The sequence below is a fragment of the Pseudomonas sp. GW823-FHT02C05 genome, from assembly GCF_058797595.1.
Map to the genome: position 1 here is coordinate 2,373,992 of NZ_JBXAJU010000001.1, position 57,671 is coordinate 2,431,662.

The 57,671-nt window shown below is 65.3% G+C and carries 34 protein-coding genes and 1 pseudogene (2 of these 35 running past the window's edge); 20 read left to right on the plus strand and 15 right to left on the minus strand.

Going from position 1 to position 57,671, the window contains the following annotated elements; genetic code table 11:
• The 5 genes from pvdN to AC1RGE_RS10685 all read left to right on the plus strand — a co-directional run.
• Positions 1-1,127, plus strand: the 3' portion of a protein-coding gene (gene pvdN / locus AC1RGE_RS10665; protein WP_492584188.1) for a pyoverdine-tailoring periplasmic protein PvdN. The gene continues 160 nt to the left of window position 1, outside the view; only the last 1,127 of its 1,287 coding nucleotides appear in the window; its start codon lies off the left edge, out of view; the stop codon is at positions 1,125-1,127.
• A 47-nt stretch (positions 1,128-1,174) separates the two neighbouring features.
• Positions 1,175-2,065, plus strand: a complete 891-nt coding sequence (gene pvdO, locus AC1RGE_RS10670) for a dihydropyoverdine dehydrogenase (protein WP_123397515.1) — start codon at positions 1,175-1,177, stop codon at positions 2,063-2,065.
• Between the two features lie 32 nt (positions 2,066-2,097).
• Positions 2,098-3,117 carry a GNAT family N-acetyltransferase gene (locus AC1RGE_RS10675; protein ID WP_492584190.1) on the plus strand — a complete coding sequence of 340 codons (1,020 nt, stop codon included), beginning with the start codon at positions 2,098-2,100 and terminating at the stop codon, positions 3,115-3,117.
• Positions 3,118-3,441: 324 nt separating this feature from the next.
• Complete coding sequence (locus tag AC1RGE_RS10680) at positions 3,442-5,097, plus strand: cyclic peptide export ABC transporter (protein WP_236184931.1); 1,656 nt, start codon at positions 3,442-3,444, stop codon at positions 5,095-5,097.
• Between the two features lie 159 nt (positions 5,098-5,256).
• On the plus strand, positions 5,257-7,689 hold the full coding sequence (locus AC1RGE_RS10685; RefSeq protein WP_053152882.1) for a TonB-dependent siderophore receptor: 2,433 nt from the start codon (positions 5,257-5,259) through the stop codon (positions 7,687-7,689).
• Between the two features lie 417 nt (positions 7,690-8,106).
• Here AC1RGE_RS10685 and AC1RGE_RS10690 read toward each other — a convergent pair whose 3' ends face one another.
• The 4 genes from AC1RGE_RS10690 to AC1RGE_RS10705 all read right to left on the minus strand — a co-directional run bounded on the left by AC1RGE_RS10690 (position 8,107) and on the right by AC1RGE_RS10705 (position 32,179).
• Positions 8,107-18,669, minus strand: coding sequence for an amino acid adenylation domain-containing protein (locus AC1RGE_RS10690; protein ID WP_492584192.1), 10,563 nt, complete (start codon positions 18,667-18,669; stop codon positions 8,107-8,109).
• The gene (locus AC1RGE_RS10695; RefSeq protein ID WP_492584194.1) at positions 18,669-21,740 is read right to left on the minus strand and encodes a non-ribosomal peptide synthetase; all 3,072 of its coding nucleotides are present in this window, start codon (positions 21,738-21,740) and stop codon (positions 18,669-18,671) included. The genes AC1RGE_RS10690 and AC1RGE_RS10695 overlap by 1 nt, the downstream gene beginning before the upstream one ends.
• A gap of 10 nt (positions 21,741-21,750) precedes the next feature.
• Entirely contained in the window at positions 21,751-22,809 is a 1,059-nt protein-coding gene (locus AC1RGE_RS10700) for a TauD/TfdA family dioxygenase (protein ID WP_053152895.1), read from the minus strand.
• A gap of 70 nt (positions 22,810-22,879) precedes the next feature.
• Positions 22,880-32,179: an amino acid adenylation domain-containing protein gene (locus AC1RGE_RS10705; RefSeq protein ID WP_492584196.1), complete on the minus strand. Its 9,300-nt coding sequence runs from the start codon at positions 32,177-32,179 to the stop codon at positions 22,880-22,882.
• Positions 32,180-32,353: 174 nt separating this feature from the next.
• Between AC1RGE_RS10705 and AC1RGE_RS10710 the strand changes: the two genes are divergently transcribed.
• Entirely contained in the window at positions 32,354-33,322 is a 969-nt protein-coding gene (locus AC1RGE_RS10710) for a siderophore-interacting protein (protein WP_342402283.1), read from the plus strand.
• Between the two features lie 181 nt (positions 33,323-33,503).
• Here the strand turns inward: AC1RGE_RS10710 and AC1RGE_RS10715 are convergent, their stop codons facing one another.
• Both AC1RGE_RS10715 and AC1RGE_RS10720 read right to left on the minus strand, forming a co-directional pair.
• The gene (locus AC1RGE_RS10715; protein WP_015636428.1) at positions 33,504-34,244 is read right to left on the minus strand and encodes a thioesterase II family protein; all 741 of its coding nucleotides are present in this window, start codon (positions 34,242-34,244) and stop codon (positions 33,504-33,506) included.
• Positions 34,245-34,314: 70 nt separating this feature from the next.
• The gene (locus AC1RGE_RS10720) at positions 34,315-35,487 is read right to left on the minus strand and encodes an MFS transporter (protein ID WP_492584198.1); all 1,173 of its coding nucleotides are present in this window, start codon (positions 35,485-35,487) and stop codon (positions 34,315-34,317) included.
• 135 nt (positions 35,488-35,622) lie between these two features.
• Here AC1RGE_RS10720 and AC1RGE_RS10725 point away from each other — a divergent pair, with 135 nt between their 5' ends.
• From AC1RGE_RS10725 to AC1RGE_RS10765, 9 genes are all read left to right on the plus strand, one after another.
• A complete protein-coding gene (locus tag AC1RGE_RS10725; protein ID WP_011062380.1) occupies positions 35,623-36,210 on the plus strand; it encodes a TetR/AcrR family transcriptional regulator in 588 nt (195 codons plus the stop codon).
• A gap of 112 nt (positions 36,211-36,322) precedes the next feature.
• Positions 36,323-37,123: a glucose 1-dehydrogenase gene (locus AC1RGE_RS10730; protein ID WP_492584200.1), complete on the plus strand. Its 801-nt coding sequence runs from the start codon at positions 36,323-36,325 to the stop codon at positions 37,121-37,123.
• Positions 37,116-38,942 (plus strand): glycoside hydrolase family 15 protein, encoded by a 1,827-nt coding sequence (locus AC1RGE_RS10735; protein WP_183001514.1) that lies wholly within the window; start codon positions 37,116-37,118, stop codon positions 38,940-38,942. Before AC1RGE_RS10730 ends, AC1RGE_RS10735 begins: the two co-directional genes overlap by 8 nt.
• A 66-nt stretch (positions 38,943-39,008) precedes the next feature.
• On the plus strand, positions 39,009-39,386 hold the full coding sequence (locus AC1RGE_RS10740; RefSeq protein ID WP_492575111.1) for a VOC family protein: 378 nt from the start codon (positions 39,009-39,011) through the stop codon (positions 39,384-39,386).
• A complete protein-coding gene (locus tag AC1RGE_RS10745) occupies positions 39,383-39,844 on the plus strand; it encodes a cysteine hydrolase family protein (protein WP_011062384.1) in 462 nt (153 codons plus the stop codon). The genes AC1RGE_RS10740 and AC1RGE_RS10745 overlap by 4 nt, the downstream gene beginning before the upstream one ends.
• 425 nt (positions 39,845-40,269) lie before the next feature.
• Positions 40,270-41,175: an alpha/beta fold hydrolase gene (locus AC1RGE_RS10750; RefSeq protein WP_236184886.1), complete on the plus strand. Its 906-nt coding sequence runs from the start codon at positions 40,270-40,272 to the stop codon at positions 41,173-41,175.
• Positions 41,176-41,251: 76 nt separating this feature from the next.
• Positions 41,252-41,725 carry a hypothetical protein gene (locus tag AC1RGE_RS10755; protein WP_125063717.1) on the plus strand — a complete coding sequence of 158 codons (474 nt, stop codon included), beginning with the start codon at positions 41,252-41,254 and terminating at the stop codon, positions 41,723-41,725.
• Positions 41,726-41,740: 15 nt separating this feature from the next.
• A complete protein-coding gene (locus tag AC1RGE_RS10760) occupies positions 41,741-43,183 on the plus strand; it encodes a TIGR01777 family oxidoreductase (RefSeq protein WP_019094101.1) in 1,443 nt (480 codons plus the stop codon).
• 14 nt (positions 43,184-43,197) lie between these two features.
• Positions 43,198-45,636, plus strand: a complete 2,439-nt coding sequence (locus tag AC1RGE_RS10765) for an alpha/beta fold hydrolase (protein ID WP_174395845.1) — start codon at positions 43,198-43,200, stop codon at positions 45,634-45,636.
• A 9-nt stretch (positions 45,637-45,645) separates the two neighbouring features.
• Here AC1RGE_RS10765 and AC1RGE_RS10770 read toward each other — a convergent pair whose 3' ends face one another.
• A complete protein-coding gene (locus AC1RGE_RS10770) occupies positions 45,646-46,629 on the minus strand; it encodes a GlxA family transcriptional regulator (protein ID WP_492584202.1) in 984 nt (327 codons plus the stop codon).
• 92 nt (positions 46,630-46,721) lie between these two features.
• On the opposite strand from AC1RGE_RS10770, the gene inhA reads away from it, so the two are divergent.
• Positions 46,722-47,408 carry an isonitrile hydratase gene (inhA, locus tag AC1RGE_RS10775; protein ID WP_011062390.1) on the plus strand — a complete coding sequence of 229 codons (687 nt, stop codon included), beginning with the start codon at positions 46,722-46,724 and terminating at the stop codon, positions 47,406-47,408.
• A 4-nt stretch (positions 47,409-47,412) separates the two neighbouring features.
• On the opposite strand, the gene AC1RGE_RS10780 is transcribed toward inhA, so the two are convergent.
• Positions 47,413-47,757: an antibiotic biosynthesis monooxygenase family protein gene (locus AC1RGE_RS10780; RefSeq protein WP_011062391.1), complete on the minus strand. Its 345-nt coding sequence runs from the start codon at positions 47,755-47,757 to the stop codon at positions 47,413-47,415.
• A gap of 24 nt (positions 47,758-47,781) precedes the next feature.
• A complete protein-coding gene (locus tag AC1RGE_RS10785) occupies positions 47,782-48,414 on the minus strand; it encodes a LysE family translocator (protein ID WP_011062392.1) in 633 nt (210 codons plus the stop codon).
• Between the two features lie 87 nt (positions 48,415-48,501).
• On the opposite strand from AC1RGE_RS10785, the gene AC1RGE_RS10790 reads away from it, so the two are divergent.
• Entirely contained in the window at positions 48,502-49,827 is a 1,326-nt protein-coding gene (locus tag AC1RGE_RS10790; protein WP_015636436.1) for an aminotransferase-like domain-containing protein, read from the plus strand.
• Positions 49,828-50,161: 334 nt separating this feature from the next.
• Here the strand turns inward: AC1RGE_RS10790 and AC1RGE_RS10795 are convergent, their stop codons facing one another.
• Entirely contained in the window at positions 50,162-50,965 is an 804-nt protein-coding gene (locus AC1RGE_RS10795) for an aminoglycoside phosphotransferase family protein (RefSeq protein ID WP_011062394.1), read from the minus strand.
• A 78-nt stretch (positions 50,966-51,043) separates the two neighbouring features.
• Entirely contained in the window at positions 51,044-51,502 is a 459-nt protein-coding gene (locus tag AC1RGE_RS10800; protein WP_011062395.1) for an SRPBCC family protein, read from the minus strand.
• 133 nt (positions 51,503-51,635) lie between these two features.
• Here AC1RGE_RS10800 and AC1RGE_RS10805 point away from each other — a divergent pair.
• The 3 genes and pseudogenes from AC1RGE_RS10805 to AC1RGE_RS10815 all read left to right on the plus strand — a co-directional run.
• Positions 51,636-52,535 (plus strand): annotated as a pseudogene (locus AC1RGE_RS10805) (ADP-ribosylglycohydrolase family protein); the annotation flags it as partial.
• Positions 52,509-52,958, plus strand: coding sequence for a GFA family protein (locus tag AC1RGE_RS10810; protein WP_225368814.1), 450 nt, complete (start codon positions 52,509-52,511; stop codon positions 52,956-52,958). The pseudogene AC1RGE_RS10805 and the gene AC1RGE_RS10810, both read left to right, overlap by 27 nt.
• Positions 52,959-52,995: 37 nt before the next feature.
• Positions 52,996-53,394: a lysozyme inhibitor LprI family protein gene (locus AC1RGE_RS10815; RefSeq protein ID WP_015636438.1), complete on the plus strand. Its 399-nt coding sequence runs from the start codon at positions 52,996-52,998 to the stop codon at positions 53,392-53,394.
• A gap of 102 nt (positions 53,395-53,496) precedes the next feature.
• On the opposite strand, the gene peaD is transcribed toward AC1RGE_RS10815, so the two are convergent.
• The 4 genes from peaD to peaA form a co-directional block, all read right to left on the minus strand.
• A complete protein-coding gene (gene peaD / locus AC1RGE_RS10820) occupies positions 53,497-54,615 on the minus strand; it encodes a quinohemoprotein amine dehydrogenase subunit beta (RefSeq protein WP_065363163.1) in 1,119 nt (372 codons plus the stop codon).
• A 23-nt stretch (positions 54,616-54,638) separates the two neighbouring features.
• Positions 54,639-54,962: a quinohemoprotein amine dehydrogenase subunit gamma gene (gene qhpC, locus AC1RGE_RS10825; RefSeq protein ID WP_011062399.1), complete on the minus strand. Its 324-nt coding sequence runs from the start codon at positions 54,960-54,962 to the stop codon at positions 54,639-54,641.
• Position 54,963: 1 nt separating this feature from the next.
• Positions 54,964-56,397 (minus strand): quinohemoprotein amine dehydrogenase maturation protein, encoded by a 1,434-nt coding sequence (gene peaB, locus AC1RGE_RS10830; RefSeq protein WP_015636440.1) that lies wholly within the window; start codon positions 56,395-56,397, stop codon positions 54,964-54,966.
• A gap of 79 nt (positions 56,398-56,476) precedes the next feature.
• Positions 56,477-57,671, minus strand: the 3' portion of a protein-coding gene (gene peaA / locus AC1RGE_RS10835; protein WP_492584204.1) for a quinohemoprotein amine dehydrogenase subunit alpha. It continues 386 nt past the right edge of the window; the window shows 1,195 of its 1,581 coding nt (coding positions 387-1,581); its start codon lies beyond the right edge, outside the window — the gene reads right to left on this strand; its stop codon occupies positions 56,477-56,479.

Genomic DNA, 57,671 nt, shown 5'->3' on the forward strand with positions numbered 1-57,671 from the left:
CGAACTACCTGCACTTCTCCAATTTCCTGGTGACCTCGCACCCAAGGCCCGTGCGTGAAGCCATCGAACGGCATCGCGCCAACATCGATCGCAACCCCGGGCTGACCATGGACTGGGACCTGCAGGAACCCTGGAAACGCGAAGCCGAAGTCCGCCAGTGGGCAGGCCGCTATCTGCAAGCCAAGCCCGGCCAGATCGCCCTCACCGGCAGCACCAGCGAAGGCCTGGCGATGATCTATGGCGGTATTCACGTAAGGCCCGAGCAGGAAATCCTGACCACGGTGCACGAGCACTACGCCACCGAGTACAGCCTGGAATACCGGGTACGCAAACAGGGTACCCAAGTGCGCAAGATCAGCCTGTTCAAGGACCCGCACCGGGTCTCCAGCGATGAAATCCTGGATTCGATCAAGCGCAGCATCCGCCCCAATACCCGGGTCCTGGGCATGACCTGGGTGCAGTCGGGCAGCGGCGTGAAACTGCCAATCGGCGAGATTGGCAAACTGGTGGAGGAACTCAATCGCCAGCGTGATGAACCGCAGCAGATCCTCTACGTGGTCGATGGGGTCCACGGTTTTGGCGTGGAGGACTTGAGCTTTCCCGACATGCACTGCGACTTCTTCATCGCCGGCACCCACAAGTGGATGTTCGGCCCCCGCGGTACCGGGATCATCTGTGCCGGCTCCGAGGAGCTCAAGAACGTCACTCCCAGCGTGCCGACCTTTTCCGAGGACAACAATTTCGGCACCAGCATGACCCCCGGCGGCTACCACGCCTTTGAACATCGCTGGGCCCTGGATGAGGCCTTCAAGCTGCACCTGCAACTGGGCAAGGCCGAGGTCCAGGCGCGCATCCACGCCCTCAACAGCTACCTCAAGCAGCGTCTGCAGGAGCTGCCCCAAGTGGAGCTGGTCACTCCCCTGAGCCCCGAGCTGTCGGCGGGTTTCACCTTCTTCCGGGTCAAGAATCAGGACTGCGACAAGGTCGCCGCCTACCTGATGGCCAATCGGGTGGTGGTCGATGCCGTGGACCGCGATGTGGGCCCAGTGATCCGTACCGCGCCTGGCCTGCTCAACGACGAACAACAGATCGATCGCCTCATGGACCTGTTGCGCAAAAAGGTTTGAAACCGCCCCTCCTTGCGCCCTGTGTCACTTTTAAAAAGAGAGTCATGATGAAACAGCATTCACTGAGTACCGCCCACCGCCCGGCCCTGGCCAGCCTCTCGCTGGCCCTGCTGCTGAGCCTGTTCCTGCCGACCGCCGCCCAGGCCGCCGCCTCGCCCCAGCCGGGCAAGGTGTTCAAGGACTGCAAGGACTGCCCGGAAATGGTGGTGCTGCCCGCTGGCACCTTCACCATGGGCACCCCCGCTGACGAGGTCGGCCGCCAGGAGGATGAGGGTCCGATGCATGAAGTGACCTTCGCCAAACCTTTCGCCATCGGGCGTTTCCAGGTCCTGGCCGGCGAATGGGCGACCTACCTGCGGGAAACCGGCTACCGCATGCCCGACGGCGACACTCGTCCCGGTCGTGAATGCAAGGCCGGCAAACCCCGCTACGAAGTCGGTCCACGCCAACCGGCGGTGTGCATGGACTTCAACGAAGCCCAGGCCTACACCGCCTGGCTGTCCAAGCGCACCGGCCAGCATTACTTCATCGTCAGCGAAGCCATGCGCGAATATGCGGCCCGCGCCGGCAGCACCGGCCCCTTCCCCTTCCCTTTCGACGAGGGCAAGGAGTACAGCATCGCCAAGCACGCCAACACCTACGGCCCGGAAGACGGCTTCAGCTTCACCTCGCCAGCCGGTTCCTTCCCCCCCAACGCCTTCGGCGTCTACGACATGCACGGCAATGTCTACGAGTTCACCCCCGACTGCTGGCATGAGAACTATGTCGGCGCCCCCACCGACGGCAGCGCCTGGACCGAGCCCAACTGCAGCGTCCTGCAGATGCGCGGCAACGATTGGACCGAAGCGCCGATTTTTTCCCGCTCAGGCAACCGCAACAACATCTACCCCACCGATCGTGGTGACTGGCTGGGGTTCCGGGTTGCCCGCGACCTTTGACCCTTCCCCTCATCGACTGACGGAGACACACAATGAAAGCAGCTTTGTTCACCCTGTCGCTGAGCGACGGTTCCACCGCCAGTGTGCATGACGCCGAAGAGAATCAGGGCAGCCTGCACACCGAGGGCTTCGCGGCACTGACCTTTCGCAGCGATGGCGAACTGATCGAGATCAGCGGCGAGATTGCGCCCAACTATCCGGCCAGCGCGCTGCTGGCCCTGCTCGGCGGGCATTTCTGCTACAAGAAAAAGTCCGCCCTGGCGCGGGTTCGCCTGCGTGCCAGCCGCGACTTTGCGGTGTCGGCCATTCGCCAGGGGGTCTTTGACACCTTGCTCAGCGCGGATGCCCACCAGGTGGAACTGCAGTGCCGACGCAGTACGTTCTGGCAGCACCCGCTCCCCTGGCTCAGTGCTCCGGCCAGCGCCCACACCGCACCCTTCTACCAGTTCAGCGGCGAGAAACGTCACCCACAACGCCCGCCGCTACCTCAGGGCGAGGTGTACCGCCGCCGATTGCCGGGGCTGAACACCGAATTCAGCCTGCGCACCATCGACCCGGATCGTGACCTGCAAGCCTTCAATCGCTGGATGAACCTGGAGCAGGTGGCGTTCTTCTGGGAGCAAGCGGGAAGCCTCGACGAGCATGCCGCCTACTTGCAAGACATGCTGGCAGACCCACGCGTCCACCCGCTGATCGGCTGCTACGACGACGAGCCTTTCGCCTACTTCGAAGTCTACTGGTGCAAGGAAGACCGCATCGCCCCTTACTACGACGTGCAGGACCACGACCGCGGCTGGCACGTGGTGGTGGGCGAGAACAAGCACCAGGGCATCGGCAAGCTCAAGGGCTGGTTCAATTCGCTGATGCACTACATGTTCCTGGATGACCCACGCACCCAGCGCATCCTCGGCGAACCGCGCATCGACCATGATCGGCAGATCGACTTCCTCAAGTCCCAGGGCTTCGGTCACTTGAAGGACATCCAGCTGGCCCACAAGAAGGCTGCGCTGCTGCGCCTGGAGCGCGAGTTCTTCTTCGATCGGCCACTTTGACCTGATCGCACGGTCGCTGCAGCCACCCTGCAGCGACCGGCGCATGGCCCAACGCATGGCCGGCGCTAAATCCCCCCAGCGCCACTTCGTCTTCTCTGCAACGGTCTTGAGTCAAGCCCCGCCCCGAGCGCGACAGCCTCCTCAAGCCTGGCACTGAAGCAATCAGCACGCCGCGCAGCGCTGTGCACCCCGGACCATTGCCCGTATTTCGATCTATTGCAGAGGAAGCGCACCAGATGAACCCGACGGCTGCACCCCGGCCCCCATGCCCCAACGCAAACCGCCTCTCACCCGCCCTTATCCGTGCTTGAACCAGGAGTCATCATGAACAGCCCTCCGCGTAGCCGCAGCGCCATCCGTGACCTGCTGGGCCTGCTCAAACCTTTCTGGCCCACAGTGGCCCTCTCGATCGTGCTGGGCATCATCGGTGGCCTGAGCATCACTGTCCTGCTGGCGACCATCAATCAGGCCCTGAACGGCGCCGACGGCCTCAGCCGCGGCGTGGTCCTGACCTTCGCCGGGCTGTGCCTGCTGGCGCTGCTGTGTTCGATTCTGTCGGACATCGGCAGCAACTACGTCGGCCAGCACATCATCAGCAAGCTGCGCAAAGACCTGGGGGAAAAAGTCCTGAGCGCGCCCATCGAGCAGATCGAACGCTATCGCAGCCATCGCCTGATCCCGGTACTGACCCACGACATCGACACCATCAGCGACTTCGCCTTCGCCTTCGCGCCACTGGCCATTTCCCTGACCGTGACCCTGGGCTGCCTGGGTTACCTGGCCCTGCTCTCATGGCCGATGTTCCTGCTGATGCTGGTGGCCATCGTGATTGGCTGCAGCGTGCAGTTTGTCGCGCAGACCAAGGGCATCAAGGGGTTCATGGACGCCCGGGATGAAGAGGACAACCTGCAAAAGCACTACAACGCCATTGCCGACGGCGCCAAGGAGCTGCGCATCCACCGGCCGCGACGCAACCGCATGTTCAACCAGCGGATCAAGCACAGCGCCGAGCACATCTGCAACAAACAGATCGAGTCGGTGAACATTTTCATTGTCGCCAAGACCTTCGGCTCCATGCTTTTTTTCGTGGTCATCGGCCTGGCGCTGGCCCTGCAGTCCTTCTGGCCCAACAACGACCGCGCGGTGATGAGCGGTTTCGTCCTGGTGCTGCTGTACATGAAGGGCCCCCTGGAATTGCTGATAGGCAACCTGCCGATCGTCAGCCGGGCACAGGTGGCCTTCCGCCGCATCGCCGAGCTGTCGGAGCGCTTCTCCTCGCCCGAACCGCACCTGCTGCTCAGTGAAACCGCGACCCAGCCCCAGGTGGTGCACAGCCTGGAACTGCACGATGTGCGCTATGCCTTTCCTGCCGTGGAAGGCAGTGCGCCCTTTGCCCTGGGCCCGGTGAACCTGCGGATCAACCAGGGCGACATCGTGTTCATCGTCGGCGAAAACGGCTGCGGCAAGACCACTCTGATCAAGCTGCTGCTGGGCCTGTACCGACCCCAGGAAGGCGAGATCCGGCTTAACGGCAGCGCGGTCACCGCCGAGACTCGCGACGACTATCGACAACTGTTCACCACCATCTTTGCCGACTACTACCTGTTCGATGACTTGGTCCAGGGTGGCGAACAACTGCCCGAAGATGCCGAGCAGTATCTGCGGCGCCTGGAGATCGGGCACAAGGTGAGCATCCGCGACGGGGCTTTCACCACCACCGACCTGTCCACCGGGCAACGCAAGCGACTGGCACTGGTCAACGCCTGGATCGAGGAGCGCCCGGTGCTGGTGTTCGACGAATGGGCTGCTGACCAGGACCCGACCTTCCGGCGCATTTTCTACACCGAGCTGTTGCCGGATCTCAAGCGCATGGGCAAGACCATCATCGTTATCTCCCACGACGATCGCTATTTCGACATTGCCGACCAGTTGGTTCGAATGGAGGCAGGCAAGGTCAGTTGCGAACTCGAACCCGCCTGATTTTTTACGTATCGGCTTTCCGGTTTTCGGGAAGTCGAACGTCTCATAGTAAGTTTGAGAAACATTCACATTTAAAATGAATTCCCATTGCCGCTTTAATAAGAGCAAATGAACATGCCAGCACCTCTTGGACTCACCCCCCTTAAAAAAGCCCTGCTCATGCGTCATGCGCTGCGGCCGAACTTGCGGTCGTATCTGCTTGGGGCCGTACTGGCGCTGCCTTGTGCCGCCCAGGTACAAGCCCAGCAAGCCAACTTCGATATTCCTGCACAGTCCCTGGGCAACGCCCTGCAGACGTTCGGCCAGCAAGCCGACCTGCAGGTGCTCTACAACCAGGACAGCGTTCAGGGCAAGCGCAGCACGGCAATCAAGGGCTCGTTGCAACCCGACCAGGCCCTGACACAGCTGCTGCAGGGAACCGGGGTGACCTACCAGCGGCAAGGCAACACAGTGACCCTGGGGCAAAGCGGCGGGTCCGTGCAGTTGGGGACCACGAACATTTCCACTCAAGGGCTGGGGAGCACCACCGAGGGGACCGGTTCCTACACCACAGGGCAAAGCAATTCGGCCACTCGTCTGGACCTTTCGCTGCGCGAAACGCCACAGTCGGTGAGCGTCATCACCCGCCAGCAAATGGATGATCAAGGGCTGACCGAACTGGCGCAAGTCATGCAACAGACCCCCGGTATCACGGTTAACCGCGAGAGTTCCGAAGGCTACGTGTATTACTCGCGGGGCTTTGAAATCCAGAACTTCCAGTACGACGGTATTCCCAGCCTGGGCACCGACGGCGGCAACATCCGCGACAACTACAGCATCGGCAATACCCTGATCTACGACCGCATCGAAGTGCTCAAGGGTGCCACCGGCCTGGTCAACGGCATCGGTTATCCGTCCGGGGTGATCAACATGGTGCGCAAGCGCCCCACCCGGGAATTCCAGGGCCACATCGCCGCAGGCGCTGGCTCCTGGGACCGCTATACCAGCGAAGTGGATGTCTCCGGCCCCCTGGTAGAAGGTGGTGCGATACGCGGGCGGATGGTGGCCGGGACCGGCAAGCGCAACAGTTTCATCGACTATCAGAAAGGTGAGCAGAACGTCTTCTACGGCATTCTCGAAGGCGACCTGAGCGATTCCACCACCCTCAGCGTCGGCTACGACTACCAGAAGAACAACAACGACGCCACGACCAACACCAGCTTGCCGGTGTTTTACAAGAACGGGAATCGGATCAAGTTTTCCCGCTCCACCAACCCGGCTGACAAGTACGCCTACCGCAACCAGGAAACCCAGCATGCCTTTGTCGGCCTCGATCACCAGTTCGACAATGACTGGACCTTCAAGGCGACGGTCAATGCGCGCAAATACACCTCGCGGGAAATCATCGCCGGCATGTCCAGCGAGCACGTCAACCTAGACAACAGCCAGGACTATGGCTACCTGCCGCCGGGCGGCGTGACCAACTTCGACTCCAACAGCGACGAGAAGTCCTTCGATGCCTATGCCAAGGGTCCGTTCGCGCTGTTTGGCAGGACCCACGAACTGGTGTTCGGCTACAACTACTCCCATGCCACCACCATGTCCAAACGTACCGATGGCACCAGCTCCAGTACCATTGACAACGTACTGAACTGGGATAACAGCGAACCCTATCCAACTGACTGGGCCTGGTGGTCGACCTTCGACGTGAAAAGCACACAGAAGGTTTCCTACGCGGCGGTCATTCTCAAGCCCACCGATGCCCTCAACTTCATTCTCGGCGCCCGGGTCAACGACTACGACTGGCAGATCGATCGGGTCAACGCCCTTCGCCAACTGCCACGCATCTCCACCACCAATTCCGGGGAAGTCATTCCCTATGCCGGCGTCACCTATGACCTGGACGACCACCACACGGTCTATGCCAGCTACACCGACATTTTCAAGCCGCAGCCCTACAACCTGGGAGCGGACGGCAAGCCCCTGGACCCGCTGACCGGGCAGAGCTACGAGGTGGGGATCAAAGGTGAATACTTCGACCGTCGCCTGAACGCCAGCATGGCATTGTTCCAACTCAAGCAGGACAACCTTGCCGAGAGCAGTGGCGTCATGGGTGTCGACGGCTTCGAGGCCATGCGTGCGATCAAGGGCGCTACCACCAATGGCGTTGAACTGGAAATGGCAGGTGAAGTGCTGCCGGACTGGAACGTCAACGCCGGCTACGTCTACCAGGAGTCCTACGACGCCAAGAACAAGCGTGTGGCGACCACCCAGCCACAGCATCTGTTCAAAGTCGCCACCACCTATCGCCTGCCTGCCGAGCTGAACAAGGTCACCGTGGGCGGCAACATGCAATGGCAGAGCGCGACCTCGTTCGTCGACGACACCTTCACCGATGCCGCCTACAATCCGCTGCCCAGCCACAAGTTCACCCGCTCAAGCTACGCGGTTGTGGGCCTGATGAGCAGCTATGACTTCAACCAGAACCTCAAGGCCACGGTCAACCTGAACAACGTCTTCGACCGGACCTATTACAGCGGTATCGGCACCTACAATTCGATCTACTACGGTGACCCGCGCAACGTCATGTTCAACGTCAAATACAGCTTCTGATTCGCCCCAGTTGAACCCCTCCCTGCTCCGGTCACCGGGGCGGGGATTTTTTTGTCCGCAGCGCCAGCATCGACCTGATGTTTCGCCCTCGGTCTTCGGCATACGCATTGGTATTGGATTTTCGTAGGAGCCGGCTTGCCGGCGAAGAGGCCCGCAAGCCATTCAGCGTCTGGGCTGACGCCTTCGCTGGCAAGCCAGCTCCTACACGAGGGGCGGTACGCACCGCTCCCTCTTCAGGCCGGCCGCAAGGCCGCCGTCTGGTTCTAGGTCTTGATCTGAACGCCCCGTTGACCGCGATGGCCGGAGTGAGGGCGGAACCACCACCCGCCACACCCGCAGCACCGGATATGCCCCACCGCCAAAAAAAACGGGAGAACAGTCACCTGCCCTCCCGCCCTTCACTCCAACTTCCTGTGCCTAAGCCTCCACACGCACCTCCCGCTGAACCCGAGCCCCACCCTGCTGCGCCAGCAACTGCGCCAATGAGCGCGCCGGCGAACCGTCCGCCAAGAGCCAGAGCAACTGCACCAACTGCAGGTTCAACGTCTCTACAGCCGCCTCTCTAAAGGCAGCAAGACGATGGTCATAGTGGAACTGCAACTGCCCCTTGAGCTCGACATACAAGGTCAGAGCCGAGCTGGTCTGCTCGAAACTGTGCATGCTCTCCAGGCGCAAATCACCGACATCACCACCGGCCGACGCCGCACTGACCGGATAGTTCTCGAACACGATCACCGTGTCGCTCAACTCCCCACCCGGCAACCCGGCCCAGCGCTCGATATCACTCAAGGCACTGTAGCCATGCTCACGCATCAGCAAGTTGCGCCCTTGCAGTGCCTGCAGCCAGTCACCCACGCTCTGCTCTGGCTCGATACTGGCCACCAGCGGCACGTCGTTGATGTACAGGCCCAATTGCTGCTCGATGCCCTTGAGCTGGGGCGGGCGCCCGGCGATGGTCGCGCCGCAGGCCACCGTGGACTGACCGCAATGCACATGCAGGAGCAACAGCCAGGCGGCCTGCACCAGAGTATTGGCGGTAACCTTCTGTTGCCGGGCGAAACGGGTCAGTTGCTCGGTCTGTGCCTCGTCGAAGTGGAAGTAGTGCTGACGATGTCCGCCCCGCTGTGGGTCCCCCTGGGCAATCGCGCAATCACTGAGCAAGCTCGGCACCTTCAGGGGGGCGAGCTGTTCACGCCAGAAACGCTCGTCCGCCTGCTGGTCCCGGGCCTGCAGCCAGGCAATGTAGTCATGGTAGCCAGCCGGTCGGTGACTGATGGCCTGCCCGGTGTAGGCCGCCAGCACATCGTTGAACAACTGGAACCCGCTCCAGCCGTCCAACAGGATGTGATGGTTGGTACAGATCAGCCGGTAGCGTCCCTCCCCTAGCTTGATCGCCTGCAGACGCAGCAACGGCGCCTGGGCCAGGTCGAAGCCCTTGAGCCGGTCAGCCAGGGCCAGACGCTCCAGCGCATCGCTGCTCAACACAGTGCCGTCGAGCTCCTGGAACGGCACCTCGACCTGCTTGTGGACCACCTGCAGCGGCTGCGCCAGGGACCCGCCCCAGACAAAACGGCTGCGCAGGATCTCATGGGTATCCATGGCCTGCTGCCAGGCCTGACGCAGTCGCTGCGGGTCGACGCCTTGCACATCCATGCACATCTGGTTGACGAAATCCCCCGCCTCATGGGCCTGCAACTCATGCTGCAACAAGGCCTGCTGCATCGGCGCCAATGGGTAGATGTCCTCGATCTGCGCCGGCACCAGCGTCAGGGCGTCGAGCTGCTCCTGGCTCAGTCGCGCCAGCGGGAAGTCCGATGGCGTGACGCCGCCGCGGGCCTGGCAGCAATGCTCCACCAGTGCCTGCAGCGCCTGGACATAGTCCTGGGCCAGTGACTCGATCTGCGCACTGTCGAACATGCGCTGACTGAAGCTCCAGTCCAGGCGCAACTGACCGTCGTACACCTTGCCGCTGATGGACAGCCAGTTGCCCAGGGGCGCATCGATACTGGCATCCGCGCCATGGGCCTCGGGCGCCGGAATGAACAGCGCCTGAGGATCATCGAAACTGCCGTCGAACTGCCCCAGGTAGTTGAAGGTGACCCGAGGTTGGGCAAGCCCCTGCAACGCCTCGCGACTGGCGGTATCCCCCAGGTAACGCAGGGCACCGTAGCCGATCCCCTTGTTGGGGATCGCCCGCAGCTGTTCCTTGATCCGCTTGATCGAAGACTCGGCGCTGTCCGCGGCGCTCAGGCGCACCGGGAACACCGAGGTGAACCAGCCCACGGTGCGGCTCAGGTCAAGATCCTCGAACAGCTGCTCACGCCCGTGGCCTTCCAGCTGGATCAAGGTCGAGGGCTGTCCGGTCCACTGCCCCATGACCTGGGCCAGGGCCGCCAGCAGCAGGTCGTTGACCTGGGTCCGGTAGGCGGCCGGAGCGCGCTGCAGCAAGCGTTGCGTGGTCGCGGCATCGAGCTGGACCTGCACACTGCCGGCGTCGCGACTCAAGGCCTGGGTGCCAGGTTCGACCCCAGGCAACGATGCCTGTACGCCCGAAAGTTGCGCGCGCCAGTAGGCCAGCTCGGCCTGGGCCTCGTGCCCATGGGCATACGCTTGCAGGCGTCGGCCAAAGGCCTGATAAGAACTGCTCTTGGCAGGCAACTGCACCGTTTGCCCGGCCAGCGCCTGGGTGTAGGCGCTTTGCAGGTCCTCGAACAACAGGCGCCAGGACACGCCATCCACCACCAGGTGATGGGCCACCAGCAACAAGCGCTGAGTGGAGTCCGCCAGGGTCACCAACAGCGCCCGCAACAAAGGCCCGCGCTGCAGGTCGAGGCTGCACTGGACCTTCTCGCAGAGCTGCTCCAGCTCAGCGGCGTTGGCGGCTTCGGCCTGCCACAACAGGTCCGGACCAGGCCCGGACTGATCCAGTGAACCATGGCTGGCACTCCAGCCTGCGCTCCCCTGCTGGAACTGCAGGCGCAATCCGTCGTGATGTTCAAGCAAGGCCCGCAAGCCCTGCTTCAAGGCCAGCGGGTTCAAGGGCGTGGCCGGAATCAGCAGCACCGACTGATTGAAATGGTGCCGCTGGGGAATCGGCTCGGCAAAGAACAGACGCTGGATCGGCAGCAGCGGCATGTCGCCGCTCACCGGTCCCTGGTCGATGTCGTCCTGCACCCCGCACTGTGCCACCGCCGCCAGCCCTCCGATGGTCTGTTGCTCGAACAGGTCCTTGGGGGTAAAGCGGATCGAGGCCTGACGCGCTCGACTGACCAACTGCAGGGAGATGATCGAGTCCCCGCCCAATTCGAAGAAGTTGTCGGTCAGACCGACCTGCGCCAGCTTCAGCACGTCCTGCCAGATCTGTGCAAGGCGCTTCTCCAGATCGCTGCGCGGCGCCACATAGGCGTGGCTGGCCTGGGCCATTTCCGGCATGGGCAGCGCCTTGCGATCCAGCTTGCCATTGGGCGACAGCGGCAAGCGTTCGAGGAACAGCCAATAGGACGGCACCATGTAGTCGGGCAGGCAGGCCTTCAACGTCTGGCGCAGGGCTTCACGCAGCCTTTCCTGGTCTTGCTCGTCCTCACGCGCGGTCGCGGCCGTCACCAGATAAGCCACCAGACGCCGGCCATGGGCGGTGTCCTGGGCCAGGACCACCGCCTCGCTGACCTGCTCATGGGCCATCAGCCGCGCTTCGATTTCCCCCAGCTCGATGCGGAAGCCGCGAATCTTCACCTGGTTGTCGATACGCCCCAGGTACTCGAATACCCCGTCACTGCCCTGGCGCACCACATCCCCGGTGCGATACAGACGTCCTCCCAAGGGGCTGTAGGGATCGGGAACAAAGCGCTCGGCGGTCTGCGCGAAACGCTTCAGGTAGCCTCGCGCCAAGCCATTGCCGCCGATGTACAGCTCTCCGGCGACCCCCACTGGCAAGGGATTGAGATCGGCATCCAGGACATAGGCGCTGCGCTCGCCGACGCAATGGCCGATGGGCGCATAAGCAGCCGTACAGGGTTCACCGGCAGCGGTTTTCCATACCAGCGGCGTGACCACGGTTTCGGTGGGACCGTAACCGTTGATCATGTACTGAGGGCGCAACACCTGCTGGACCAGCTCGAAGCTGGCCTGAGGCATGGCATCGCCGCCAAAGCTGTAGAGGCGCATGGGCGGCGGATTGCCGACCCGCTGCACATGTTCCGCCAACTGATGCAGGTACGCCGGCGGGAAGCCGGCCATGGTCACGCCATGGCTGCGAATCGCTTCACAGGTCTGCTCCGGAGTCCACAGGCTGTCATCACGCAGCAGCAGGCTGGCGCCGCAGACAAAGGCGGTCAGCCAGCGTTCATGGGCGCCGTCGAAGGAAAACGAGAGGAAGTGCAGTTCACAGTCATCGGGCGTCATGCCATAGCGTTCGCCGGTGGTGCGACAGTGCATCGCCAGCGGACCATGGGCCACGGTCACGCCCTTGGGCTGCCCGGTGGAGCCCGAGGTGTAGATCACATACGCCAGGCTCTCTGGCGCCACCGTCACCGCAGGCGCGGTCAGCGGATGCTGCCCGACCTCCAGGCGTGACAGATCGAGCACCGCCAGATCGGCGGCCGAAGGCAGGCGCTGCAACGACTCGGTGTCACTGAGCAACAGGGCCATGCCGGAATCCGCCATGAGGTAGGCCAGGCGGTCGGCTGGGTAGCTCAGGTCCAGCGGCACGAAGGCGCCGCCGGCCTTGAGCACCGCCAGCAAGGCCACCAGCAGCCCCTCGCCCCGGGGCAGGGCCACGCCGATCCGGACCTCCTGGCCGACCCCACGGGCCACCAGTTCGTGGGCCAGGCGGTTGGCCCGCTGGTCCAGTTCACCGTAGGTGAAGCGCTGCCCGGCAAACAGCACCGCCTGGCGCTCCGGCCAGCGTTGTGCCAGGGCACCGATGCTCTCGTGTACCGCCGGCTCGATCCCCGGCGCGACGGGCGCTACGCATTGGCTCGCCGTCTCGGCCGGGGTCAGCAGCTCGATGGCGCCCAGTTGCAACTGGGGGTTATCAATCAACTGCGCCAGCAGGTGTAGCAGATGGCCGTTGAGGCGCTCGATCACCGCCGCGCTGAAGGCCTCCCGGGCATAGCCGTAGCTGATGCTCAGACGCTGCTCCAGCGCCACCGCCACCGACAATGGATAGTTGGTGCGTTCACGACTCTGCACGGCACCGAAGCGCACGCTGGAAGCCTCCTCCTGCTCCAGGGCCTGGGCCACCGGGTAGTTGTCGAAGACCAGCAGGGTATCGAACAGCGCGTCACCGCTGCTGCCGGCCCAGCGCTGAATATCGTTGAGCGGCGTATGTTCGTATTCGCGCAGTTGCAGATTGTGCACCTGAACCTGTTGCAGCCACTGCGCCACGCTCATCTGCGCATCGGGGGTGGCGATCACCGGCAAGGTATTGATGAACAGACCTATCTGCTGCTCGATCCCCGGCAGCTCCGAAGGACGCCCCGCCACCGTCGCGCCAAAGGCCACGGTGCTCTGTCCGGTATAGCGCTGCAACAGCAGGAGCCAGGCCGCCTGCAACAGAGTGTTGGCGGTGATTTTCTGCTGCCGGGCGAAGGCCACCAGGCGCTCGGTCCACGGCTGTGTCCAATCATGGTGGAACTCGCCATGGCCGGCATCCGCGCCCGGGTTTTCCAGGGCGATGCTGCCCGCCAGGCGGGTCGGGGTCGACAAACGCCCCAGTTGCTCGCGCCAGAAACTTTCACAGGCCTCCAGATCCTGGCGTTGCAGCCACTGGATGTAGTCGCGATAACGCCCCGGAGCCTGTGGCGGCACCACCCCGGCGTAGCGTTGCAGGACCTCGCTCATCAACTGCGAACTGCTCCAGCCATCCATCAGGATGTGGTGGTTGGTGTAGAACAGTTGATAGTCCTGGGCCGTGGTCTGCACCAGGCACAGGCGCAACAGCGGTGCACGATCGAAATGCGCGCACAGGCTGCGCTCTTCGCCGGCCAGCGCTTCAAGAGCCGGCTCGCTGGCCTGCCCGGTCGACCAATCGAGCACCCGGAAGGGCAGCGCTAACTGACGCTGGACAATCTGCACCGGTTGCTCGAGCTCCGCTTGCCAGTGAAAAGAGGTGCGCAGAATGTCATGGGCCTGCAGGGCATCCTCCCAGGCCCGACGGAAACGCTGTACGTCCAAGCCCTGGACCGACACCCGGACCTGATTGACGTAATCGTCGCTGGCCTGCTCGTAGAGGGTGTGGAACAACATGCCCTGCTGCATCGGCGACAAGGGGTACAGGTCGACGATGGTTCGTGGGGGCACCGGCAGCGCATCCAGCTGAGCCTGGTTCAACCCGGCCAGGGGGAAGTCCGACGGCGAGACACCAGCCGAGGTGTCCAGGGTGCAATGCTCGATCAGCGCCTGCAGTTCCAGAAGGTAATCATCAGCCAGGCGCTGAACCGTCTGCGGCTTGAACAACCGATCGCTGAAGCTCCAGCTCAGGGACAGTTCGCCTCCATAGACCTGACTGTTGACCGTCAACCAGTTACTCAGTGGCGCCTCGCTGTGACGTTCGTCACCGGCTGCTTCCGCGGCCGGCGCAAAAAGTGACTGCGAGTCGAAGCTCTGGTCGAACTGCCCCAGGTAGTTGAAGGTGATCCGCGGCTGCGCAAGCCCCTGCAAGCGTTCGCGGACCGCGTCCTGCCCCAGGTAACGCAACGCGCCATAACCCAGGCCATTGGCCGGCACCCGGCGCAAGTCCTCCTTGACCGCCTTGATCGAATCCGCGAGTGGCTGCGCCGGAGTCAGGCACAACGGATAGAGGCTGGTGAACCAGCCCACCGAACGCGACAGGTCGACATCGGCAAACAGTTCCTCGCGTCCGTGACCTTCCAACTGCACCAGCATCTGCGAATGCCCGGTCCAACGGCAGATCACGCGCGCCAGGGCGGCCAGCAACAGGTCGTTGATCTGTGTGCGGTAGGCCTTGGGGGCTTCCTGCAACAACTGGGTGGTCAGTTCTCGAGGCAGCCGGGCATTGATCGCCATGCCATGGCACGCCAGGTTCGCCCCGGCGGGATAGTCCAGGGGCAGGCCCTGAGGCGCCTGCTCCAGTTGCCGGCACCAGTAATCCAGTTCGTCGGTGTGCCCAAGGCGCTGCGCCCAGTCTTGCAGGTGCACGACCCAATCCTGGAAAGCACTGGTCTTGGAAGGCAGGACCGCTGCTGCACCCTCGGCCAACTGCCGATAAAGGCTTTGCAGGTCTTCAAGCAGAATCCGCCAGGACACGCCGTCCACCACCAGGTGATGGATGACCAGCAGCAAACGCTGGCTGCCATCGTCCAGGTCCATCAGCACCGCGCGCAACAGCGGCCCCTGTTCCAGGTCGAGACTGCTCTGGGCTCGTTGTCCCAGTGCCTGAATCGCCTCGGCATCCGCCACCTGCTGCCGCCAGAGGCTGACCGGCTCGGGATGATCCTGGTGTTCGGCCTGCCATAGGCCGGCGCTCTGCCGATACCTCAGGCGCAACGCATCATGCTGCACCTGCAGCTGGTTCAGGGCTAGCTCCAACAGCGGCACCTGCAGCGGCTCGCGCGGAGTCAGCAGCAGCGACTGATTCCAGTGATGGCGCTGGGGAATGTCGCTGGCAAAGAACACTTGCTGGATCGGCGTCAACGGCATCGTGCCACGCACCGGTCCCTGATCGATGCGCAAGGCCGTGCCCTGCTTGGCCACCGCCGCCAGTTCAAGAATGCTCTGGCAACGGAATACGTCCCTGGAGGAAATCTGCAAGCCAGCCTGACGGGCCCGGCTGACCATCTGGATGGCAATGATCGAGTCACCACCCAGTTCGAAGAAATTATCGTTGATACCGATCCGCGGCTGGTTCAGGACCTCCTGCCAGATACCCACCAGGGTCTGCTGCACTGGGTTCTGTGGAGCACGGTAGAGGTCCTGCGCAGGGCCCTGCTCAGGGCGCGGCAGGGCCTGGCGATCGAGCTTGCCGTTGGGGCTGAGAGGGAGCGCCGGCAGCAACAGCAGATAGCTGGGAACCTGATGCGCCGACAGGCGCGCGTTCATATGCTGCTTGAGGACATCCTTGCAGTGTTCTGGATCGAGCCCAGGCTGACATACCAGATAGGCCACCAGTTGCTTGCCCTGGGGTCCATCCAGCGCCAGTACCGCACACTCGCGAATCCAGGGATGGCTGTGCAGGCAGGCCTGGATTTCTCCCGGCTCGACGCGGAAGCCACGAATCTTGATCTGCTGATCGATGCGGCCACAGAACTCGATGCTGCCGTCGCGGCGGTAGCGCACCTGATCGCCAGTGCGGTACAGCCGGGCGCCGCCCTGCAGGTCGAAAGGATCGGGGATGAAGCTGGCAGCGGTCAGCTCAGGGCGCCGATGGTAATCACGGGCCAGCCCGGCACCGGCCAGATACAGTTCGCCCAGGCTACCGATGGCCGCCGGCTGGCCTTCGCTGTCCAGCACATAGGCACGGACATTGGTCAGCGGCCGGCCCATGGGAATCGACGCGGCCTGGGACCAGTCACCGTCCACGGCCTGGGTCAGGGCGCCCACGGTGCTTTCAGTCGGCCCGTAGTGGTTGACGATCCGGCACTGCGGCGCCAGGCGCTGGATGCGCTCCACCAGGCTCACCGGGCAGGCTTCGCCACCCAATACCAGGCATTGACGAGGCAGCACCGCAGCATTGTCCTCACCCAGCAGGGCCGCCAGGTGCGAAGGGACAATTTTCAACACATCGATCTGTTGCTGTTGCAGGTACTGGCCCAGGCCCGCACCGTCCACCGCCAGATCGGCGCTGATCACGTGCAGCGCCTGGCCGCCGCACAGGGCACCGAACAGCACCGTGTGCCCAAGGTCCGCCGCCGGCGTGGACACCAGCGCCATGCTGCGGGCCGACGCCAGCGGCAGGCGCTGGTGAATGGCCGCCACGTAGTTGGCCAGGGCGCCGTGACTGATGGTCACCCCTTTGGCCCGGCCCGTGGAGCCGGAGGTGAAGATCACATACGCCAGGTGCCCGGGGGCCGTAAGCGGGTCGAGGTTGTCGGCACTCAGGGCCTGACGCACCGGCGAATCCTCGAGGGGCTCGACACAGAGCCCGGGAAGATCGGCAAAACGCCCGATCAACTGCTCTTGGGCCAGCAACTGGGTAATGCCGCTGTCCTCAATCATGCCGTTGAGGCGTTCCTGCGGGTATTCGGGGTCCAGAGGCACGTAGGCGCCGCCAGCCTTGAGCACAGCCAACAGGCCCACGATCATCTCGATCGAACGATGCGCGGCGATACCCACCAGCACATCCGGCCCCACTCCGCGCCCACGCAGCTGACGGGCCAGACGATTGGCCTGCGCATTGAGCTGTTGATACGTCAGCTGCCGCCCGGCGCAGACCACGGCCAGCGCATCCGGGCTGCGCATTGCATGCGCCTCGACGCAGGCCGGTACCGACAAGGGTGGACGCTCGAAGGCGGTGCCGACATTCCAGTGTTCCAATATCTGTTCGCGCTCCGCCGCATCCAGCATGGGCAGTTCGCCCAGGCGACGCTGCGGCTCGCGAACTACAGCTTGCAACAGGTTGTGCCAATGCCGGGCCATCTGCTCGATGGTCTGCGGATCGAACAGGTCACTGGCGTAGACCAGCGCCCCATGCAGACGCCCGCCTTCTTCATGGGTATTGAAGGTCAGGTCGAACCGCACGGATTCGCTATCGCTGGCCAGGGCCTCGATTCGCAGCCCTGGAATCTCCACCCGCGCCCCTTCGTTGTCCCCCGCCAGGTGGTTATACAGCACCTGGAACAACGGGCTCTGGTTCAAGCTGCGCTCAGGCTGCAGCGCATCGACCAGTTGCTCGAACGGCAAATCCTGATGAGCCTGGGCCTCCAGCACCCGGGTCTTGACCTGGGCCAGCAAGGCGCTGAATGACTGCTGCGGGTCGATCTCGGCCTGCAACACCTGGGTGTTGACGAAAAAGCCGATCAGCCCCTCGACTTCAGCCCGGGTGCGGTTGGCCACAGGCGTGCCCACGCGAATGCTGCGGGCACCGCTGTAGCGCTGCAGCAGCACCTGCAGGGAGGCCAGCAGCACCATGAACAGCGTGCAGCAGGCACTCGCGGCCAGTTCCCGCAAACCACGGTCCAGGTCCTGCTCGAAGACCAGGGTGTGACGTCCGCCCCGGGCACTGCGCACGGGCGGCCGCGGCCGGTCCAGGGGCAGTTCCAGGGTCAAGGGTTCACTGCCCAGGCGCTCACGCCAGTACTGCAACTGCCGCTCGGCTTCACCGGCTTCCAGCCACAGGCGCTGCCAAACGGCGAAATCGGCGTACTGCACCGCCAGCGGCGCCAGCTCCGGCGCACGCTGGTATTGGCGCCAGTGCTCATAGGCGCTGGTCACCTCGCCCACCAGGATCGGCAGCGACCAGGCATCACTGATGATGTGATGGGTGCAGAACAGCAGCACATGCTCCTGGGGCCCGAGCTTGATCAGGGTCGCCCGCAACAGCAGGTCGTGTTCCAAATCGAAGGAATGTTCGCTCTGCTCCGCCACCTGTTCGGACACCTGCGGGCCGGCGTCCTCAAGGTGGCTGTAATCCAGGCGTTGCAGGAGGAATTCACGCCGGGGATGAATCACCTGCATCACTTGCTGACCGTGCAGGCTGAAGGTGCTGCGCAGCACTTCATGGCGATCGATCAGGTACTGGATACTGCGTTGCAGATCAGCATCCTGCAGGTCGCCCTGCAAGCGCAGCACCGCCAATTGGTTATAGGCGCTGGAGGTCGGCTCCAGCTGCCAGAGAAACCACAGGCGCTGCTGTGCATAGGAAGCGCACATCAGCGTCTGGGCCTCACTGCGCCCAGGGATCGGCAACAGGTCCAGGGACAGCCCCTGCTCGATCATCTTGCGCTGCAAGGCGCTACGCTCCTGGGGGCTGAACGCGGCGAACCGCTTGGACAGCGCCAGCATGCGCTCGGGTAACGGATTCATCACTGCTGGGCCTCCGCAAACAGGGCTTCCAAGGCATCGACCTTGTCCCCTGTCACCCCGGAATCACGATGCAGCTCGACCTGCCTGGCCAGCAGTTCCACCGTCTCGCCTTCGAAGAACACCCGCAGCGGCAAGGACAGGTTGAGCTCGCTCTGAACCTTGGAGCGAATGCGCGTGGCCAGCAGCGAGTGGCCGCCCAGGGCGAAGAAGTTGTCATGCACACCCACCCGCTCCAGTTGCAGAGCCTCTTGCCAGATGGCGGCCAGGGTGGCCTCCAGCTCGTTGCGCGGCGCCACGTAGGCGCTGCCTTGCAACTCCAGGGCACTGAGGGCATTGCGATCCAGCTTGCCGTTGGGGGTCAGCGGGAAACGCTCCAGGACACTGAGGAAAGACGGCACCATGTACTCGGGCAATTGTTCGCGCAGTTGGGCCAGCAATGCCTGTTCCTGGGCCTCGCGATCGTCGGCCCGGGCCAGCACCACATACGCCACCAACTGTTTGCCGGCGGCCGTGTCCCGCGCCACTACAGCGGCTTCGCGCACATTGGCGGCTTGTCCCAGCAGGCTCTCGATTTCACCGAGCTCGATGCGGAAGCCGCGGATCTTCAGTTGGAAGTCTATCCGTCCGAGATAATCGAGCTCCCCTTGGGGCAGGCTGCTGACCCGGTCCCCGGTACGATACAGACGAGCGCCCGGCGTAGTGGCGAACGGGTCCGGGAGGAAGCGGCTGGCAGTCAGGGCCGGACGCTTGAGGTAACCACGGGCCAGGCCCGGACCACCGATGAACAACTCGCCCTCGCGACCGATACCGGCCAGCCCGGCCTCTTCATCCAGCACCCGCAGGCGCGTACCGGCGATAGCACCACCGATGGCCACCCGCTCATCCACAGGCGGCTGCTCCACGGCGAACGCCGAACACCAGACCGCACTTTCCGAAGGGCCGTATTCATTGACCAGCAAGGTCTCGGGCAGCCGTTCACGGTGCCGCAGGGCCAGCTCCACCGGACAAGCCTCACCGGCCACGATTACGCAGCGCAGTTGCGGTTGCTGCAGGGCTTCGAGGATCTGCGCGTAGAACGACGGCAGGGCCAGGAAGTGCGAAATCTGTTGCGCACATATGAGTTCGGCGACCTGCTGCGGGTCCTTGTGCTGCTCTTCGCTAGGCAGGTACAAGGTAGCGCCCTGGCTCAAGGTCCAGAAAATCCCCGCCACGGAACTGTCGAAGGAGAACGAGGACAGCATCAGGAAACGCTCCAGGGGCGCCTGGTAGAAGGCGCTCCGGGCCAGAGTCGAGGTGCTGGCATTGGCATGGGACACCATCACACCCTTGGGTTTGCCGGTGGAACCCGAGGTGTAGATGACATACGCCAGGTTATCGGCACTGCTGCCGCTCTGCAGCGCTTCGATATTACCGCTCAACATCTCCCGATTCAGAGTGACCTGAGGCAGCTTGGCCGGCAGGAGGATGTCCGGGTGCAAAGGCTGCAGAGTGATCAGGCAACGTACCTCTGCGTCCTCGAGCATGAAGGACAGTCTCTCGCTGGGATAGGCCGGGTCCAGTGGCAGGTAGGCTCCACCGGCCTTGAGAATGCCCAGCAGGGCCACCACGATCTCGATGGAACGAGCACCATAGACCCCGACGATGGCGTCGCTGTCGACCCCTTGCTGGCGCAGCCTGTGGGCCAACTGATTGGCCTGGCGATCGAGCTCGCCGTAAGTGACTTCTTGGCCATCGACATGAATCGCGACACGCTCGGGGAAAGCCCGGGCCGCCTCTTCGAACAACTGGTGCAGCAGCGGTGCATCGGCGGCGACCAGCTGCGCGCTGCGGTCGAAGTCGCGCAGCAGGCGCTGAGCCTGATCGTGACCAACCAGCGGCAGTTGCTCGAGTGGCAGGTCGCTGTGCGCGGCGGCCGATTTCAGCCACTGGGCAAACTGTTCGAGCCAGGCAGCCGGCATACCTTCAGGCAGTAAATGAGGCTGCCAGCTCAACTGCAGCGTCAGCTGGTCAGCATCGGCCCGAGCCTGCAGGTGCAGCTTCTCGAAGTAGGCTTGATCGAGAATCAGGTCCTGTTCCTCGGCGCCCTCGGCGTAGGAACACCCTAGGTCCAGGGGGCGTGGCTCCTCGGTGCCGAACACCTCCAACTCGTTCAGGCAGTCCTGCCAGGAGCGGCTCAGTTCCAACTGATGACGAAACGCCTGCAGGTTGTCCTGCAAGGTGGCTTGAGGTTGCAGAGCAACGGCCACTGGCAGGCGTCGACTGAAATGCCCCAGGGTCTGTTGCAACTGGTCGCTGCGGCCGTCAACAGTCAGAGCCACCAGCAGCGAGTCCTGCTGACCCAGCCCTGCAAGAAAGCCCGCCCAGAGGAACAACAGGGCTTGCTCGACGCTCAGCTCGGCATCCTTGGCCACCTGGCGCAACGCAGGCGCCAGGTCGGTGTCCAGACGGTATTCCTGCACCTGCGCTGCAAAGTCCAGCCGCCGCTCGAAGGGCAGGCGCACGCCCTTCTGCTGCTCGGCATACAGAGTGCGCCAGAACTGCAGGCCCTCGCGCCCGATCGCCTCCTCTCCCAGCTCGCTCTGCCACGCGGCGTAATCGGCGTACTGCAGGCTGTCGAACGGTGGCAACTGCACCCCCGCACAGAGCTGCTGCAGTTCGGTCACCAGCAATGCCAGAGCCTGCCGATCACAACTGGCCAAGGCCACGCTGATCAGCAACTGACGATCCAGCAGCGATGCCACCAGGGGCACTTCGGCCAGGGCCAGACGATCCTCGGCACGGGCCTGTTGCAGGCTACGCCCCGGCTCCATCGACAGGCGCATACGAACCTGCGCGGCGATGTCCTGCACCGGCTGCTTGAACCCGGGCATCTGGCGGTAGCTAGTGCGCAGAATTTCGTGGCGCTGACACAGTTCGCCTAGCGCGGCTTCCAACTCGGCACGCGCGGGAGGCGTGTCGAAAGACAAGATCGCCTGGGCAGCCAGGGGGCGACCAAGGTACTGCTGCTGGGAAAGAATCGCGGCCTGCTGGGCCGAAATCTGAAAAGTCTCTACTGGGGAAAAGTCGGTCATGCTGATGTCCTTAACCAATGGCCACGTCGGTGCTTTTCAGCGGGACGGCCATGGCTGTGAGTATTTTGCGCGGGCCTGAATATTCGTTGCGGGCATGCAGGGTGAGGATGTTGTCGAGCATCACGACGTCGCCCTTCTCCCAGGGAAACTCCACCATCACCTCGCGATAGAGCTGTTGCAGATGGGTGATGTAGTCATCGGGGATCGGGCTGCCATCGCCAAAGAAGGTGTTTTGCGGCAGGTCCTCGGGGGCGAACTCCGCCAGCAGGCTGTCGCGGATGCTTTCTGGCAGGGTCAGGGCATTGAAGAAAGTCGCGTGGTTGAACCACACGCTCTCCCCCGTACGCGGATGCCGGACCATGGCCGGGCCCTGTTGCCGAGTGCGCAAGCGGTTGCCGGATTTCCACTCCGGGGCCACTCCGATCTTCGCGCAATAGGCCTCGACCTCGGCGCGGTCTTCGGTCTGAAACACGGTCTGCCAGGGCAGCCCCATGCCGTCGCCGTAGTTGCGCACATAGAGCACGCGCTTGCGCTGGAACTCCTCGCGCACTTGCGGATCGATTCGCGCCAGCAAATGCCGGGTATCGCCGAACGGCGTCTCGCCGCCGGTGGTCGATGGCACATCGCAGTAGAAATACAGATGCAGCGGAAACACCGGGGAATAAGAATGCTCGTTGTGGGGGAAGATCTTTTCCACGGCCGGGTAGTCGGTGGAGCTGTAGACATTCAGCTTCTTGGTGATCTGGGTCCGCGGCGAAGCCCGGAACAGGTACTCCAGGGCACCACCGGAAATCGAATCGACGCACTGGTTGAATTCGTTGATGTCCTGCACCGCGAAACCGCGGAACAACAACGTCGCGTGCCGATCGAGCTTTTCCTGGAGCAGCTCGCGGTTTTCCCCCGCCCACTGCGCCAGGCCCACGCCGGGAACGTTCGGCGTACATAACAGAGGAATCGAGCTGTTCTCGAACAGCGGCGTGAACGTCACCAGGCTGGATTGGTCCAGGCTCAAGCTCTTGCGCCGTCCTTTGCCCAATGCCGGTATGGCTTGAGACTCGAATTTCGACATTACCCACCTCCGATTCGCGGTATCAGGCGCGGCGATCGCACGCGCCTGCATGACTCTTCAATAACTGGCTTCACTCGACCGGCACGCGCCCTGGACGGCGGCGCTGGATCGGGTGCTGTTGCTTGAGCAAGGCCTGGCGCTGCTGCAACTGGTCCCGCTCACGCAGGTATTGGATATCCCGTGCCTTGCTCAGCAACGCCGCCAACGGCGCCTGGGTATCGACCACCATCAGCTCGAACACCGCCTGCAACTGCTCGAACAGGCACGTCATGTCTGCCGCGGTATAGAGCCCTGCATCGCATTTCAGGCCGAGGTAGATGCCCTGTGGCGCATTGACGAACTCGGCCACCAGGTCCAGCTCCGCCGCGGCCCTGCCGGCAGCCACCGGCTGCACGTCCAGGCCGTCGATCGACAACGGCTGGTCAAGGCTTTCCTGATAGATGAACTTGATGCTGAACAACGGCGAACGACCGGCACGCCGGACCACCCGGAGCGCCTCCACCAGGCGCTCGAAAGGCAGGTCCTGGTGATCCGAGGCACCGATGACCGTGCTCCGTGTCACCTGCAGCAGATCGCTGACGCACTGTTGTTCCTCGACACTTATCTGCAATACCAGTTGGTTAACGAAGAAGCCCACCAGATCTTCAACGCCGGCGTGATTGCGGTTGGCGATATCGGTCCCCAGACGAACCCGTGAACTGTCACTGCGCTGGCCCACTACCAAGGCAAAACCTGCCAGCAACAGCATGTACAGAGTCACTCCCTGGGCACTGGCAAAGGTGCGCAGCGCCTCGCTCTGGGCAGCCGAAAAATGGAATTCGTGGAGATCGCACAAGGGTGAAGGCGCCTGCCCGGGCTGCACCGTGGCACTGGCGGGCAAGCGCGTAAGGTGATGGTCATCGCCCAGGACCTCACGCCAGTAATCGAGCTGGCGCTGCAGTTCACCGCCTTCGAGCCATTTGCGCTGCCAAACGGCGAAATCCACGTATTGCAGGGCCGGCTCCGGCAACGGACTGGCAATGGCGGTTCGATGAGCGTGGTACAGGCTCACGAACTCGGCCGGCAGAATGCCGAACGACCAATGGTCGGCGACGATGTGATGCACAGTCATGAGCAGCAGGTAGCGTTGCGGCTCCAGCCGCAGCAGGCGTACACGCATCGGCGGACCGGCGATCAGGTCGAAGGGCTCCCCGGCCTGTTGCTGCAACTGCCGTTGGGCCATGGCCTCGCGCTCGGCCAATGGCAAGGCGCACAGGTCATCGAACGCGAACGATAGCGGCAGGTGGCGATGGACGTGCTGCCAGCTCTCGCCTTCGACCTCGCTGTAGGTAGTACGCAATACCGAATGCCGCTGCATCAGCGAATCAAAAGCTTGCCGCACCGCGTCGATATCCAGCTCTCCACGCAGCTCCAGGGCCCGGGCAATGTTGTACATCGAACTCTGCGGCTCCAACTGCCAGAGGAACCACAAGCGCTGCTGGGCAAAGGACAACGGCTGCGGTCGCGAGTCATCCACCCGCAGCAGGGCCGGAGCCGCTGCTGGAGCATCGCCGGCGCTCAGGGCAGCGACAAAGGCCTGCAGCTCCGGCGCGTCGAACAAGGTCCGCAGCGCGGCCTGCAAGCCCAGTTCATGCCGCACCCGGCTGATGACCTGAGTGGCCAGCAGCGAATGCCCGCCCAAAGCGAAGAAGTTGTCCTGCAAGCCGACTTGCTCAACCTCGAGCACGTTCTGCCAGATAGCCGCCACTTGCTGCTGCAGCTTGCTGCGGGGGGCCACATACGCTTGTTGCAGGGCACTCAAATCAGGCTTGGGCAAGGCCTTGCGGTCCAGCTTGCCGTTCGGGTTGAGGGGCAGGCGCGGCAACAGCAGAACGTGGTTCGGCAACATGTAATCCGGCAGCTTTTCCTTGAGCCCGGCCTTGATCAGCGCGCAACGCTCGGCCTGTGCCTGAGCATCGCCCAGGCCGTCGTTGGTATCTCCAGGCAACGCAGAGGGCACCACATAGGCCACCAGTTGCATACCGTTGTTGGCCGGCACGGCCAACACCACCGCCTCACGCACATCCGGCCGAGCCGACAGGCGCGCCTCGATTTCCCCCAGCTCGATACGGAAGCCGCGGATCTTCACCTGATGATCGATGCGGCCGATGTACTCGATCGCCCCTTGCGGGTTGTAACGCGCCAGGTCGCCACTGCGATACAGCCGGGCGCCGGGCTGACGGGCAAAGGGGTCGGGGATGAAGCGTTCGGCAGTCAGTCCCGGCCGGTCAAAATAGCCCTGGGCCAGGCTCGACGCAGAACCGATGCACAGCTCGCCGGTGCCGCCTTCGGGCAGCGGATTGAGGTCGCCGTCGATGATCCGCAGGGCGCGGCCGATGATCGGCTGGCCGATCGGGATGCCGTAGACCTCGCTGGCATCCTGTTCCCGGCAGTCGTGGACACTGGAGACCACCGTGGCCTCGGTCGGGCCGTAGGTATTGAGCAGGCGCACGGCCCCGAGGCCTGCGGCGTGCCACAGGCGCAAGCCCTCCACCGACATCGCCTCGCCGCCAACATGCACCTGGCGCAGGCGCCCCAGGCTGCGGATACCGTCAGCCATGCATTGCTTGGCCAGCAAGTGCCAGTAAGCCGCCGGCAGGTCGGCCAGGGTCACGCCCTGGCTGACGATCACCGCCGCCAGTTGCTCGACGGCCCAGGGCTCGTCACCGCGCATTACCAGTGCCGCGCCGAGGCACAAGGCCGGGTAACACTGCTCGACGAAACCGTCGAAGCTGAATGTTGCGAACTGCAGCACCTTGTCAGTGGCGGTGAGCGCCGAGTAATCCGCCGCCGCCTCGCAGAACGCCGACAAGGCCCGGTGATCGATCGCCACGCCCTTGGGGACCCCGGTGGAGCCCGAGGTGTAGATCACGTAGGCCAGGTCTTGCGGGCAGGCCCTGTTCTGCGGATCGGCGCTAGAGCACTGGCTCAATCGTTGCGCAAGGCTCGGCAGGTCCCAGTGCAGCACGCTTTCGGGCAACAGATTCGCGGCCCAGGAACCGGTATCGCTGAGCAGCAGGCTCAGGCGGCTGTCGGCGATCATGAACGCCAGGCGCTCTTGCGGGTATTGCGGGTCCAGCGGCACATAGGCCGCGCCACTCTTGAGCACTGCCAACAAGCTGACGATCAGTTGCGGCCCGCGCTTGAGCGCCAGGCCGACCCGATCCCCCGGGCCAATCCCCTGGGCCTGCAGGCAATGAGCCAGGCGGTTGGCCTGGACGTTCAACTGTCCGTAGTCCAGACGTTCGGCATCGACCACCAGTGCCAGCGCCTCGGGCGTGGCCGCAGCCTGCGCCGCGATCCTCTGGTGCACCAGCAAGGCCTGCGAGCCCATCAGCTCGACCACTTCGCTGCGCTGCAGCAGGTCCTGGCGTACCGGCTCGGTGAGCAATTGCAGCGCCCCCAGCGCCATGCCGGGATCATCCATGAACTGCTCCAGCAAATGCCGCAACTGAGCACAAAAGCCCTGGACCTGATCCGCGCTGAAACGACTGCGCTCATAGCTGAAGTCCAGGCTGAGGCACTCGCTCAACTCAATGCCCAGGGTCAGCGGATAACTGGTCTGCTCGTGGTTGGCCAGGCCGGAAAACTTCAGACCTGCTGGCGCCCCCTCCTTCAGCGCCTGGGCGACCGGGAAGTTCTCGAACACCAACAGACTGTCGAACAACGGCGTGCCTTGCTGCCCGGCCCAGCCCTGGACCTCGTAAAGCGGCACATGCTCGTATTCTCTCAGGCCCAGATTGATTTCCTGCATCTGCTCCAGCCATTGCCCCACGCTGCACTCCGAGCGGGGCTGGCAAATGATCGGCAAGGTGTTGATGAACAGCCCCAACTGCTGTTCGATACCCGGTAGCGGCGCCGAACGCCCCGCCACGGTGGCGCCGAAGATCACGCACCGCTGCGCGCAGTAACGCTGCAGCAACAACGCCCAGGCGGCCTGCAGCAAGGTGTTGAGGGTGACCTTCTGCTGCCGGGCGAAGCTTGCCAGGCGCTGCGTCATGGCTTGATCGAAGCCTTCCAGATACTGTCCATAGCCACTGCCCGATACCGGCTTGCGCACCCCGTCGGCCAGCAAGGTCGGCGAGTCCATCGCTTGCAGCCGCTGGCTCCAGAACTGTTGCGCAGCCTGGGCCGGCTGCTTCTGCAACCAGCCCAGATAGTCACGATAGCGACCCGGGGCAACCGGCAACTGCGCGCCGGCGTACAACTGGATCACTTCGGCCAGCAGGCTGGCGTTGCTCCAGCCATCCAACAGCAGGTGATGGCAGGTGTAGATCAGGTGCCAGCTGTTATCTCCAAGTGGCACCAGCAACAGGCGTAGCAGCGGCGCCCGGTGCAGCTCGAATCCCTGGCGGCGCTGTTGCTCGGCCAACAGGTCGAGATCCACCGGAGCCGCCTGCAGTATCTGCAACGGTACCTTGACCTGGCTTCTGACCAATTGATGAGCCGTGTCCAGCCCTTCCCAGTGCACGCTGCTGCGCAGGATCGGGTGGCGGTCCAGAGCGCCCTGCCAGGCATCGGCAAAGCGCTGCGGATCAAGGCCATGGATGTCCAGGCGCAACTGGTTGATGTACGCCTGCTCCTGGGGTTCGTAGAGGGTATGAAAGAGCATGCCCTGCTGCATTGGCGTCAGCGGGTAAAGGTCCTCGATCGCGGCGGCGGGCACCGGCAGCTCGTCGAGCTGCTGCTGGGAAATCCGCGCCAGCGGGAAGTCCGAGGGCGTAGCCTGGGCCTGGGCCAGGCCGCAGCAGTGCTCGATCAGCGAATGCAGCTCGGCAAGGTAGTCATCAGCCAGTCGCTGTACGCTGGCGTCGCTGAACATCTCCTGGCTGTAGCCCCATTGCAAAGCCAATTCGCCACCAAAGACCTGCCCCTCCAGGGTCAGCCAGTTGGCCAGAGGAGCCTGTGGGTCCTGGGCCTGGCCGCTGCTTTGGCTGGCCGGTGTCCATAGCGCATGCTCGTCGAACTGGCGATCGAACTGGCCCAGGTAGTTGAAGGTGATCCGTGGCTCCGGCAAAGACGCCAGAGCCTGACGCTGGGCCGGAGTGCCCAGGTAGCGCAGCAAGCCGTAGCCCAGCCCTTTGCCGGGAATCGCGCGCAATTGTTCCTTGATGCCCTTGATCGCAGTTCCGGCCTGCTCTGCAGGCTGCAAGCGCACCGGGTACAGGCTGGTGAACCAGCCCAGGGTGCGGGTCAGGTCCAGCTCATCAAACAGGTCTTCGCGCCCATGCCCCTCCAGCTGGATCAGCGCCGAAGGCTGTCCGGTCCAGCGGCACAATACGCGAGCCAGGGCCGTCAACAGCAGGTCGTTGACTTGAGTGCGATAGGCGCTCGAGGCCTGCTGCAGCAGTTGTCGGGTCAACTGCGCCGGCAGGCGCGACTCGATCTTGCGCCCATGACGATTCTGCAATCCGCCCGCCGGGTTATCGCAGGGCAAGTCACCCGCCCCGGCCTGCTGCGCCATCCAGTACGACAGCTCGGCTTCGCGCCGTGGCGCATGTTCCTGCAAACGACGGGCCCATGCCTGATAGGCGCTGGTCTTGGGCGGCAGTTGCAGTGGCCGAGCCTCTGCCAACTGCCGGTAGGCCTGTTGCAGGTCTTCCAGCAGCACACGCCAGGACACGCCATCCACCACCAAGTGGTGGATCACCAACAGCAGTTGCTGGCGGCCGGACTCGTGCGCAAGCAGAACTGCGCGCATCAGGGGGCCAGCCTGTAGGTCCAGGCTGCGCTGGGCCTCATCGCACAACGCCGCCAGAGCCTGATCATCCGCCACCCGGCGCTGCCACAAGTCGAAATGGCCAGCGGGCTCGGCGTACGCCTGCTGCCAGCCAGGCGGCGAGAAAGCAAAACGCAGGCGCAATGCATCGTGATGATTGACTAGGTGCAGCAGCGCCGCCTGCAACAGCTGCGGCTGCAGGTGCTGACGCGGATCGAGCAGCAACGACTGGTTCCAGTGCCCGGGTCGAGGCACCTCCTGGGCCAGGAACCAGTGCTGTACCGGGGTCAACGGGACCTCGCCGGCCACCGGCCCCTGGTCGTTCTGCGGCAGATCGTCGAGGACCGCAACCTGAGCCAGACTACGCACGCTCTGGTACTGGAACAGGTCCCGGGGGGCCAGGCGAATCCCAGCCTGACGGGCGCGGCTGACCACCTGAATCGAGATGATCGAATCACCGCCGAGCTCGAAAAAGTTGTCGTCCAGGCCCACCTGGTCCAGCCCCAGGACATCGCGCCAGACTCCCGCCAAGGCCTTCTGCATGGTGTTTTCCGGAGCCACGTAGGTCAGCTGCGGTGCCGCCTCTGGCAGCGGCAAGGCTCTGCGGTCGAGCTTGCCATTGGCGGTCACCGGCAGGCGCTCCAGGGCCAGCAGATGATGGGGCACCATGTACTCCGGCAAGCTGCCGGCCAGCCATGCCTTGAGCTCGTCGCGCCACGCCTCGGCAAGCCCTGCCTCTTGTAACACCAGATACGCCACCAGGTGCTTGGCGTTCTGCACCAGCACCACAGCCTCGCGTACACCGGGGTGCTGCATCAGCCGGGCCTCGATTTCACCCAGTTCTATACGCAGTCCACGCAGCTTGACCTGATGGTCCAGACGCCCCAGGTACTCGATCACGCCGTCAGCACGCTGGCGCACTCGGTCACCGGTGCGGTACAGCCGCGCACCCTGATGAAAAGGGCAAGGCACAAAGCGCTCGGCAGTCAAAGCCGGACGTCGGTGGTAGCAGCGCGCCAGACCAATGCCTCCCAGATACAGCTCGCCAGCGACACCCGCCGGAACCGGCTGTAGCTGGGCATCCAATACATGGGTGCGCAGGTTGGCGATCGGCCGGCCGATGGGCACGCTGCTGGCGCCCTCATCGACGCAGGTCCAATGGGTGACGTCGATCGCCGCCTCGGTCGGGCCATAGAGGTTGTACAAGCCAGCGTTCGGCAGCCGGGCAAACACCTGCTGCTGGGCATCCAGGGGCAGCGCCTCGCCGCTGCAGACAATGCGCTTGAGGCTGGTGCAGGCGGTCACGCCACTGTCGTGGATAAACGCCTGGAGCATCGACGGCACAAAATGCAGGGTACTGATCTGCTGCTCGGTGATGGTCTGGATCAGCCGCTCCGGTTCACGATGGGCGCCCGGGGCGGCCACCACCAGGCGCGCGCCGGTCATCAGCGGCCAGAAGAATTCCCACACCGAGACATCGAAGCTGAACGGGGTTTTCTGCAACACCGCGTCGCTGGCGTCCAGGCCATAGGCCTGTTGCATCCAGCACAGGCGGTTGACCAGCGCCGCATGGCTGTTGCCGGCGCCCTTGGGCTTGCCGGTGGAACCCGAGGTGTAGATCACGTACGCCAGGTTCAGCGGATCGAGTGGCAGTTGCAACGGGCTGTCGCTGTAGGCATCCAGCCAGTTCTGCTCCTGGTCCAGGGTGATGACCTTGAGCCCCTGGGCCTGAGCACCAGGAACCGCCAGCAACGGCTCCAGCGAACTCTGGGTCAGCAACAGGCGGATGCCGCTGTCCTCGATCATGTAGGCCAAGCGGTCCTGGGGGTATTCAGGGTCCAGCGGCACATAGGCGCCACCGGCCTTGTGGATCGCCAGCAGGCCCACGACCATCTCGATGGAGCGCTCGATGCAGATCCCCACCAGCCCATCCGCCGCCACGCCCTGTTCACGCAGCAGACGCGCCAGCTGGTTGGCCCGGGCATCCAGTTCGCCATAGCTCAGCTGCCGTTCGCCGAACACCAGGGCGCAGGCCGCGGGGGTGCGCCGGGCCTGGGCTTCGATCAGTTGGTGCATGCACTGCCCGGTGGGGTAAGCGACCCGGGTGGCATTCCACTCGTGCACCAGGGTCTGCTGCTCCTCGGCATCGAGCAACGGCAACTCGCCAATGCGCTGTTCAGCATCGCCCAACATGCCTTGCAGCAGCGCGGTCCAATGGCGCGCCATGCGGGCGATGGTGGCGGCGTCGAACAAGTCGCTGGCATAGGTCAGGGCAGCATGCAGCTTGCCGGACTTCTCGTAGGTGTCCAGGGTCAGGTCGAACTGGGTGGTGCGGCTCTGCCATTCCACTACCCCCAGCTCCAGCCCGGAGGCGGTCTGCACGGTACTGATGTCCGCCACTTGCGGCTGATGGTTGTACATCACCTGGAACAGCGGCGTATGGCTCAGGCTGCGCTCCAGCTTGAAGGCTTCCACCAATTGCTCGAACGGCAGGTCCTGGTGAGCCTGGGCACCCAGGGCGGCTTCCTTGACCGCCTGCAACAACTCGCCGACCCGGGTCTGGCCGCCAAGCTCGGTGCGCAGTACCTGGGTGTTGACGAAGAAGCCGATCAGCCCCTCGACTTCCGCGCGATTGCGGTTGGCAATGGGTACGCCGACACGGATATCACCCTGGCCGGTATAGCGGTGCAGCAGCACGTTGAAGGCGCCGAGCAACAGCATGAACAGGGTCACGTTGTGCTGTTTTGCCAGCGCCCGCAGCTGTTCGGCCAACTGCGGCTCTATCGCGAAGTCATAACGGGTGCCGCGGTAGCTGGGCATCGCCGGGCGCGGATGATCAATGGGCAGTTCCAGCACCGGATGCTCGTCCCCCAGGCGTGCCTGCCAGTATTCAAGCTGCCGCGCCTGCTCACCGGCCTCCAGCCAGCGACGCTGCCACAGGGCGTAGTCGCGGTACTGGATCGGCAACGGCGGCAGTTGCGGTGTCTCACCTCGTTCGAAGGCGTCGTAGCAGCGGATGAACTCATCGATCAGCACGTTCATCGACCAGCCATCAGAGACGATGTGGTGCAGGGTCAGCAACAGTACGTGCTCCTCGGTGCCGAGCTTGAGCAGCTTGACCCGCAGCAGCGGCCCGCTGCCCAGATCGAACGGCAGCAGCGACTGGCGCTGGGCCTCGGTCGCCACGGCCTGCTCGCGCCCGGGCGCATCGATATCACTCAGATCCAGGAACTCCACAGGCAGAGAAATATCCGCAGGCGCCTGCTCCAGGCTGTCGTCGGCATGACGCTTGAACACCGTGCGCAGGGTTTCGTGACGGACGACAAGGCTGGCAAAGGCCTGCTCCAGCGCCGAGCGATTCAACACGCCGGTGAGGCGCACCGCCCCGGGCAGGTTGTAGGCGCCGCTCTGCGGATCCAGTTGCCAGAGGAACCACATGCGCCGCTGGGCGTAGGACAGCGCGTGACGGTCCTCGACCAACACGTCGGCGGGGATCGGAAACAGCGAAAAGTCGATGTTTTCCGCTCGCAGTCCGTCGAGGAACAACCGCCGTTTCTCCAGCGGCAGCTCGATAAACCGGCGAGCAAGTTTCAGGGACTTTTCAGCGTTCATCTGGGTTCATCCGTACATGTTGGGTATCGAGCTTTGGCTCGGCTATCCCTACGAAACGGATGGGCCAGGGGAAAAATTAACCGTGGGCGCAGCACTGCGGCGCCGGTGCGATCGGTAAATTCCAGGGCTTGCGGCTCGTCAAATCAGGACCTTCTCTTTAATAAGGTCGCGATCATGTCCTCAGCCACTTCACTGGCCAGCTCACTGGCAAATGGCTTGCGCAAGCTGGTAGGCGCCGGCGCCCAGCAACCCCGGGGCTACCGGGTAATCAACGTCGAGCTCAAGCAGCGCATCCACCTCAGCCCGTCCATGGCCCGCCTGGTGTTTACCGGCGAGGACATCGCCCAAGCGCGCACCCTGGCACCGGACCAGCGCATCAAGCTGCTGTTTCCCGGGGCCGATGGCACGCCCTCGCAACTGCCGGTGGAAGGCGACTGGCAGGCGGCCCGGCGCAAGCTGCCGGCCGAGCAGCAACCGCCGATGCGCACCTACACCATTCGCGCCCTGCGCCTGCACCCTGCGCAAATGGATGTGGATTTCGTCCTGCACGGGGTCAACGGCCCGGCCTCCGCCTGGGCCACCCATGCCCGGCCCGGCGACCGCCTGCAGATGGTGGTGCCGAACAAGGCCTACAGCGGCGACCCCGGTGGTTATGAATGGCTGCCGCCGGCAGGGATCCGCAAGGTGCTGTTGATGGGCGATGAAACCGCGCTGCCGGCGATTGCCGGCATTCTGGAAGAACTGCAGGGTTATCCGGACCATCCGGATGTGCAGGCGTTTATCGAAGTGCCCTATGAAAGCGATTGCATCGACCTGCGCTGCCACCCGCTGGCGCGGATCAACTGGCTGCCCCGGGACCTGCTGGGCGCACGCCATGGCGAAACCCTGATCCATGCCGCCCGGGAGCTGGCCGAACTGCCGCCGGCCAACAGCCAGCGCCGGCCGATCAAGGTTTCCGAACGCAACGACGAACAGCGCCTCTGGGAAACCGCCCAACCGGCGGACAACGATTTCTACGCCTGGGTGGCCGGCGAGTCGGCCACGGTGATGAACATTCGCCGCCACCTGATCAACGAGCGCGGCCAGGAGCGTCGCAACCTGACCCTGATGGGCTACTGGCGCCTGGGCAGCTCCCTGGGTTGAGCCCCACCAACCGCCCCACCCTCTTCCCTGTAGCCGCTGCCGAGCCCGCGAAGCTGCACAAAGGCCCGCCGGGCCTTGCTTGGCGATCGCCAGCCGAACCCCTGGCGAACCCGGGATTTTTGCGCCCCTGCGGGCCGTGCGCAGCCTGCGCCAGCGGCTACAGCGAGCGAGTGTGTAGCCGCTAGGAAACCGCGGCTACCGGTTGCAGGTGGCGGCGGCGATGCACCTCCAGATGGCCCTTGAGCAGGCTCAGCACCTTGGCCTCGTGCTCGTGGATGAAGAAGTGCCCGCCCGCCAGCATGTCCACCGAAAAACTGCCGTGGGTTTCCTTGCTCCAGCCGATCAGTTGCTCGGTGGTGGCGCGATCCGTCTTGCCGCCCAGCACATGCACCGGGCAATTGAGCAGTGGCCGTTGCACCGGGCGAAAGCGCCCGCACAAGAGAAAGTCGGCCCGCAGGATCGGCAAGGTCAGGCTCATCAGTTCCTGGTTGGCCAGCACTTCTTCACTGGTGCCGTTGAGGGTGCGCAACTGTTCGATCAGTTGCTCATCGGTCTTGGGCTCGGCAAACCCCCGGTCGTATTCGGTGCGCAGGGTCGGCGCAGCAGTGCCCGAGGCGAACAGCGCCACCGGCTCCGGGCACCCCAGGGCGCGCAGGGCATGGGCCAGTTCGCAGGCCAGCAAGGCGCCCAGGCTGTGGCCGAACAGGGCGTAAGGGGTGCGCAGCGTGCCCCGGATTTCCAGGGCAAGCTGCCGCGCCAGCTCGCGCATGTCGGTGTGCAGCGGCTCGGCATAACGGGCGCCACGCCCGGGCAGCTCCAGCGGTTGCAGGTGCAGCCACTGCGGCAGCTTGCGACGCCAGCGGCTGTAGACCATGGCGCTGGCGCCGGAATACGGCAGGCACAGCAGGTTCAACTGAGTCACGGTTATTCCCTCGACGGATGGACGCTAAAGAAACGCAGCACGAGGGGAACAAATTAGTCCACCGATCAGCTCAGCGCATGCGTCGATAGCTCTGCAACGCCGCCCCCAGTACCACCGCGCCGCCCGCCAGGGCCAGCCAGAAGCCGCTGCGGGCGCCGAACTGGTCCACCAGCGCTCCGGACCCCGCGGCCCCCAGGGCCACGCCGATGCTCAGGCCGGTGACCAGCCAGGTCAGGCCCTCGGTGAGCTTGGCCGGCGGCACGCTGCGTTCCACCAGGGCCATCGCGACGATCAGAGTCGGCGAGAAAAACAGCCCGGCAACGAACACCGCCAGGGACAGGCCGAGGATGTTGCTCGCCAGCAGCAGCGGCAAGGTGGTCAGCGCCGTGGCGATACCGCCGTACATGAACAGCCGGGGCAAGGGCGTGGCCAGTTTCAGGGCGCCAAAGGCGATGCCCGCCAGGCATGAGCCGATGGCGTACACCGAGAGCACGATGCTCGCCGCCGCCGGCTGCCCCTGTTGCTGGGCGAAAGCCACGCTGACCACGTCCACCACCCCGACGATGGTGCCCATGGCGGTCATCAGCAACAGCAGCAGGCGGATTTCCACCGAGCGAATGATCGAGCCAGCGTGCCCTTCCTCGTGAGGATGGACCGGCGGCTCGGTGCTCTTCTGCATGACGAACACACTGGCCCCCAGCACCAGCATCAGCAGCGCCGCCAGGGGCCCGGCTTCGGGAAACAGACCGACGCTGAGGCCCACCGACAAGGGCGGGCCGACAATGAAGCAGACCTCATCGAGCACCGACTCCAGGGCATAGGCGGTCTGCAGCTGCGGCTGGCCGCGGTACAGCTCGGTCCAGCGGGCACGGACCATGGCCGACATGCTGGGCATGCAGCCGGCCAGGGCGGCGCAGAGGAACAGGGTCCAGTGCGGGGCCTGCAAGCGGGTGCACAGCAGCAGGGCCAGCAGCGCCCCGCCCCCCAGGCCAGCGGCCAGGGGCAATATCCGGCTCTGGCCGTAACGGTCCACCAGGCGCGATACCTGGGGCGCGCAGAACGCCGTGGCCAGGGCGAACGTCGCCGCCACCGAGCCGGCCAGGGCGTACCCGCCGTGCAGTTGAGCCAGCATGGTGATCAGGCCGATGCCGGTCATGGAGATCGGCATGCGCGCGATCATCCCGGCCAGCACAAAGGCCCGGCTGCCGGGGGCCTTGAACAGTTCGCGGTAGGGGTTTGCCATTTACAACGACTCCTTGGGGGGCTGCAACTTGCCACAAAGGGCAGGCACAGTAGAAACACATACGCCTCGTATGTTAAAAATCATGTAAACATACGCCTCGTATGTCAACCCGCCATTTGTTGGAGAACTGTGTCCATGAGCAGCCGCCCACGCGCCGCGATGATCGAGCAAACCCGCGCCAGGCTGATTGCCAGCGCGCGCCAGGCCTTTGCCCGCCTGGGCTACGCCAAGACCTCGATGGACGACCTGACCGCCGAAGCCGGGCTGACCCGGGGCGCGCTGTATCACCACTTCGGTGACAAGCAGGGGTTGCTGGCGGCGGTGGTGGAGCAGATCGACAGTGAAATGGATGAGCGCCTGGAGGCCATTTCCGCAGCGGCCAGTGATCCCTGGCAAGGCTTTGCCCAGCGCTGCCGGGCCTACCTGGAAATGGCCCAGGAAGCCGAGATCCGCCGCATCGTCCTGCAGGACGCCCGGGCCGTGCTGGGGCAACGGCAGCCAGCCGAGGAACACTGCATCGACTCCCTCAGCCGCCGCCTGCAAGCGCTGGTCGAAGCCGGGCTGATCACGCCCGCGCCGAGCCAGGCCCTGGCGCGCCTGATCAACGGCAGCCTGGTGGACGCGGCGCTGTGGATCGCCGCCGCCGAGCAGCCCGGGCAACGCCTGCAACAAGCCCTGCAAGCGCTTGAGCTGCTACTGCGCGGGCTGCAACCACCGCGCTGAACTGAACTCCTGAACCGCGTCCGGGGTCAGCACAACAGGGGCCACTGATGCGTTGCGTGTCGCATGGGCGCATCAGCCCCGGCCTTCGACAGCGGCGACAGGAGTGCAGTGCATGCAGATATCCCTCGACCAGCAGGTAGCCCTGGTCACTGGCGCCAGCTCCGGCATTGGCGCCGCCACCGCAATCGCCCTGGCGGCGACCGGTGCCAGCGTGGTGCTCAACTACAACTCCCAGGCCGCGCCGGCCGAGCAGTTGGCCGCGCGGATCAATGCCGAAGGCGGCCGGGCCATTGCCATTGGCGCCGATGTGGCCGATGAGGCCCAGGTCGAGGCGCTGTTCGCCCAGGCCATCGAGGCCTTTGGTTTTCTCGACATCCTGGTGGCCAATTCCGGCCTGCAAAAGGATGGGCCGGCCGCCAGCCTGAGCCTGGACGACTGGAACCGGGTGATCGGCGTCAATCTCACCGGGCAGTTCCTCTGTGCTCGCGCGGCGCTGAACATCTTCCAGCGCCAGGGGGTGCGCGCCGGGGTGTCCAAGGCGGCGGGCAAGATCATCCACATGAGTTCGGTGCACCAGTTGATTCCCTGGGCCGGGCACGTGAATTACGCGGCTTCCAAGGGCGGCGTGGACATGCTGATGCGCACCCTGGCCCAGGAAGTCAGCCAGCAGCGGATCCGCATCAACGGCATCGCCCCGGGGGCGATCCGCACCGCCATCAACCGCACCGCCACCGAGGGCGCGGCAGAGCAGGAACTGCTCAAGCTGATTCCCTACGGCCGGGTCGGCGACCCCGAGGATGTGGCCAATGCCGCGCTATGGCTGGCCTCGGACGCCTCCGACTATGTGGTCGGCAGCACCCTGTTCATCGACGGCGGCATGAGCCTCTATCCGGAGTTTCGCGGCAATGGCTGACCAGCATCCCACGGCACAACGCCCCATCGACGCCCACGGCATCATCGGCGACATGCGCAGCGCCGCCCTGGTCAACGACCAGGGCAGCATCGACTTCTTCTGCTGGCCGGAGTTCGACAGCCCGAGCATCTTCTGCTCGCTGCTGGACTCCCCCGCCGCCGGGATCTTCGAACTGGCACCGGTGCTGGCCGACGCCCGGCGCCAGCAGATCTACCTGCCCGACAGCAACGTCCTGCAGACCCGCTGGCTGGGAACCGAGGCGGTGGTGGAAGTCACCGACCTGCTGACCATCGACGACGACCCCGAGCAGCTGCCGCTGCTGATCCGCCGGGTACGGGTGGTCAGCGGCCAGGCCACCCTGCGCCTGCACTGTGCGCCGCGCCTGGACTATGGGCGGGCCGCCACCGGGGCACGACAGGAAGGCGACTCGGTGTGCTTCGAAGCCCCCGGGCAGCCCGGGCTGCGCCTGCTGGGCGACCAGCCGCTGCACCTTGAACGGGACTCGGCCCGGGCCGAGTTCGTGCTGCAACAGGGCCAGGGCGCCGAATTCATCCTCGGTGGCGTCGACGATCTGCGGGTGCGGCACGGCGATAGCGAGCTGCACCTTACGCGCACCCTGAAGTTCTGGCGCGACTGGATCGGCCAGTCCAACTACCGCGGCCGCTGGCGCGAGATGGTCAACCGTTCGGCCCTGGCGCTGAAACTGCTGACCTCCAGGCGCCATGGCGCGATCCTCGCGGCGGCCACCTTCGGCCTGCCGGAAAGCCCCGGCGGCGAACGCAACTGGGACTACCGCTACACCTGGGTACGCGACGCCTCGTTCACCGTCTACGCCTTCATGCGCCTGGGCTTCGTCGAGGAGGCCAACGCCTACATGGGCTGGCTGCGGGGCCGGGTCAGCGACTGCCATGGGCAACCGATGAAACTCAATATCCTGTACGGCATCGACGGCCGCCAGGAGTTGCCGGAGACCGAGCTTGGGCACCTCTCCGGGCACGGCGGTGCGCAACCGGTGCGCATCGGCAACCAGGCCTACGACCAGGTGCAGCTGGATATCTTCGGCGAGCTGCTGGATGCGGTGTACCTGGTGAACAAGTACGGCGAGGCCATCTCCCACGAAGGCTGGAAACACACGGTACAGGTGGTGGACCAGGTCTGTGACAGCTGGCAGAGCAAGGATGTGGGCATCTGGGAGATGCGCGGCGAGCAGCACCACTTCCTGCACTCGCGGCTGATGTGCTGGGTGGCGGTGGACCGCGCCATCCGCCTGGCCTCCAAGCGTTCGCTGCCGGCCCCCTTCGCCCGCTGGGACCAGACCCGGCAAGCCATCTACGACGATATCTGGAGCCGGTTCTGGAACCAGGAGCACGGGCATTTCGTCCAGCACATCGGCAGTACCGCCCTGGACGGTTCGATGCTGCTGATGCCCCTGGTGCGCTTTGTCAGCGCCAAGGACCCGCGCTGGCTGGCGACCCTGGATGCCATCGAAAAGAGCCTGGTGCGTGACGGCATGGTCTACCGCTACCGCAACGACGACAGCCAGATCGACGGGCTGGCCGGCACCGAAGGTGCCTTCGCCGCCTGTTCGTTCTGGTACGTCGAATGCCTGGCCCGGGCCGGGCGCCTGGAGCAGGCGCACCTGGAGTTCGAGCAACTGCTGCGCTATGCCAACCCCCTGGGCCTGTACGCCGAGGAGTTCGACAGCCACGGCCGTCACCTGGGCAACACGCCCCAGGCCCTGACCCACCTGGCGCTGATCAGCGCGGCAAGTTTTCTCGACCGGCGCTTGAGTGGCGACAAGAGCGTCTGGCAACCTTGATCCCGGCCCCGGTGCTGAGACCGGGGCGTTCTTCCCTTGGTGCCCGACAGAAATGGAACTCGCCCCATGCCCGACTCGCCGATCATCGCCGTGATGATCCATGCCGCCGACTGGCGTGCCGCCACCCATTGGTACGCCCAGGCCTTTCCCCAGGCCCGCCGGGTGCTGCACGAGCCGGATGATTTCGGCCATTTGCAGCTCGCGGGCCTGTCCCTGGAAATCGTCCCCTGCGACGCCAAGGTCGGCCAGGGGCCGGCGGGCATGGTGGTGTACTGGCAGGTCGCCGATCTGCCCGGCGAGGTGCAGCGCCTGACCGGGCTGGGTGGGCACCTGTATCGCGGGCCCATGGTCATTGAAGGCGGCGACTCGATCTGCCAGGTGCAGGACCCCTGGGGCAACTGCATCGGCCTGCGCCAGCCGGCCCGTTTGGGGCAAGCGTCATGAACCAGGTGCTGCTGATCATCGACGTGCAACCCTGCTTCAACCCTCCGCAGTGGCTGGTGGACGGCATCAACCGCCTGCTCGGGCGCATGCCCTCGGTGGCCACGGTGGAGCGCCATGATGAAAGCCGCACGCCCTTCGCCCGGCAACTGGGCTGGCAGCCGGCGGTGGATGACCAGAGCCTGGTGGCCGCCGACAAGGTCTTCATCAAGCACGGCTACGGGCCGACGACGGAGATTCTCGAGCACCTCAAAAGCCTCGCCCCAGAGCGTGTGCTGGTGTGCGGTATCCAGACCGACACCTGCGTGCTGGCCGCAGGTTTTGCCCTGTTCGATGCCGGCTTGCAGCCGACCCTGCTCACCGACCTGACCGTGGGTTCGTCCCTGGACCGCAGCGGCGGCCTGGGCATCGACCTGTGGCGGCATCACTTCAAGCACCTGGCCCGCAGCGACGAACTCTAGGGGCCGGCTTGCGGGCCCCTTCGCTGGCAAGCCAGCTCCTACAGCCCTCAGGTGGCAGCGCCGTTGCGTAGGGGCCGGCTTGCCGGCGAAGGCAATCTTGCGGGCCTCTTCGCTGGCAAGCCAGCGCATACAGCCCTCAGGTGGCGGCGCCGTTGCGTAGGGGCCGGCTTGCCGGCGAAGGCGATCTTGCGGGCCACACAGCGCTAGAGTCCGCATTCGCGCTCCCTTACCAGGCCCCTCATGAGCTTCACCGTCGGCCTGCGCTGCTACGTGCACATCAAGGGCCCCGAACCATAGGGCCACAGTTCCCTGGAAGACATCCGCCGGCTGCTGGCGCGACGCCCACGGCTGCATGCCGCTGCGGCTTGAGGACAGCACGCAAGTTTTGCGCTAGCTTTTCCCGACCCACCGGATCCGGAGTCGTCATGCCCAGCCCAGCCTCCCTGCACCAGGTCAGCACCCCCAGCCTGCATATCGCCTATGAGGAACATGGCCCGCGCAACGGCGAGCCGGTGATCCTGCTCCACGGGTTTCCCTACGACGTGCGGGCCTACGACGAGATCGCCCCGCCCCTGGCCGAGCGCGGCTATCGGGTCATCGTTCCCTACCTGCGGGGCTACGGCCCGACGCGCTTTGCCAGCGAACAGGTGATGCGCTCCGGGCAGCAGGCGGCCCTGGCCCGGGACCTGCTGGAGCTGATGGACGCCCTGCACCTGCCCCAGGCCACCCTCGCCGGCTACGACTGGGGTGGGCGCGCCGCGTGCATCGTCGCGGCGCTATGGCCGCAGCGGGTCAAGGGCCTGATGAGCGCCGACGGCTACAACATCCAGGACATTCCCCGGGCCATCGAGCCCCGGGCGCCGGAGACCGAGCTGCGGCTGTGGTACCAGTACTACTTCAATACCCAGCGCGGGGTGGACGGCCTGACGGCCAACCGCCGGGAATTCTGCGAGCTGTTGTGGCGCCTGTGGTCGCCAACCTGGAAACAAGGGCCCGGGCTCTATGGCCTGAGCGCGCCCTCCTTCGACAACCCGGACTTCGTCGCTGTGGTGATCCACTCCTACCGTCATCGCTTCGGCTATGTGCCGGGCGACCCGGGCCTGGAAAGCATCGAGCGGGCGCTGGAGGCGCAACCGCCGATCCGGGTGCCGACCATCGCCCTGTGCGGCGCTGACGACGGCGTCGGCCCGGCCACCGAACCGGACCCCGATGTCGGCCTGTTCAGTGGGCCCTATCAGCGGCGGATCCTCCCGGGGATCGGCCACAACCTGCCCCAGGAAGCGCCGCAAGCCACTCTCGACGCGCTGCTGGAGTTGCTCGGCAAGCCCTGAGATGGGCGCCGGCGCACGCCATGGGCCGGAAAAAATCGGTACACTTCGCGGCCTCGATCCCCCCACAGGACATGGAATGTTATCCGTCGCCGCTTCTCCCCGACCCGGCCTGCGCCGGGCCCTGGTGCTTTGGCTGTATGCCGTCGGCGCCGGCCACCTGCTGGCCGGGCTGCTACTGACCTGGGCCGGCCACAGTGGCCTGTTCAACGATTACCTCGCGGGCATCGAACAGGCCTTCTGGGGCGCCGCCGCGCCGGCACCGGCCCGGGCCCAGCAGATCTGGTGGCTGGGGCTGTTCGGCGCCACCCTGCAAAGCTATTCGCTGTACCTGCTGGGGCTGGTGCACCTGGGCAACCGCCTGCGGGCCCCTGCCGCCTGGGCCTGGCTGATGGCCGGGATTGTGCTGTGGGCGCCCCAGGACATGTGGCTGTCCTGGCAGATGAACATGACCGCCCACCTGTGGATCGACAGCTTCGCCCTGCTGGTGCTGCTGCCGCCGTTACTGTGGCTGCAGCGCCACGACCGCCGTACCTCTCGTCTTCCCTCGTAAAAGGACTTCACCATCGTGGCTGATTTGCCAATCCTGCAGTGGGCTATCGCCCTGTTGCTCGCCCAGGGCGTGCTCGGCGCCCTGGATACTCTCTACCATCACGAACTCACCGTGGCCCTGCCGCAGCGTCACAGCGCCCGCAAGGAGCTCAGCATCCATGCCCTGCGCTCGTGCTTCTACGGCGTGCTGTTCATGGGCATCGCCCACCTGGCGTTCCAGGGCATCTGGGCCCTGGTGATCGCCCTGCTGTTCGCCCTGGAAATCGGCCTGACCCTGTGGGACTTCGTGGTCGAGGATCGCAGCCGCAAGCTGCCGGCCATCGAACGCATCATGCACACCGTGCTGGCGATCAACGCCGGGGCCTTCTTCGCCCTGTACGGCCTGCAACTGCTGGAATGGTCACGCCTGCCCAGTGCCTTGAATCCCATCGACCTGGGCTGGCAGGGCTGGGCCCTGAGCCTGTTCGCCGTGGGCGTCACCGCCTCGGGCATCCGCGACGGCCTGGCGGCGCTGCGCCTGCAACGCCAGGGCCAGGGCGCCAACCCCTTTGCCGGTGGCAGCGGCAAGCGGGTGCTGGTCACCGGTGGCACCGGTTTTATCGGCGAGACCCTGGTCAACCAACTGCTGGATGCCGGGCACACGGTCAGCGTGCTGGCCCGGGACCCGCTGCGCGCCGCCTACCTGTTCGACGGTCGCGCCCGTTGCCTGCGCTCGCTGAGCAAGCTGGGCCACGGCGAAGCCTTCGACGTGATCATCAACCTGGCCGGTGCCCCGGTGGCCGGGCCGCGCTGGTCGGCCAAGCGCCAGGCGCAACTGCTGGCCAGCCGGGTCGGCACCACCGAAGCCCTGCTCAACTGGCTGCAACACGCCCAGCACAAGCCGGAGCTGTGGATCCAGGCTTCGGCCATCGGCTTCTATGGCGTGCGCGACGCCAGCCAGAGCCTGGATGAAAACGCCGAGCGCGGCGAAGGCTTCATGGCCGACCTGTGCGCGCGCTGGGAATCCTCCGCCGAACCGGCTACCCGCTTCGGCGTGCGCCAGGTGGTGCTGCGCCTGGGGATCGTCTTCGGTCCCGGCGGCGCCCTGAAGCCATTGCTGATGCCCTTCCATTTCGGCTTTGGCGGACGCATGGGCGATGGCCGGCAGATCATGAGCTGGGTGCACCGCGACGACGTGTTGCAGGTGATGGCCCGGGCCATGAACGACCCGACGCTGTCCGGCACCTACAACATGGTGGCGCCGGAAGCGGTGAGCCAGGGCACCTTCGCCACTACTGTCGGCAAGGTGCTCAAGCGCCCGGTGTGGCTGCACGTGCCGGCTGCGCCGGTACGGGCCCTGGCCGGGGAGATGGCCGAGCTGTTCTTCGATGGCCAGAAGGTAGTGCCGGCGCGCCTGCTGCAGGCCGGCTACCGCTTCCGTTACCCGACCCTGGACGCCGCCCTGCGCGACCTGACCTGAGCTGAGGAATGCCCATGAGCAAGCCCCTGTTGTACCTGCTGGCGGGCAATGGCAGCGCCGCCGACTGGTGGGACGATGCCCTGCCGCACTTCCAGCGCTATCAGGTGCAGCCCCTGGAGCTGCCGGGGTTTGGCGACAACCCGCTGCCGCCCTGCCAGGACCTGGGTGAATACGCCGAGGCCCTACTGGGCATGACCGAGCCGGGCCAGGGGATTGTCGCGGTGGGGGTCAGCGCGCTGATCGTGCTGCACGCCTTGCAGCGCCGCCCGGGGCACTTCTGCCGCAGTGTGCTGTTGTCGCCCGTGGGGGCCTTTCTCTGGCAACGGCGCTTGCCGGCGCTGATGTCGCCGCTGCCCGCGCGCTTGCTGATTCATGGCTTGCTCAGCCATAAACCGACGTGGTTCGCCGGCAAGTTCTCGCGCCAGCCGTGGAGCCAGGAGCAGTACCGGCGCATGGGCGCCGGCTATGGTCGGTGCCGGGCCTTCGTACCGCTGTGGGAGCAACTGCGGGCCGATACCGCGCTGCCGCTGCTGGAGTGGATCAAGGACCCGGTGCAACTGGTCTGGGGCGACCAGGACCGGCTGCTGGGGATTGCCCAGGCCGCAGCCTGGTCGGCCATCCTGGCCCGGGCCGACCTGCGGGTCAGCCTGCGGCCGGGCTGGGGCCATTACCCCTGGATCGACCACCCCGCCGAGTTCGTCGCCTGGCTGGAATCGGCCGACAACGGCTTCGTCGCCCACACCAAGGGCGGCCGCCTGCGCCTGGCGGAGCTGGCCGGCCAGCCGGTGCCCAGCGCCCTGTCCCTGGACAGCGCCAGCGACCCGCAGCTGCCGGCCCTGCTCGCCAGCCAGCCTGCGGCGCTGTGGGCGGTGCGTTCCTCCAGCTACGGCGAGGACCAGGCCGACTCGGCCAATGCCGGCTTGAGCACCACTTACCTGCGGGTGCCCAGCGAGCAAGTGCCCGGGCGCATCAGCGAACTGCGCGATGCCGGGGTCGAGGAAGTGGTGGTGCAGCGCTTTATCCAGCCGACCCTGTCGGGGATCGCCTTCGTCCGTCACCTGGCGGTGGAACTGGAGTGGGTCGAGGGCCATCTGGAAAGCCTTGCCGACGGTCAGGTCAGCCCGCAGCGGGCGATCCTTTCACGCCTGGGCGCGGCCTGGGAAAGCGGCCATTTCGCCACCACCCGGGGCCTGAGCGCCAGCGCCCTGTGGGATTTCCTGCAAGGGGTGCTCAAGACCTTCCACTACGTGCCCGGTGATGTGGAATGGGCCTGGGACGGCCAGCAACTGTGGCTGCTGCAGTACCGCCCCATCAGCGACTACGGCTGGCGCCGGCACCTGACCGCGGCCAATATCGCCGAGATCCTGCCACCGCAACCCAGCCGTTTCGTCGAGTACGGCCAGCGCCGGGCGGCGGCGAGCATTCCGGCGATCATGGCGCGCTGGGACGCCCGTGTACTGCAGGACAACGAGCCCTTCACCGCAGTGTTCGGCGGTGCTTCCTATATCAACAATGACCTGTTCCTGGCGCGGCTGGCCGACTGGGGCCTGCCCTCCTCCAGCTATGCCGGCGAGGTGGGCGGCGCCACCCCGCAGCTGCCCTTGCGGCCCCTGCGCCTGTTGCGCTCGCTGCCACGGTTCCTGCGCATGCAGCACATCGCCCGCGGCCACCTGCTGAGCCTGGAACCGGGCCTGCGGCGCTTCGACCGGGAACTGGCGCAGTTGCGCGCCGCCGGGGCCGACGGCCAGCAACTGGCAGACTGGTTCAGCCGCTTCTATGTGTTCGTGGTGCAGGGCAACCTGTGCATCGCCACCGCCCTGGCCAGCAGTGGCGGCGCGCTGCTGGGGCGTCCGCCCACCGCCTACGACAACCTGGACAACAGCCCCCATCGCCTGCCCTGGGAAACCGACCCAGGCACCCCGCGCCCGCAGTGCGCCGAGTTGCCGTTGCAAGCCTTCCCGCACTGGAGCCCAGCCATCACCCTGGCCCACCGCCTGGGCTTGCCGGGCATGCGCGGCTATTACCTGCAAGTGCGCGAGTGGTACCGGGACAACCTGATGCGGATCTTCTTCCGCCTGCACCACGCCGTGCCCGAGGCTGATCGCGGCTACTGGTTCGCCCCCCATGAGCAGGTGCGCAACCGTGGCGGCAGCTTCTGGCAGGACGGCCGCGAAGGCAGCGAGCAGGCGGCGGGGTTCATGATCTACCCGGGCCAGGTCCAGGGCGTGCTGGGGGTCGACATTCTGCTGGAGGACACCCTCGACCCCGGGCGCCATGCCCACTATCAGCAGGCCCGGGCAGTGATCGCACGCATGGGCGGGCGCCTGTCCCACGGTTCGACCCTGTTGCGCGAACTGCGCAAGCCCTCGGCGGTACTGCCCCAGGTAGACCCGGCCTGGATCGGCCGCGAAGTGCTGTATGCCGACGGCCAACTGAGCCTGGTAGAAGGCTGAAACCCGCGCTCAAGGCTGCGCAATGCTGGCGAAGCGTTCGCGGTAGGCCTGGGGCGTCACGCCCAGGGCCCGCAGCACGCTGCGACGCAGGGTTTCCTCGCTACCGAAACCGCACTGGGCGGCGATGCGCTTGATCGGCAGGGTGCTGTCGGCCAGCAGGCGCCGGGCGCTTTCCACACGGATCAGTTCAATGGCCCGGGCCGGGGTCTGGCCGGTGTCGGCGCGGTAGTGACGGACGAAACTGCGCTCGCTCATTCCCGCCTGCTCGGCCAGCACCGGCACCGTCAGTTCGCGGTCCAGGTGCTCGGCGATCCAGGCGTGCAGCCGGTCGAAACGCCCACCCTGGTTCTGCAGCGACAGGGTTACGCTGAACTGCGATTGGCCCCCCGGGCGCTTGAGAAACACCACCAGTTGCCGCGCCACTTCCAGCGCCACTGCGCGCCCCAGGTCGGCCTCCACCAGGGCCAGGGCCAGGTCGATGCCGGCGGTGACCCCGGCCGAGGTCCACACCGGGCCATCGTTGATGAAGATCGGATTGGCCTCCACCTGCAGCCGCGGATATTGCTCGGCCAACTGCTCGCAGCGGGTCCAGTGGGTGACCACCCGGCGCCCGTCCAGCCAGCCGCTGGCGGCCAGCAGAAAGGCCCCGGTGCAGACCGACGCCACCCGCCGTGACGCCGCAGCCCGGGCCGCCACCCAGGCCACCAGTTCAGGATCACGGGCCGCCCCGTAGACGCCCCAGCCACCGGCAACGATCAGGGTGTCGCAGGGCTCTTGCGGCAGCGGCAGCGGCTCGGCCAGCAGCGCCAGCCCCGAGGAGCTCAGGGTCGCCCCGCCCGGGCTGGCAATCACCCGCGGGTGGTAGGGCAAAGGCAGGCCCAGGCCGCGGGCCCGGTCATTGGCCGAGGCGAACACCTGCAGCGGCCCGCTGACATCCAGCAACTGGGCATTGGCGAAGGCCAGGACAAACACGTTTTTCGGCGCAGTGGGCATGGTTGGCGTAAATCGAGGGCTGGTTGGCGTATGCGCCAAATCCTAGAGCGCTAGAGTCAAGCCGTCCACTTCATCGACACAAGGAACAGGCAATGGCAGTGCAGATAGGTTTTCTGTTGTTCCCCGAGGTCCAGCAACTGGATCTGACCGGCCCCCATGACGTACTGGCCTCGCTGCCGGATGTGCAGGTGCACCTAATCTGGAAGGAGCCGGGGCCGGTGGTGGCCAGCTCGGGGCTGGTGCTGCAGGCCACCACAAGCTTCGCCGACTGCCCGCCGCTGGATGTGATCTGCATCCCCGGCGGTACCGGGGTCGGGGCGCTGATGGAAGACCCGCAGGCCCTGGCGTTCATCCGCCAGCAGGCCGCCCGGGCGCGCTACGTGACCTCGGTGTGCACCGGCTCCCTGGTGCTCGGCGCCGCGGGCCTGCTCCAGGGCAAGCGCGCCACCACCCACTGGGCCTACCACGAACTGCTGGCGCCGCTGGGGGCGATACCGGTGCATGAGCGGGTGGTGCGTGACGGCAACCTGCTGACCGGCGGCGGTATCACCGCCGGCATCGACTTCGCCCTGACCCTGGCCGCCGAACTGTTCGACGCCGCCACCGCGCAGCGGGTACAGCTGCAACTGGAGTACGCCCCGGCGCCACCGTTCAATGCCGGCAGCCCGGACACGGCCCCCGCCAGCGTGGTGCAGCAGGCCCGCCAGCGCGCCGCGGATTCGCTGCACAAGCGCCGGGAAATCACCCTGCGCGCGGCCGCGCGGCTGGCAGCCGGCTGAGCCTTCAGGCACGGCGTACCGGGCCCTGGCGGGCATTGCCCAACAACTGGGTGATGGCGCCATCGCCATAGGTGCGCTCGACCCTGGAAATCACCACCTGATAACCGGCGTACCAGCGCCGGTACTGGCGCTTGGCTTCGATGTGCCTGGGGTGGCTGGCAAAGGCCTGGATCGAGGCTTCGTCCTCCCAGTAATAGCTGGCGTTGATCAGCCCCTGGTCGGCGCTGGTCCAGGATTGGGCGCCGACGAAGCCCGGCAGGCTGATGGCAATTTCGTCGATCAGCGCACTGAGGCGGTGGAACTCCTCGTCGCGCTGGCCCGGCTGGTAGATAAAGGCGGCGATGTACATGGTCAAACTCCATTGGCTGATGAATCAGAGCGGACGCGCCAGCAGCGCCAGGCGCAGGGCCAGGGCCAGCAGCACCGCCGCCAGCAGCCAGGATTGCCAGCGGGCCAGCCGCGAATCGCTGCCGGGCAAGCCACGGCGCAAGGCCGCGCCGAAGATCCCCAGGCTGGTATGGAAGACCCCGCTGACCAGGGTCAGCAGCAAGCCCAGGACCACCAGTTGCACAGCGATGCTGCCGTGCTCGGGGCGCACGAACTGCGGCAGGAACACCATGAAGAACAGCAGCGCCTTGGGGTTCAGCAGGCTGTTGCACAGGGCCCGGACAAACACCGTGGCCAGCGGCACCCGGGGTGTATCGGCAAGGTCCAGGCCCCCCCGCTGGCCCAGGGCCTTCCAGGCCAGCCACAGCAGGTAGGCAACCCCGGCATAGCGGATCAGGTCGAACGCCGGCGGCCAGCTGGCCACCACGGCGGTGACGCCCGTGGCCGTGAGCAGGGTCAGGCCGATATCCGCTGCGCCGATCCCCAGCCCCGATGCCACCCCACCGCGCCAGCCATAGGCTGCGCCGTGGCTGATGACAAAGGCCATGTTGGGTCCCGGCGACAGCAGCAACAGCAGCACGGCGCCGAGGAAGATCGACAGGGTGGAAAGGTCCGGCATGTGAGCGCTCCTGCGCAAAAGCCGCTAGATTAGGACGCCTGTCTGATACAAACAAAAAAGTGTTCTAGATACATGAGGTGGCCGAGCATGCGCCGTACCCGTTACAAAACCATCGTCGATCACTTCGCCCAGCGCATCCGCGCCGGCCAGCTGTGCCCAGGCACTCAGCTACCGACGGTGCGGGCGCTGATGGCCAGCGAGCAGGTGGCGCTGGCCACGGCGCTGCGGGTTTATCACGAGCTGGAAGCCATCGGCCTGGTGGTGGGCGAGCCCGGGCGCGGCACCTTTGTCCGCGACACCAGCCTGCCCCGGGGCATGGGCCTGGAACAGCACCCGGCCAGCGCCGCCTCGGTGGACCTGGCGTTCAACTACCCGTCCCTGCCCGGCCAGGCGGAAAGCCTGCGCGAGGGGCTGCGGGCGATAGCCGCCTCCGGCGACCTGGATGCCCTGCTGCATTCCGCGCCCCAGGGCGGCCGCCCCCATGAGCGCCAGACCGCGGCGCGGCACCTGCGCAACCGCGAGATCCGCGTCGCCGCCGAGCAGGTGCTGATCGTCAACGGCGCCCAGCAGGGGCTGGCGGTGAGCCTGCTGGCGCTGCTCCAGCCCGGGGACATCCTGGCAGTGGACGCCCTGACCTACCCCGGCCTCAAGACCCTGGCCCAGGTCCATCGCCTGGACCTCGAAGCGCTGCCCCAGCACAACGGCCAGATGGACCTCGACGCCCTGCAGGCCCTGTGCCGCCGGCGCCCGGTGCGGGCGCTGTACTGCATGCCGACCCTGCACAACCCCCTGGGCACTGTGATGCCCCTGGCCGAACGCCGGCGCCTGGCGCAACTGGCCCGCGAGCATGACCTGCTGCTGATCGAGGACGGCGCCTACGCCTTCCTCGCCGAACCGGCCCCGCCGCCGCTGCAGACCCTGGCCCCGGAGCGCACGTTGTATATTTCCGGGCTGTCGAAAAGCGTCGCCTCGGGCTTGCGCCTGGGGTTTATCGTCGCGCCCCTGGAGATGATCCCGGCCCTGGAACGGGCGATCCGCGTGTCCACCTGGAGCACCCCGTCGCTGACCGTGACCCTGGGCTGCCGCTGGATCGAGTCGGGGCTGGTGGACAGCCTGGAAGAACAGAAGCGCAACGATGCCCGCAGCCGCCAGCAACTGGCCCGGAGGGTGCTCAAGGGCTGCGATTACCAGGCCTATGGCTCATCGTATTTTCTCTGGCTGAAACTGCCGGAAGGACGGCGGGCCGATGCCGTGGTGGCGGCCCTGGAACATCAGGGGGTAACGGTGACCTCGGCCGAGCCCTTCGCCACCACCGCCCATGTGCCCCAGGCCTTGCGCCTGGCCCTGGGCTCCATCGGCCTGCCGCTGCTGGAGCAGGCTCTGGAAAAGGTCCGCAACGAAATCACCCGCTAAGCACACCTGCAGAAGCCCGCGCTTAGCGTCGGGCTGAAAAGAACCTGCCACGTTCATGTTCCGCTGCATGAAGTATCAAAGTGGCCACAGCACCCAGGCTGCAGGCACGAAATGCCGGACGAAAAAAAACCCGCCGAAGCGGGTTTTTTCCAAGACCATTATGACTTCCTGTCTGCAGCATCCGTGCTAATGGTCGACCTTCCCTGATCCTGAGCGCTTCCTGCGCTGCAGTTGTGGGAAAGAAGATTAAACACAAAGCCCGGTGCGCAGAAGGCGCATTGAATTACAGCGCGTGTAGGAAATTCGCTATACCGCACTTACGCAAACCCCTAGTTCACCCCTCCAGTGCCTGGGCGGCCAAAGCCGCGAGCTTGAGCTGGTGCTGCGCCCCGGGCTGATGATCGTCCTGGAGAAACCAGGCAGCGGACAAACCACTGAAGGCCAGCACCCACTGCACCAGCCGGCGCGGCTCCAGTTGCGCCGCCCGGGCAATCACCTGCACCTGGCGGGCAAAGCGCACAGGATCGGTGGCGCTGGGCAGGTCCGGGTTGCAGATCAGGTTGGCGAAATCGAAGGTGCGCTCGCCATGTACCCGCTTGGGGTCGATCACCCGCCAGCCGCGCTCGGCGAAGTCCAGCACATTGTCGTGGTGTATATCGCCATGCAGCACCACCGGTTCCCGGGGCGTGGCCAACAGGTGCTCGGCTTCGGCCAGGCAGCGCAGGAACAACCCGCCCTGCTGCGGCGCCGCCTCGCGCAGGTCGGCAAACCAGCGATCCAGCGACACCAGCGGCGGCCGCGGTTGTGCCCGTGGCCGGTGCAACTGTTGCAGGGTGGCGCAGACGATATGGCTGACCTCATCGTGCTGGCCCGCCAGGGCCATGCGCATCAGCGAACCCTTGCCCATGGCACGCTCCATCAGCAGGGCATCGCCTTGCTGGGCATGAACCCGCGCCGCCCCCTCCCCGGCCCACCAGGCCATCAGCCGGTTGCCGGCCTGCTCGTGTTCATCCAGGGCAATCTTCAACATGGCCGGCGCACCGTCTTGCAGACGCACCGGCAACAGGCGGCTGCCCGGGGTGACGATGGGATCGCCATCGGGCGTCAGGCGCCAGCGTTTCATATAGGTTTCGAACAAGGGGCTGCTCCAGACGGGAAGCGGCCAGTTTCAGGCGACAGGCCTGGCTCTGCAACGTGCCGCTTGCAACTGCCTGTTTCAACCCTGCTGCAGGTAGTTCTCGATATTGCTCATCTGCTCGTCCCAACCCCGGCTGTTCATGCGAAAGGCCTTGAGCCGGCGCTCGGCGGGAATGCCGTCGAAGCCCGACTCGGTGACCCGCAGCAAGGTACCACCGGCGTGCTCTTCCAGTTCGAACCGGACCAGGGTGCTGGGCTCTGCCGAATAGTCCTGCGCGGGATCGATGGCGTAGGGGTGCCAGCGGAAGGAGAACAGCTCCTGGGGCAGCATCTGCTCCACCAGGACATCCCAGGTCAGGTGCTCATAGCCTGGGTAAGTCACCGCGCCCCGGGCCCGCTGGCCGGGTATGAACTGCTGGCCGGCCAGGGCCACGCCAAACCAGCGGCCGAAGCGTTCGGCCTCGCTCAGCGCCTGCCAGACCTGGGCCGGGTCGGCCTTGAGCAGGATCTTGCGTTCGATGCGATCTGAAGAATTCATGGGCCACCTCCAGTGATGAACACTAGACTTCTCTGAATCGAGCGCAACCTTTATCTGGCCGAAGGACCCACTGATTGCCCAGAACGAAAAATGCTACTGTCGCCGGCGCCAATACCTCTGCAAAGGACCTGCCATGCCCCTCACCCTCACCGACCGCTACCGTGGCAGCCTGCTGGGCCTGGCCTGTGGCGATGCCCTGGGCACCAGTGTGGAATTCAAGCCACGGGGCAGTTTCCCCCCGGTCACCGATCTCTTGGGCGGCGGCCCGTTCAACCTCAAGGCCGGACAGTGGACCGACGACACCTCCATGGCCCTGTGCCTGGGGGAAAGCCTGTTGCGCAAGGACGGTTTCGACCCCGCCGACCAGATGGGCCGCTACCTCAACTGGTGGCAATGGGGCTACCTGAGCGCCACCGGCGAATGCTTCGATATCGGCATGACGGTGCGCCAGGCCCTGGCCGACTATCAGGAACACGGCCAGCCCTTGGCGGGTTCCAGCGACCCGCAGACCGCCGGCAATGGCTCGCTGATGCGCCTGGCGCCGGTGGTGCTGTTCCATTACCCCGACCTGGCCCAGGTCCGCGAGTTTGCCGGGGCCAGTTCGCGTACCACCCACGGCGCCGCCGAAGCCATCGAATGCTGCCAGCTGTTGGCCGGGCTGATCGCCAAGGCCCTGGACGGTGCCAGCAAGCAGCAACTGCAACGGCTCGACGCCCAGGGCTTTCGCGAGAGCAAGGTCGCGGCCCTGGCCCAGGGCAATTACCTGGATAAAACCCGCGACCAGATTCGCGGCAACGGCTATTGCGTCGACTCCCTGGAGGCCGCGCTCTGGTGCTTCCAGCACAGCGACAGCTATGCCGAAACAGTGCTGGCCGCCGCCAACCTGGGGGACGACGCCGACACCACCGCCGCCATCGTCGGCCAGTTGGCCGGAGCCTACTACGGGGCCCAGGGCATACCGCCGCACTGGCTGGCCAAGCTGCACATGGGCGAGGAGATCCAGGCCATGGCCGACGACCTGCTGGCCGCCGCCCGGCGTCGCGCGCCTGCCCGACCGCTGCATGGCAGTTGCCTGTGCAAGGCGGTGCAATACCGGGTCGACCGCCTGGACATGCCCATCGGCCACTGCCATTGCCAGACCTGCCGCAAGGCCCACGCCGCGGCCTTTGCCTCGACCGCCGGAGTCATGCGCGAACACTTCCAGTGGACCCAGGGCCAGGAACGCCTGAGCACCTACGAATCGTCCCCGGGCAAGCTGCGGCACTTCTGCTCGGTCTGCGGTTCTCACCTGCTGGCGGAGCGACCGGGGCAGCCCCACGTGATCCTGCGGGTGGCGACCCTGGACGATGATCCGGGGCAGACGCCACAGGTGCATATCTGGACCTCCCACGATGTGCCCTGGCTGGCCGACGAAGCGCTGCAACGCTGGCCCGAGTGGCAACCCAGCCGCGGCTAGACTGTTTCTTCCTCATTGACCGATTGCGAGACTTTCCATGCGTCCGATCCTGTTGCTGGCCCTTGCGCCGCTGCTGCTTGCTCCACTGGCCCAGGCCTATGAGTGCAACAACACCACCCAGACCGATATGAGCCTGTGCGCCAACTTCCAGCACAAGGCCGCGGACAAGGAGCTGAACGCCCTTTACCAACAGATCAACCAGCGCCTGAAAGACCAGCCACACAGCAAAAAGCTGCTGGTCAGCGCCCAGCGCGCCTGGGTGGCGTTCCGCGATGCCGAGTGCAGTTTTTCCACCTCGGGCGTGGAAGGTGGCAGCCTGTATCCGGTGGCCTACAGCAACTGCATCACGGCCTTGACCAAGACCCGCGTGGAGAGTTTCAAACAGTACCTGCAGTGCAAGGAAGGCGACTTGAGCTGCCCGGTCCCCGCACGGTAGGAGCGGGCTTGCCCGCGAAGGCGTCGGCGAGGGCCCTGCACGGCTTGCCGGCCTGTTCGCCGGCAAGCCGGCTCCTACAGGAGCCGGTGGCTGGCGGCGGGGTCAGCGGACGAAGATCTGCGCCGTGGTGATGGCCATGTCGCCGCCCGGCAGGGTGATCTTGCCGATCTGCTTCATGCTCTGCACATCGAAGATCGCCACGTCGTTGAAGGTCCCCGCCAGGTAGATCTTGGTCCCGGCCCGGTTGAACGAGATGCAGTAGTAGGAGTGTTCCAGGGTCGCGGCCTGGAGCAGTTTCTTCTGCTTGATGTCGTACTTGGCCAGGCGGTTGAGCACGCCGAACATCAGGTTGGGGTCCGTGGGCGAGCGCATGCCGCTGAAGTAGATCTCGGTCAGCGGGCCGAAGTCGGTGGTCTCGGTCTTGCCGGTCGCAAGATCGACGCTGAACAGCCCGTACAGCGGCTCGGCGGTAGCCGGGTCCTGCTTCTTGTCCTTGAACTTCGCCGCGGTGTAGAGCAGCGAAAAGTCATGGCGGAAGGTCTGCTGGTTCCACACGTAGAGCACGTCCGGCGCGCTGTAGTTGGGGCGTTTCCAGTGGCGGCTGGGGATCAGCACCTCGAACTTGCCGGTCTTGACGTCGACCTTGTACAGGTCCGGCCCGGCCACATACAGGGTGCCGTCGTCGCCGCTCTGCATGATGGTCAGCTGGCGCGGCGCGGGGAAGCTGCGCAGCGGCTTGGCATTGAGCCCGGCATCGGTGGCGTAGACATCCAGCCGCGGCTCCTTGACCTCATAGCGGTCATTGAGCAACAGGGTCGGGTTGGCCACGGTGTACAGCTCCTTGCCGTCGTGGCTGACGGTGAAGGCGAACATCGAGCGCGCCTTCTCCCCCGGATGCTGGGTGATGCTGGCGTGGAACACCTGCTTGCAGCTGTCGAGCTCGACGCCGTAGACATCCGCATAGTGGTTGTTCAGCACGTAGGCGATCTTGCGGTCCGGCGACAGTTGCACGGTGCCGGGGCCGAAGGCGTCGGGCATCTTGCAGGTCTTGTACAGGCTGTCGGTGGCCAGATCGAGAACGTGCAGGTTGTTCGGGTAATTGGTGGTCACCATGTACTCGTGACCGCTGTTGAGGGCCAGGCCCTCGTCGGCCAGGGCGGTGAAAGAACAGGCGCTGAGAACCGCGCCGGCGGCCAGGCCGCACACTGTGATAGCTCGCATGCTGGAATCCTTGTGCTGTCCGGTTACTTGTCTTTGGGGAAGACGGTGCCGAGGTTGCGCCAGTTGTCGTTGGAGGCCTGGGCGTCCTTGTTCCAGTCGGGGTAGGTGCTCATCATGTCCGGCACCTGGGCCGGCCACCAGCAAGGGTCGGAGCAGCCGTAGAGGTCGGCCTCCATCGGTTGGCACAGCGACGAGACGCCGCCAAAGGCATCGATTTCCCAGCCCGGGTCGGTGGTCGAGGCGCAGCCGGCCACGGAGTTCATCGCCAGCACTTCTTCGATACGGTCCTGGGCCGCGGCCTCGGTCAGTTTCTGAGCTTTGTTGTTGATCGGCTTGAGATGTTTCATGTCAGTGAGCCTTGCGCGGAGTGATGTAGCTGCTGATGAACGCAGGGTTGTGCGCCATGATCCGGCTGTAGACTTCGATGCCGAAATCCACCCAGTCACGCATCAGTTCGCAATAGTGATAAGTCGGATGCGCCGGGTCGCCGTAGCGGGCATAGCTCTCGTGGTAGCAGCCGCCGGAACACAGGTTGCGGATGCGGCAGCTGTCGCAGCCGGTGTTGGTGCGGTCCAGGCGCTGGGACAGGAAGTCATTGAGCTCCATCTGCTTGACCCCACCGTCATGCACATTGCCGAAGGTCGGCAGGGATGAGCCGGTGAAGCGGTGGCACAGGTTCAGCTCGCCCTTGTGGTCCACCGCCAGCATCTTCAGCCCGGCGCCGCAGGGCAGCGCCTTCTTGTGGCCCTCGTGGATATCGGTGATCAGCTGGTGCAGGTTGGAGAAGCCGATATTGCGGTGCTCCAGTGCCGCCGCCAGGTAACGCCGGCCCAGGCGCTTCATGCTGGCGAAGACTTCGATCAACTCCTCGCTGCTGAGGTTGAAGCTGCTGATGTCCCCCGAGGTCACCGGGGCGAACCCCACTTCGGCGAACCCCAGCTCGTTGAACAGGTGATCCCAGATGGTCTCAAGGTCGGTGACCCCGGTGGTCAGGGTCACCCGCGCCCCCACCGGCCGGCTGTCGTAGCGTTCCAGAAGCATCTGCGCCTTGCGCCGCACCACGTCATAGGTGCCTTGCCCGCCCACGGTGATGCGGTTGCGGTCGTGCACGGTCTTGGGCCCGTCGATGCTCACCGAAAGCCCGAAGCGGTGGGCGTTGAGGTAGTCCACCACCTCTTCGGTGAGCAGGGTGGCGTTGGTGGTCATGACGAACTCGACGAACTTGCCGGCCGCGGCAAAGCGCTGTTCGCAGTAGTCCACCATGGCCTCGATCAGCGGCCGGTTGCTCAAGGGTTCGCCGCCGAAGAACACCACGGTGTAGCGCTCCTCGTCCGGGGACTCCTGGAGCAGCATTTCCACCGAGGCAATGGCCGTGTCCAGGCCCATCTTCTTGCCCGCCGAGGGCTTGTCCAGGTCTTCCTTGTAGCAGTAGGTGCAGCTCAGGTTGCAGCCGGTATTGACGTTGAGCACCACGGTATTGATCGCCGTGCGTTCGACCCGTTTGACGCCGATTTCCGGGGTCAGGGGCGAGCCGTCGCTGACCAGTTCCAGGGCCATCAGCTCACGCAGGGTGTCGCTGACGTCGGCACCGTCATAGGCGCCGGCCAGACGCTGGATCAAGTCTTCCGGGGTACAGCCCGGGCCGCGCAGCGCATCGATGATGCTGCCGGTCAAGGCATCGCTGGCAAACAGCGAACTGCTGGGGATATGGAACAGCATGCGGTTGGCGTCCACCTGCACTTCATGCAGGTTGCGCTCCACCAGATTCAGAATTGCGCCCATTACAACCTCCTGTGCCTGCCCCGCGTTCGGGGCCTGCGGTCATTGCCTGAAAGTGTCTGTCGGTATCGCTCGACGCCCCTCAGGGAATGGGTGGATTGTTCCAGCGTTGCACGGTGACGATCAGCTGGCCTTCACCGGTCAGGGCCTTGCCCCCCTCCTCCACCGCAGCGATCACCTTGAGGTTGCCGGCGTTGTTGGTGGACATCTTGCGCAGCGGGTTGGGCCCGGCATCCCCTGGGGTGAACACGCCACTGTCAGCCTGCATGCTGCCGGCGTACTTGACGTCTTCATCCTTGGCCGCCTGGGCGTCGAAGGCCTCGACCTTCCACTGCGCCGGCATCACGCCGATGCGGTAGGCCTTGCCGTCGGCCCCCTTGCCCCAGGCTTCGGCATCGAAGCGGCCCTGGACCTTGGGCGTCGAACCGCCGCCGTCACCGATCCGCGCCACGGCAAATGCCGGCACCACCTTGACCTCGGCGATGCGCTGGTACACCGCCAGCGTCGCGCCCTTGAGGCTGCCGACGCTGACTTCCCGCAGCCCCGGCTGGGCGCTGACCGCCGCCTTGAGCCTGACGCGGATGCGTTCGGGGCTCTGCTCCAGCACCTGCACGACCTCCACCCCTTTGCCGAAGCTCGGAGTGCCCGCAAGGCCCGCGCCCACCAGGGTCACCTCGGCCCCCTCACCGGCCTTCAGGTAACCCGGCTGCACCGCCAGCAACCGCTGGCTGCCTTGCCGGGCGGCGATGAAGTCCAGGCCGCGCTCGTCGTGCTCGGCCTCGAACATCCGCCCTTGCAGTGCATTGCCCTGTGCCGCCAGCACCTGGCGCATGACCACGCCATCCACGGTGACATTGCCGCGCCATTCATAGCCGTTGTAGAGGATCGCGCTGCCCTCGCCATTGAACGGGCTGCCATCGGCGTACTGGCCCTTGACGCTGAGCTTGAACTGATCGCCTTCCCCGGCGCTGACGCTCATCACCCCGGCCAGTTCACCCTTGCCCGGCAGGTGGCCGCTGAAGCTCCAGTCCCCCGCCAGCGCCGCCGCTTGCGGGCGGGCCTGTTGCCAGGCTGTCCAGGCGGGATTGTCGAGGGGATAACGCTTGGCCAGCAGCGGCACCATTTCCTTGAGGGCGGTGGGCAGCCATTCCCGGTCCCGGGACAGCGCCTGGTACTCCAGGGATGGCCATTGCCCAAGGTGGAAATTCACCAGCCGCTCCCATTCCTGGGCCGGCCGGCGTTGCAGGGCGATCCGCGCGCCGGAGTGGCAGCGGGCG

Bases quoted from the DNA above. Each gene is read 5' to 3' on its own strand.
- AC1RGE_RS10750 (WP_236184886.1), top strand. From the start codon at position 40,270: ATGCCCAGCCCAGCCTCCCTGCACCAGGTCAGCACCCCCAGCCTGCAT.
- AC1RGE_RS10755 (WP_125063717.1), top strand. From the start codon at position 41,252: ATGTTATCCGTCGCCGCTTCTCCCCGACCCGGCCTGCGCCGGGCCCTG.
- AC1RGE_RS10700 (WP_053152895.1), bottom strand. From the start codon at position 22,809: ATGTCGAAATTCGAGTCTCAAGCCATACCGGCATTGGGCAAAGGACGG.
- pvdO (WP_123397515.1), top strand. From the start codon at position 1,175: ATGAAACAGCATTCACTGAGTACCGCCCACCGCCCGGCCCTGGCCAGC.
- AC1RGE_RS10685 (WP_053152882.1), top strand. From the start codon at position 5,257: ATGCGTCATGCGCTGCGGCCGAACTTGCGGTCGTATCTGCTTGGGGCC.
- AC1RGE_RS10735 (WP_183001514.1), top strand. From the start codon at position 37,116: ATGGCTGACCAGCATCCCACGGCACAACGCCCCATCGACGCCCACGGC.
- peaD (WP_065363163.1), bottom strand. From the start codon at position 54,615: ATGCGAGCTATCACAGTGTGCGGCCTGGCCGCCGGCGCGGTTCTCAGC.
- AC1RGE_RS10810 (WP_225368814.1), top strand. From the start codon at position 52,509: ATGGCCGACGACCTGCTGGCCGCCGCCCGGCGTCGCGCGCCTGCCCGA.
- AC1RGE_RS10790 (WP_015636436.1), top strand. From the start codon at position 48,502: ATGCGCCGTACCCGTTACAAAACCATCGTCGATCACTTCGCCCAGCGC.
- AC1RGE_RS10780 (WP_011062391.1), bottom strand. From the start codon at position 47,757: ATGTACATCGCCGCCTTTATCTACCAGCCGGGCCAGCGCGACGAGGAG.
- AC1RGE_RS10815 (WP_015636438.1), top strand. From the start codon at position 52,996: ATGCGTCCGATCCTGTTGCTGGCCCTTGCGCCGCTGCTGCTTGCTCCA.
- AC1RGE_RS10720 (WP_492584198.1), bottom strand. From the start codon at position 35,487: ATGGCAAACCCCTACCGCGAACTGTTCAAGGCCCCCGGCAGCCGGGCC.
- AC1RGE_RS10765 (WP_174395845.1), top strand. From the start codon at position 43,198: ATGAGCAAGCCCCTGTTGTACCTGCTGGCGGGCAATGGCAGCGCCGCC.
- AC1RGE_RS10745 (WP_011062384.1), top strand. From the start codon at position 39,383: ATGAACCAGGTGCTGCTGATCATCGACGTGCAACCCTGCTTCAACCCT.
- inhA (WP_011062390.1), top strand. From the start codon at position 46,722: ATGGCAGTGCAGATAGGTTTTCTGTTGTTCCCCGAGGTCCAGCAACTG.
- AC1RGE_RS10740 (WP_492575111.1), top strand. From the start codon at position 39,009: ATGCCCGACTCGCCGATCATCGCCGTGATGATCCATGCCGCCGACTGG.
- AC1RGE_RS10785 (WP_011062392.1), bottom strand. From the start codon at position 48,414: ATGCCGGACCTTTCCACCCTGTCGATCTTCCTCGGCGCCGTGCTGCTG.
- AC1RGE_RS10675 (WP_492584190.1), top strand. From the start codon at position 2,098: ATGAAAGCAGCTTTGTTCACCCTGTCGCTGAGCGACGGTTCCACCGCC.
- peaB (WP_015636440.1), bottom strand. From the start codon at position 56,397: ATGGGCGCAATTCTGAATCTGGTGGAGCGCAACCTGCATGAAGTGCAG.
- AC1RGE_RS10695 (WP_492584194.1), bottom strand. From the start codon at position 21,740: ATGACCGACTTTTCCCCAGTAGAGACTTTTCAGATTTCGGCCCAGCAG.
- AC1RGE_RS10705 (WP_492584196.1), bottom strand. From the start codon at position 32,179: ATGAACGCTGAAAAGTCCCTGAAACTTGCTCGCCGGTTTATCGAGCTG.
- AC1RGE_RS10725 (WP_011062380.1), top strand. From the start codon at position 35,623: ATGAGCAGCCGCCCACGCGCCGCGATGATCGAGCAAACCCGCGCCAGG.
- AC1RGE_RS10730 (WP_492584200.1), top strand. From the start codon at position 36,323: ATGCAGATATCCCTCGACCAGCAGGTAGCCCTGGTCACTGGCGCCAGC.
- AC1RGE_RS10770 (WP_492584202.1), bottom strand. From the start codon at position 46,629: ATGCCCACTGCGCCGAAAAACGTGTTTGTCCTGGCCTTCGCCAATGCC.
- AC1RGE_RS10680 (WP_236184931.1), top strand. From the start codon at position 3,442: ATGAACAGCCCTCCGCGTAGCCGCAGCGCCATCCGTGACCTGCTGGGC.
- AC1RGE_RS10710 (WP_342402283.1), top strand. From the start codon at position 32,354: ATGTCCTCAGCCACTTCACTGGCCAGCTCACTGGCAAATGGCTTGCGC.
- qhpC (WP_011062399.1), bottom strand. From the start codon at position 54,962: ATGAAACATCTCAAGCCGATCAACAACAAAGCTCAGAAACTGACCGAG.
- AC1RGE_RS10690 (WP_492584192.1), bottom strand. From the start codon at position 18,669: ATGAATCCGTTACCCGAGCGCATGCTGGCGCTGTCCAAGCGGTTCGCC.
- AC1RGE_RS10800 (WP_011062395.1), bottom strand. From the start codon at position 51,502: ATGAATTCTTCAGATCGCATCGAACGCAAGATCCTGCTCAAGGCCGAC.